The organism is Bradyrhizobium lablabi (genome assembly GCF_018129385.1).
GTDB lineage: Bacteria > Pseudomonadota > Alphaproteobacteria > Rhizobiales > Xanthobacteraceae > Bradyrhizobium > Bradyrhizobium lablabi_C.
In genome coordinates, this window is sequence record NZ_JAFCLN010000019.1 from 56579 (window position 1) to 112290 (window position 55712).

At 64.1% G+C, this 55712-nt stretch carries 56 protein-coding genes and 1 other RNA gene (2 of these 57 running past the window's edge); 38 read left to right on the plus strand and 19 right to left on the minus strand.

Translation table 11 applies throughout. The annotated features are described in order from the left end of the window. Both JQ628_RS27700 and JQ628_RS27705 read right to left on the minus strand, forming a co-directional pair. On the minus strand, positions 1-165 hold the 5' end (the start) of the coding sequence (locus JQ628_RS27700; RefSeq protein ID WP_212227631.1) for a serine hydrolase domain-containing protein. Its footprint begins 1086 nt before the window's first position; only the first 165 of its 1251 coding nucleotides appear in the window; it begins with the start codon at positions 163-165; its stop codon lies beyond the left edge, outside the window. Between the two features lie 225 nt (positions 166-390). Then, positions 391-1002 carry a TetR/AcrR family transcriptional regulator gene (locus tag JQ628_RS27705; RefSeq protein ID WP_212227633.1) on the minus strand — a complete coding sequence of 204 codons (612 nt, stop codon included), beginning with the start codon at positions 1000-1002 and terminating at the stop codon, positions 391-393. 90 nt (positions 1003-1092) lie between these two features. On the opposite strand from JQ628_RS27705, the gene JQ628_RS27710 reads away from it, so the two are divergent. Both JQ628_RS27710 and JQ628_RS27715 read left to right on the plus strand, forming a co-directional pair. After that, on the plus strand, positions 1093-2325 hold the full coding sequence (locus JQ628_RS27710; protein ID WP_212227635.1) for a cytochrome P450: 1233 nt from the start codon (positions 1093-1095) through the stop codon (positions 2323-2325). A 310-nt stretch (positions 2326-2635) separates the two neighbouring features. Beyond that, positions 2636-6316 carry an AsmA family protein gene (locus JQ628_RS27715; protein ID WP_212227637.1) on the plus strand — a complete coding sequence of 1227 codons (3681 nt, stop codon included), beginning with the start codon at positions 2636-2638 and terminating at the stop codon, positions 6314-6316. 117 nt (positions 6317-6433) lie between these two features. On the opposite strand, the gene JQ628_RS27720 is transcribed toward JQ628_RS27715, so the two are convergent. From JQ628_RS27720 to JQ628_RS27735, 4 genes are all read right to left on the minus strand, one after another. Further along, on the minus strand, positions 6434-6952 hold the full coding sequence (locus JQ628_RS27720; RefSeq protein ID WP_212227639.1) for a hypothetical protein: 519 nt from the start codon (positions 6950-6952) through the stop codon (positions 6434-6436). Between the two features lie 145 nt (positions 6953-7097). Further along, positions 7098-8672: an ABC-F family ATP-binding cassette domain-containing protein gene (locus JQ628_RS27725; protein WP_212227641.1), complete on the minus strand. Its 1575-nt coding sequence runs from the start codon at positions 8670-8672 to the stop codon at positions 7098-7100. A gap of 257 nt (positions 8673-8929) precedes the next feature. Beyond that, positions 8930-10801 (minus strand): ferrous iron transporter B, encoded by a 1872-nt coding sequence (feoB, locus tag JQ628_RS27730; protein ID WP_212227643.1) that lies wholly within the window; start codon positions 10799-10801, stop codon positions 8930-8932. A 20-nt stretch (positions 10802-10821) separates the two neighbouring features. Continuing rightward, positions 10822-11097, minus strand: a complete 276-nt coding sequence (locus JQ628_RS27735; RefSeq protein WP_212227644.1) for a FeoA family protein — start codon at positions 11095-11097, stop codon at positions 10822-10824. Positions 11098-11271: 174 nt separating this feature from the next. Here JQ628_RS27735 and JQ628_RS27740 point away from each other — a divergent pair, with 174 nt between their 5' ends. Continuing rightward, positions 11272-11853 (plus strand): tetratricopeptide repeat protein, encoded by a 582-nt coding sequence (locus JQ628_RS27740; RefSeq protein ID WP_212227652.1) that lies wholly within the window; start codon positions 11272-11274, stop codon positions 11851-11853. 56 nt (positions 11854-11909) lie between these two features. Here the strand turns inward: JQ628_RS27740 and JQ628_RS27745 are convergent, their stop codons facing one another. The 5 genes from JQ628_RS27745 to ssrA form a co-directional block, all read right to left on the minus strand. Then, positions 11910-12179 (minus strand): ribbon-helix-helix domain-containing protein, encoded by a 270-nt coding sequence (locus tag JQ628_RS27745; protein WP_212227654.1) that lies wholly within the window; start codon positions 12177-12179, stop codon positions 11910-11912. Further along, positions 12176-12364: a DUF4169 family protein gene (locus JQ628_RS27750; protein ID WP_212227827.1), complete on the minus strand. Its 189-nt coding sequence runs from the start codon at positions 12362-12364 to the stop codon at positions 12176-12178. The genes JQ628_RS27745 and JQ628_RS27750 overlap by 4 nt, the downstream gene beginning before the upstream one ends. Positions 12365-12641: 277 nt before the next feature. Then, positions 12642-14057, minus strand: coding sequence for a class II fumarate hydratase (fumC, locus tag JQ628_RS27755; protein WP_212227656.1), 1416 nt, complete (start codon positions 14055-14057; stop codon positions 12642-12644). 67 nt (positions 14058-14124) lie between these two features. Next, positions 14125-14634, minus strand: coding sequence for an SspB family protein (locus JQ628_RS27760; RefSeq protein WP_212227657.1), 510 nt, complete (start codon positions 14632-14634; stop codon positions 14125-14127). 154 nt (positions 14635-14788) lie between these two features. Further along, positions 14789-15149: a transfer-messenger RNA gene (gene ssrA, locus JQ628_RS27765) on the minus strand. 91 nt (positions 15150-15240) lie between these two features. On the opposite strand from ssrA, the gene JQ628_RS27770 reads away from it, so the two are divergent. The 11 genes from JQ628_RS27770 (at position 15241) to JQ628_RS27820 (ending at position 25281) form a co-directional block, all read left to right on the plus strand. Further along, positions 15241-15849: a chromate transporter gene (locus JQ628_RS27770; protein WP_212227659.1), complete on the plus strand. Its 609-nt coding sequence runs from the start codon at positions 15241-15243 to the stop codon at positions 15847-15849. Further along, positions 15846-16379 (plus strand): chromate transporter, encoded by a 534-nt coding sequence (locus tag JQ628_RS27775; protein ID WP_212227661.1) that lies wholly within the window; start codon positions 15846-15848, stop codon positions 16377-16379. Before JQ628_RS27770 ends, JQ628_RS27775 begins: the two co-directional genes overlap by 4 nt. Before the next feature lie 83 nt (positions 16380-16462). Then, positions 16463-16963, plus strand: a complete 501-nt coding sequence (locus tag JQ628_RS27780) for a tripartite tricarboxylate transporter TctB family protein (RefSeq protein WP_212227669.1) — start codon at positions 16463-16465, stop codon at positions 16961-16963. A gap of 7 nt (positions 16964-16970) precedes the next feature. Further along, a complete protein-coding gene (locus tag JQ628_RS27785; RefSeq protein WP_212227670.1) occupies positions 16971-18536 on the plus strand; it encodes a tripartite tricarboxylate transporter permease in 1566 nt (521 codons plus the stop codon). A gap of 117 nt (positions 18537-18653) precedes the next feature. After that, the gene (locus JQ628_RS27790; RefSeq protein ID WP_212227672.1) at positions 18654-19640 is read left to right on the plus strand and encodes a tripartite tricarboxylate transporter substrate binding protein BugD; all 987 of its coding nucleotides are present in this window, start codon (positions 18654-18656) and stop codon (positions 19638-19640) included. 170 nt (positions 19641-19810) lie between these two features. Next, positions 19811-20605: a thymidylate synthase gene (locus tag JQ628_RS27795; protein ID WP_212227674.1), complete on the plus strand. Its 795-nt coding sequence runs from the start codon at positions 19811-19813 to the stop codon at positions 20603-20605. Continuing rightward, complete coding sequence (locus JQ628_RS27800) at positions 20602-21138, plus strand: dihydrofolate reductase (protein ID WP_349628132.1); 537 nt, start codon at positions 20602-20604, stop codon at positions 21136-21138. The genes JQ628_RS27795 and JQ628_RS27800 overlap by 4 nt, the downstream gene beginning before the upstream one ends. Before the next feature lie 161 nt (positions 21139-21299). Further along, positions 21300-22442 carry an FtsH protease activity modulator HflK gene (gene hflK / locus JQ628_RS27805; RefSeq protein ID WP_212227676.1) on the plus strand — a complete coding sequence of 381 codons (1143 nt, stop codon included), beginning with the start codon at positions 21300-21302 and terminating at the stop codon, positions 22440-22442. Continuing rightward, positions 22439-23344, plus strand: coding sequence for a protease modulator HflC (gene hflC / locus JQ628_RS27810; RefSeq protein WP_212227678.1), 906 nt, complete (start codon positions 22439-22441; stop codon positions 23342-23344). The genes hflK and hflC overlap by 4 nt, the downstream gene beginning before the upstream one ends. An 83-nt stretch (positions 23345-23427) precedes the next feature. Next, positions 23428-23628 (plus strand): DUF2065 domain-containing protein, encoded by a 201-nt coding sequence (locus JQ628_RS27815; protein ID WP_212227680.1) that lies wholly within the window; start codon positions 23428-23430, stop codon positions 23626-23628. Positions 23629-23775: 147 nt separating this feature from the next. Beyond that, the gene (locus tag JQ628_RS27820; protein WP_212227682.1) at positions 23776-25281 is read left to right on the plus strand and encodes a Do family serine endopeptidase; all 1506 of its coding nucleotides are present in this window, start codon (positions 23776-23778) and stop codon (positions 25279-25281) included. A gap of 134 nt (positions 25282-25415) precedes the next feature. Here the strand turns inward: JQ628_RS27820 and serB are convergent, their stop codons facing one another. Further along, entirely contained in the window at positions 25416-26309 is an 894-nt protein-coding gene (gene serB, locus JQ628_RS27825) for a phosphoserine phosphatase SerB (protein ID WP_212227684.1), read from the minus strand. On the opposite strand from serB, the gene miaA reads away from it, so the two are divergent. The 8 genes from miaA (at position 26287) to ilvC (ending at position 34679) form a co-directional block, all read left to right on the plus strand. Further along, positions 26287-27237 carry a tRNA (adenosine(37)-N6)-dimethylallyltransferase MiaA gene (miaA, locus tag JQ628_RS27830; protein ID WP_249128519.1) on the plus strand — a complete coding sequence of 317 codons (951 nt, stop codon included), beginning with the start codon at positions 26287-26289 and terminating at the stop codon, positions 27235-27237. The two genes, serB and miaA, sit on opposite strands and share 23 nt — an antisense overlap. Positions 27238-27672: 435 nt before the next feature. After that, positions 27673-29448 (plus strand): acetolactate synthase 3 large subunit, encoded by a 1776-nt coding sequence (locus JQ628_RS27835; RefSeq protein ID WP_212227686.1) that lies wholly within the window; start codon positions 27673-27675, stop codon positions 29446-29448. A gap of 154 nt (positions 29449-29602) precedes the next feature. After that, positions 29603-30586, plus strand: a complete 984-nt coding sequence (locus JQ628_RS27840) for a threonine dehydratase (protein ID WP_212227688.1) — start codon at positions 29603-29605, stop codon at positions 30584-30586. A gap of 160 nt (positions 30587-30746) precedes the next feature. Next, a complete protein-coding gene (ilvN, locus tag JQ628_RS27845; protein ID WP_212227703.1) occupies positions 30747-31289 on the plus strand; it encodes an acetolactate synthase small subunit in 543 nt (180 codons plus the stop codon). Between the two features lie 4 nt (positions 31290-31293). Beyond that, positions 31294-31989, plus strand: coding sequence for a class I SAM-dependent methyltransferase (locus JQ628_RS27850; RefSeq protein WP_212227705.1), 696 nt, complete (start codon positions 31294-31296; stop codon positions 31987-31989). Between the two features lie 29 nt (positions 31990-32018). Continuing rightward, a complete protein-coding gene (locus JQ628_RS27855; RefSeq protein WP_212227718.1) occupies positions 32019-32894 on the plus strand; it encodes an EamA family transporter in 876 nt (291 codons plus the stop codon). Between the two features lie 8 nt (positions 32895-32902). Then, positions 32903-33511: a LysE family translocator gene (locus tag JQ628_RS27860; protein ID WP_212227720.1), complete on the plus strand. Its 609-nt coding sequence runs from the start codon at positions 32903-32905 to the stop codon at positions 33509-33511. 148 nt (positions 33512-33659) lie between these two features. Then, positions 33660-34679, plus strand: coding sequence for a ketol-acid reductoisomerase (ilvC, locus tag JQ628_RS27865; RefSeq protein WP_212227722.1), 1020 nt, complete (start codon positions 33660-33662; stop codon positions 34677-34679). Between the two features lie 462 nt (positions 34680-35141). Here ilvC and JQ628_RS27870 read toward each other — a convergent pair whose 3' ends face one another. Then, positions 35142-36254, minus strand: a complete 1113-nt coding sequence (locus JQ628_RS27870; RefSeq protein ID WP_212227724.1) for a DUF2336 domain-containing protein — start codon at positions 36252-36254, stop codon at positions 35142-35144. 283 nt (positions 36255-36537) lie between these two features. Between JQ628_RS27870 and JQ628_RS27875 the strand changes: the two genes are divergently transcribed. Both JQ628_RS27875 and JQ628_RS27880 read left to right on the plus strand, forming a co-directional pair. Further along, positions 36538-37389 carry an SDR family oxidoreductase gene (locus JQ628_RS27875; RefSeq protein WP_212227726.1) on the plus strand — a complete coding sequence of 284 codons (852 nt, stop codon included), beginning with the start codon at positions 36538-36540 and terminating at the stop codon, positions 37387-37389. Beyond that, positions 37386-37634, plus strand: coding sequence for a hypothetical protein (locus JQ628_RS27880; protein ID WP_212227728.1), 249 nt, complete (start codon positions 37386-37388; stop codon positions 37632-37634). Before JQ628_RS27875 ends, JQ628_RS27880 begins: the two co-directional genes overlap by 4 nt. Before the next feature lie 2 nt (positions 37635-37636). On the opposite strand, the gene JQ628_RS27885 is transcribed toward JQ628_RS27880, so the two are convergent. Further along, positions 37637-38260 carry a ferric reductase-like transmembrane domain-containing protein gene (locus JQ628_RS27885; protein WP_212227730.1) on the minus strand — a complete coding sequence of 208 codons (624 nt, stop codon included), beginning with the start codon at positions 38258-38260 and terminating at the stop codon, positions 37637-37639. A 109-nt stretch (positions 38261-38369) separates the two neighbouring features. Between JQ628_RS27885 and JQ628_RS27890 the strand changes: the two genes are divergently transcribed. The 5 genes from JQ628_RS27890 (at position 38370) to JQ628_RS27910 (ending at position 41832) form a co-directional block, all read left to right on the plus strand. Further along, positions 38370-39044 (plus strand): TetR/AcrR family transcriptional regulator, encoded by a 675-nt coding sequence (locus tag JQ628_RS27890; RefSeq protein WP_212227732.1) that lies wholly within the window; start codon positions 38370-38372, stop codon positions 39042-39044. A gap of 118 nt (positions 39045-39162) precedes the next feature. Continuing rightward, positions 39163-39342 (plus strand): peptide ABC transporter permease, encoded by a 180-nt coding sequence (locus tag JQ628_RS27895; RefSeq protein ID WP_212227734.1) that lies wholly within the window; start codon positions 39163-39165, stop codon positions 39340-39342. A gap of 21 nt (positions 39343-39363) precedes the next feature. Beyond that, complete coding sequence (locus JQ628_RS27900) at positions 39364-39636, plus strand: hypothetical protein (protein ID WP_212227736.1); 273 nt, start codon at positions 39364-39366, stop codon at positions 39634-39636. Positions 39637-39674: 38 nt separating this feature from the next. Continuing rightward, complete coding sequence (locus JQ628_RS27905) at positions 39675-39899, plus strand: hypothetical protein (protein ID WP_212227738.1); 225 nt, start codon at positions 39675-39677, stop codon at positions 39897-39899. Between the two features lie 193 nt (positions 39900-40092). Further along, complete coding sequence (locus tag JQ628_RS27910; RefSeq protein WP_212227740.1) at positions 40093-41832, plus strand: sulfatase-like hydrolase/transferase; 1740 nt, start codon at positions 40093-40095, stop codon at positions 41830-41832. A gap of 93 nt (positions 41833-41925) precedes the next feature. On the opposite strand, the gene JQ628_RS27915 is transcribed toward JQ628_RS27910, so the two are convergent. From JQ628_RS27915 to JQ628_RS27925, 3 genes are all read right to left on the minus strand, one after another. After that, entirely contained in the window at positions 41926-43482 is a 1557-nt protein-coding gene (locus JQ628_RS27915) for a glycine betaine ABC transporter substrate-binding protein (protein ID WP_212227747.1), read from the minus strand. Then, a complete protein-coding gene (locus JQ628_RS27920; protein WP_212227749.1) occupies positions 43479-44267 on the minus strand; it encodes an ATP-binding cassette domain-containing protein in 789 nt (262 codons plus the stop codon). Before JQ628_RS27920 ends, JQ628_RS27915 begins: the two co-directional genes overlap by 4 nt. A gap of 98 nt (positions 44268-44365) precedes the next feature. Further along, a complete protein-coding gene (locus JQ628_RS27925) occupies positions 44366-45766 on the minus strand; it encodes an MFS transporter (protein WP_212227751.1) in 1401 nt (466 codons plus the stop codon). Positions 45767-46003: 237 nt separating this feature from the next. Between JQ628_RS27925 and JQ628_RS27930 the strand changes: the two genes are divergently transcribed. Together JQ628_RS27930 and JQ628_RS27935 are read left to right on the plus strand one after the other, a co-directional pair. Further along, positions 46004-46816 (plus strand): ABC transporter ATP-binding protein, encoded by an 813-nt coding sequence (locus JQ628_RS27930; RefSeq protein WP_212227753.1) that lies wholly within the window; start codon positions 46004-46006, stop codon positions 46814-46816. A 164-nt stretch (positions 46817-46980) separates the two neighbouring features. Then, a complete protein-coding gene (locus tag JQ628_RS27935) occupies positions 46981-47769 on the plus strand; it encodes an ABC transporter permease (RefSeq protein ID WP_212227755.1) in 789 nt (262 codons plus the stop codon). 111 nt (positions 47770-47880) lie between these two features. On the opposite strand, the gene JQ628_RS27940 is transcribed toward JQ628_RS27935, so the two are convergent. Continuing rightward, positions 47881-48330 carry a cupin domain-containing protein gene (locus tag JQ628_RS27940; RefSeq protein ID WP_212227757.1) on the minus strand — a complete coding sequence of 150 codons (450 nt, stop codon included), beginning with the start codon at positions 48328-48330 and terminating at the stop codon, positions 47881-47883. Positions 48331-48535: 205 nt separating this feature from the next. On the opposite strand from JQ628_RS27940, the gene JQ628_RS27945 reads away from it, so the two are divergent. The 7 genes from JQ628_RS27945 to JQ628_RS27975 all read left to right on the plus strand — a co-directional run bounded on the left by JQ628_RS27945 (position 48536) and on the right by JQ628_RS27975 (position 55263). Next, complete coding sequence (locus tag JQ628_RS27945; protein WP_212227759.1) at positions 48536-49564, plus strand: ABC transporter substrate-binding protein; 1029 nt, start codon at positions 48536-48538, stop codon at positions 49562-49564. Positions 49565-49573: 9 nt separating this feature from the next. Beyond that, entirely contained in the window at positions 49574-50275 is a 702-nt protein-coding gene (locus JQ628_RS27950) for an NUDIX hydrolase (RefSeq protein WP_212227761.1), read from the plus strand. Positions 50276-50421: 146 nt separating this feature from the next. After that, the gene (locus JQ628_RS27955; RefSeq protein ID WP_212227763.1) at positions 50422-51732 is read left to right on the plus strand and encodes an ABC transporter substrate-binding protein; all 1311 of its coding nucleotides are present in this window, start codon (positions 50422-50424) and stop codon (positions 51730-51732) included. A gap of 22 nt (positions 51733-51754) precedes the next feature. Further along, entirely contained in the window at positions 51755-52534 is a 780-nt protein-coding gene (locus JQ628_RS27960) for an ABC transporter ATP-binding protein (RefSeq protein ID WP_212227765.1), read from the plus strand. Continuing rightward, entirely contained in the window at positions 52527-53231 is a 705-nt protein-coding gene (locus JQ628_RS27965; protein WP_212227767.1) for an ABC transporter ATP-binding protein, read from the plus strand. The genes JQ628_RS27960 and JQ628_RS27965 overlap by 8 nt, the downstream gene beginning before the upstream one ends. A 197-nt stretch (positions 53232-53428) precedes the next feature. Continuing rightward, positions 53429-54310, plus strand: coding sequence for a branched-chain amino acid ABC transporter permease (locus tag JQ628_RS27970; protein ID WP_212227768.1), 882 nt, complete (start codon positions 53429-53431; stop codon positions 54308-54310). Beyond that, the gene (locus JQ628_RS27975) at positions 54307-55263 is read left to right on the plus strand and encodes a branched-chain amino acid ABC transporter permease (RefSeq protein ID WP_349628133.1); all 957 of its coding nucleotides are present in this window, start codon (positions 54307-54309) and stop codon (positions 55261-55263) included. Before JQ628_RS27970 ends, JQ628_RS27975 begins: the two co-directional genes overlap by 4 nt. Positions 55264-55366: 103 nt before the next feature. Here JQ628_RS27975 and JQ628_RS27980 read toward each other — a convergent pair whose 3' ends face one another. After that, positions 55367-55712: the final stretch of a VOC family protein gene (locus tag JQ628_RS27980; protein ID WP_212227772.1), read on the minus strand. 509 nt of this gene lie beyond the right edge of the window; only the last 346 of its 855 coding nucleotides appear in the window; its start codon lies off the right edge, out of view — the gene reads right to left on this strand; the stop codon is at positions 55367-55369.

The window sequence follows — 55712 nt, forward strand, 5'->3', positions numbered from 1 at the left end:
CAGCGTAACGACGCCCGGCACGTCCTTGCGTTCGACCGCTGCCTTCAGGTTCGCGTCGAGCGCCGTGCCGGCAGGTGAAGTTTGCGCGCTCGCCGTGTCGATCAATGCAGCAATCATTATACCTGCCGTGAAGACTGTTTTGTTGAGGAATGTCTTTCGATACATCGAAGCCTCCCTGTCGTATACGGCCCGGGTGTTGCCCCGAGGCTGATTTTTTATTCGACTCCGGCTCGATGACGACAAGAAACGGCGTTGCCACATCGGCCTGTCGCGCCGTGACACTAGCACCCGCAATTTGTTGAGTCCCGGATTCCAGTGCGATCGTGCGTTGCCCACGCCAGCCGCGGGTCTCGGCGGGTGAAACAAAAGTGGGAGATTGAATCCGGCGCCTTACTTCAGGTCGAACGCATCGCCGATCGCATCCTGTAGATCGTTGAACGCGCGCAGGAAGCTGTCGGATGGCGTGGTCTCGGGATCGATCAGCCGATGCAGGCGGAAGCCGTCCTCCAGTGCCAGCAGGATGGCTGCCACCCATTCCGGCCGTTTGAAGTTCTTGCCGCTGTGCTTCGAGATGATGGTGACGATCTCCGTCAGCATCTGCCGGCGCGCGCGCAGGCGCTTGGCCAGTTCCGGCCGCCGCTTTTCGGCACGCGCCACGAACAGGATCATTTCCATGTGCAGCAGGGGAGAGCGGCCGAGCGGATCTCCCCCACGCTCCATGTTGCGGTACGCATCCATGAAATCCTGGAGATCCTGGTGCTTCGCAAGAAGGTCGAGGTTGCGCCTGACCAACTGCTCGACATGATCTTCCAGCATGGCGATGATCAGTTCGTCCTTGCTGGCGAAGTTCGAATAGAACGCCCCGCGCGTGAAACCAGCCGCCGCCGCGATCGCCTCGATGCTGGCCGCGTTGATGCCCTGTTCCTCGAATACGGCTGCCGCCGCCTCGAACAGCTTGTCGCGGGTGTCGTCGCGGGTCGGTCGGGTTCTGACTCTTGACATCGGCGCAGTTTAGGGCAGAATGCAACTCGATACAACAATGTATCGAGTTGCGCATAACAATTCCGGGGCGGGCAAGCAGACGAGGGACCCATGAACGAGCATGTTCAGACTGCGACCAGCACGCCGCTGTTCGATCCGCTGTCGCCGGAATTCATCCGCAACCCCTATCCGCATTATGAGCGGCTGCGCGCCACCGACCCGATCCACCTGACCCAGCACGGCATGTATCTGGCAAGCCGCCATGCCGACATCACGGTGGTGCTGCGCGACAAGCGTTTCGGCAAGGACTATCCCGAGCGCATCAAGCGGCGATACGGCCCCGACGTCATGAAGGAGCCGGTGTTCCGCAATTTTGCGCTGACGATGCTACAGCAGGATCCGCCCGATCACACCCGCCTGCGCGGACTGGTGGCGAAGGCGTTCACCGCGCGCCGGGTCGAGGACATGCGCCCGCAGATCCAGCGCATCGTCGACGAAAATCTCGACCGCATCATCCCGCAAGGGAAGATGGACCTGATCGAGGATTTTGCCTATCGCCTGCCGGTCACGGTGATCTGCGACATGCTCGGCATCCCGATGGAGCATCGCGAGATGTTCTACACCGGCGCGCGCAACAGCGGACGCATCCTCGAGCCGGTGCCGATGACGCCGGAGGAAATCAAGCAGAGCAATGCCGGCCAGGCGATGATCAAGATGTATTTTGATCAGCTGTTCGACATCCGCCGCAAGAACCCGGGCGACGATCTCACCACGCAATTGCTCCACGCCGAGGAAGCCGGCGACAAGCTCTCTAACGACGAACTCTACGCCAACATCATCCTGCTGTTCGGTGCCGGCCACGAGACCACAGTCAATTTGATCGGCAACGGCCTGCTGGCGCTGTTCCGCAATCCGGATCAGCTGGCGCTGCTCAAGGCGAAGCCGGAACTGATCACCAACGCGATCGAGGAATTCCTGCGTTACGACTCCTCGGTGCAGATGACCGGCCGGGTCACGCTGGAGGACATCGAGGACCTCGGCGGAAAGCCCATCCCCAAGGGCGAGTCCGTGCTGTGCCTGCTCGGCTCAGCCAACCACGACCCGTCAGTCTATCCCGATCACCCCGAGCGGCTGGACATCACCCGGCCGAACGTCAAGCCGCTCTCGTTCGGCGGCGGTATCCATTTCTGCCTCGGCGCCCAGCTCGCCCGTATCGAGGCGGAGGTCGCGATCAACACCCTGCTGCGCCGGATTCCGGACCTGCGGCTGGATGACGCGGAAAACCCGGAATGGCGGCCCACCTTCGTGCTCCGCGGCCTGAAGCGCCTGCCGGCGAGCTGGTGATACTCGGGCAAGAGGCGCTATCCGGGCCTCGTGGTTCGAGACGCGCGGCGTTGCCGCGCTCCTCACCATGAGGGTCTTGCAGCGGTGTTGGCCTCATCCATGGCGTTGGCCACACCCCGAGACCTCATCCTGAGGAGCGGCCGCTTGGCCGCGTCTCGAAGGATGCAGTCGGGCAAGTTTTGATTGATCGGAGGCGAGTCCGGCAGCGATGCCGCTGTGACTTCGCCATACTTGTCTCTATATTCCGGGTGTTCCGGCGCCGGGCTTTGGTGGGTGCGGCCGTCACCGGGCGCACCCTAGAGGAGACACCGTGCAGACGACGCTGCTCGGATTGGCGATCGCCTTCATTATCGCGCTGCTGGCCGCGCTGATCGGCCCGTATTTCATCGACTGGAACCAGTTTCGTCCGCAGTTCGAGGCTGAGGCGACCCGGATCGTCGGTGCGCCCGTGCGCGTGTCCGGCAAGCTCGACGCGCGTCTTTTGCCGGCGCCGTCGCTGCAACTGGCCTCGGTGACCGTCGGCGGGGCCAACGACCTCGGCAAGGTGCGCGCCGAGAAGCTCGACGTCGAGTTCAGCCTGGGATCGCTGATGCGCGGCGAGGTGCGCGCTACCGAACTGACTGTCAACGGCCTTTCGCTCGACCTTGGTCTCGATCCCAAAGGCCGCATCGACTGGCCGGCCTCGACCGGGTCGGGCAATCTGGGATCGCTGGCGATCGACCGGGTGAACCTCACTGGCCGCATCGCGCTGCATGATGCGGCAAGCCGCACAACGCTCGAGCTGAGCGACATTGCATTCTCCGGTGACGTGCGCTCGCTCGCTGGATCGATCCGTGGCGACGGCAATTTCATGGTGCAGGGCGTGCGCTACCCGTTCCGGGTATCTTCCGGCCAGACCCAGGACGGCAACGGCACCCGCCTCCGTCTCAGCATCGATCCGGCCCAGCGTCCCCTGGCGCTCGATCTTGAGGGCGTGCTGACCTTCGATCAACGCGCCCCCAGCTTTGATGGCACCGCCACGCTATCAGCGCCGGCCGCCGCAAAGGGCGTGGCGATGCCGTGGAAGATCGTATCGAAGGTCAAGGGTGACTACGCCAGCGCCCGGCTCGACCAGATCGAGGTGAACTACGGCCCCGAGGATCGCGCGCTGCGTTTCACCGGCGTCGGCGACGCCGTGTTCGGTACCTCGCCCCTGCTGCGCGCCTCGCTGACGGCCCGGCAGCTCGATGCCGACCGGTTTGCCGCGAAAGATAACGCGGCAGAGCCCGTGCGCGTCCTGCCCGCGATGCGCGCGCTGCTCGCCGGCATGCCGCCGGCGCCGATCCCGACCCAGCTCGAATTCTCCTCCGAGCAGATCATGCTTGGCGGGCGCCCGATCCAGGATGTCGTCGCCGGGCTTTATGCCGGCGCCGGCGACTGGAGCATCCGCCGGCTGGAATTTCGCGCGCCGGGGACGACAAGGATGTCGCTGAGCGGCGCGAGCGGGCAAAGCGCTTCGCCCGACAATTTCAAGGCCGCGCTCAGCATCGACTCGGCCGAGCCGGATTCGCTGATGATATGGCTACAGGGCCGCAGCGATCTTGCCTACCGCAGCCAGAAGCCGCTGCGCCTGCGCGGTGACGTCAGCGTCGCCTCGGACAGTTTTTCGATCGACGGCATGAAGGCCGAGCTTGACGGCGGCGCGGTCGAAGGGCGGATCGCGGTGTCGCATCCGCAAGCAACGGGGTCGCGGGTCGATGCCGATCTCAGGGCCGAGCGGCTCGACCTCGACGCGGCCACCGCCTTTCTGCGGTCGCTGGCGGGTCCGCAGGCCGAGTGGCCGCAGGAGGCGTCGCTATCGCTCAATGTCGGCCGCGCGATCTCCGCCGGACAGGAATTGCGGCCGCTGATGGCAACGCTGGGATACAACGAGAAGACGATTTCGCTGGATCGGCTGAAGATCGGCCAGCCCGACGGCGTGACGATCGAGGGCAGCGGCAGCTTCGACCGGGCCAATGCCACCGGCAAGCTGGCGCTCGCTTCCAGCGCCGCCTCGTTCAACCAGCTCACGGCGGCGATCGCGCCGTTTTCGCCATCGCTTGTCGCGCGGTTCAATGCGATGGGGACCGCCTCCGGCCCGGCACGTGCAAAACTTTCCATCGATCTCGATAAGGCCGCAGGCCAATCCGATCGCGCCAGCGCGCGCGCCGTGCTCGATCTCGACGCGCCGCAGTTGAAAGGCGTCACCACGCTCACCGCTAGGCCGCCGGTTGCGGCGATCAACGGCATCGACATCGAGGCGATCAAGCGCAGCGAAATGGCGATAGAATCGAAGATGTCGTCGCAACAGGGCCGCGCGCTGCTGGCCCTGCTCGGTCTTGACCGCGCCATCGCGGTGGGAGAGGGAGCCGGACAATTCGAAGGTGCCGCGAGCGGCGCCTGGGGTGCGCCGGTGCGTCTGAAGGCAAGGCTGTCGGGCACGGGTCTCAACGCCGAAGCGGAAGGAACGGCCGAGCCTTGGGCGAAGGAATCCAAGGCCAGCCTGAACCTGAAGATCGGCGGCATCAATCTTGCGCCGCTGCTCGATCTCAACCCCGCGGACAAGCTCGCGCAAAATATCGGCCTGACGTCACGCCTCACCGTCGCGGGCAACAAATGGACGTTCGATGATCTCGACAGCAGCATTGACGGTTCGCGCCTGCGCGGGCACCTGGCGCTGACGCTCGACGAGGACAAGGCGGTCGAGGGCGAGGTCGGCCTCGATATGCTGGCGCTGGAGCCGACCTTCGCGCTGGCGATCGGCGCGGCCGGTGACCCGGCCGAGCCGCTCCGCGCCGGGCTGGTCAAGGGTTGGCGCGGCCGCGTCGCATTCCAGGCCTTGCGCGGCGTGATGCCGGGCGGCATCGAGTTGCAGCAGATCGGCGGCACGGTGAAGGCCGACGGCCAGTCGGTGACGTTCGACGATATCAAGGGCAGGATCGGCGGCGGCGATCTGAGCGGGAGCATCGATGCAAGGCCCGGCGGCAACGGCATCTCGCTCAATGCACGCCTACAGCTTTCCGGCGTCGACGCCAGCGTGCTGCGCTATCGCGCGCTGGAGATGCCGGCCGGCCGTGCCTCGCTGGAGATGACGCTGACCAGCCAGGGCCGCAGCGCTTCCGCGCTGGTCGGCGCGCTCGCCGGCAGCGGCACGGTGACGCTGGAATCGGCCAAATTCGCCGGCCTCAATCCGCGCGCGTTCGAGGTCGCGGTGCGCGCCAGCGACAGCGGCCAGGCCCGGGACGATGCGCGGCTCAAGCAGGTCGTGGAGCCGGCACTGTCGGCTGGCGCGCTCGCGGTGGTCTCCGCTCAAATTCCCTTCAGCATTCGCGACGGGCGGATGCGGGTCAGCCCCACCACGATCGATGCGCAGGGCGTGCGCGCGGTCATCTCCGGCGGCTACGACATTCCGGCCGATCAGGCCGACATCCGCGCCACGCTCGCGCTGACGATGCCGCTGGCGGTGAGCGGCCGTCCCGAGATCCAGTTGTTCGCGGCCGGCACGCCCGATGCGATGACCCGCAGCGTCGATATTGCCGCCTTGTCGTCGTGGCTCGCCGTGCGCACGATCGATCACGAAACCCGCCGGCTGGATGCCATCGAGCGTGGCGAGCCGCCGCCGCCCCCGCCGGCGCCGATTTCGATTCCCGCCGAAGCTGCGCAGGACATCGCTCCGCCGCCGAGTCCGGCGCCGCCGCAGGTGCCGGTGCCGCCCCGCCGCACGCCGCCGCCAAAGGCCAAGGCCGGTCCACGCCCGCCCGCAGCGCAAGCGCCCACACCGCAGCAGCAGGCGGCCCCTCCGCGTCAGCCCGCGCCGCCACCCGCCGCCGCCCAGGCCGCGCCGTTACCACCGCCGATCGAGGTGCGGCCCGCGCCGGGCGTCCTGGCAAAGCCAAGACCAAAACCGCCGCCGCCACCGCTGGCACTGACGCCGCAGGTCCCGCCGCGCCCGCCGGCGCCGGTGCAGAATTAGAGCATGCCCTTGGTGCTGCCACGCGCGTCACGTGTGATGAAGAAACTCAGCTTCAGATAACTGAGTTGGACAGTCGATGCGAATTGTTCCGCGAATAGCGGCCGGCAGCTTTGACACTTAACGGACATCAGGTCGTCGAGAAGTATCTCTGTTTGAATTGTCAAAAATTACAGCAAGTGCCAAAGCAAGAAGGCCGTAGGCGATTGCATTAACAGCGCCTGCTATGGCCAGCGCCAAGATGTCGGAAGAGACCGGCCCATGGGGACCAAACAATAGCATTATCGCGATGATGCCTGGTGCTTGCAAAAAATCCAAGATACCGCCGGGCATTTGCCACGCTATCGCGAGCAAGATCATCGAGAAGAATATTCCAATCGCCATCGCAATGATATTTCTACGCTTCATGGTCAACGGCGCTGTGGACCAGCCAAGCAGGATGGTGAAGGCTAGGCCGATGGCTGCGACAGAAGCGGCCAGGATTGAGGTGTAGGTGAGCACAGCAAGCGTGCGTTCGGTAGTGAGCCCCCAAGTCCCTTCTGGACTTGGCATAAATGCTGACAGGACCACCGCCGCAAAATACATCGCCGGGGCAGCTAAAATGATCAGCGAAAACATGCGGGCAAGCCAGTGGGCCACGTCGTAGCTCCTTTCCGAAGCCTGCTGCCAGAGCATTGGCCTATCAGGATGCCACCAGGACGACTAGAACGCACGCTTATCCGCCGCATCTGGCCCTTAGTGGGCCCTTCTGTGCGAACGGCCCAGTTCTGCGACCACCGGTTCGCTACAGCACCATCTCCCGATCAATCCCGATCGCCCGCAGAAACGCCTGATCATGGCTGACCACGATCAGCGCGCCGTCGAATCCGTTCAGCGCATCTTCTAGCTCCTCGATCGATGCGAGGTCGAGATGGTTGGTCGGCTCGTCCAGCAGCAACAGCAGCGGCGGCTGCGCGCGCGCGAACACGCAGGCCATGCCCGCGCGCAGCCGCTCGCCGCCGCTCAGCGTGCCGGCGACTTGCAGCGCGGCCCTGTTGCGGAAAGCGAAGCGCGCCAGTGCGGCATATGCTTCATTGTCCGTCAAATCTCCGTTCAGCCGCCGCATGTTGTCGAGAATGCTTGAGGCGGGATCGAGCAGACTGACGTGCTGGTCGAGCAGGGCGATCCGATCCGTGAGGCGGCGAACATCTCCCGCAACAGGCGCAAGCTCGCCGGTGATCAGGCGGAGCAGGGTGGTTTTTCCCGAACCATTGGCGCCGCGGATCGCGATGCGCTCGGGGCCGCGCACCACGAACGATAGCGGGCCGAACAGCCGGCGGTCGGCATGCGCCATCACCACCTCGTCGAAGGCGATCAGTTCGCGGCTTCCGGGCAAATTCGCCTTCGGCAGGTTGATCGACAGCGGCGTCAATATCTCGACGCGGGCGTGCGCTTCCGCCAGCGCGTCGGTGCGGTCGCCGATCAGCCGCTCGGCGATGCGGTTTTCGCGCGCGCCGCTGTTCTCGGCGCGCTGCTTCATGGCGCCCAGCAGCAGCGTGTCATGGCTGCCGCTCGCCGCATAGGCGCGGCCGGCCTTGTCGCGCCGCGCCTTCTTCTCCTTGGCTTTCTGTGCCGCGCGTTCGGTGTTGCGCAGCGCATCAGCCGCGCGGTCGAGATCGGCTTCAGCGCGCTCGCGTGCGGCGTCGCGCGCTTCGGCGAATGCCGGCCATGCGCCGCCGAAGATGGTGACGCCGACCGGCGTGAGCTCGACGATGCGGTCGACCTGCTCCAGCAGCACGCGGTCGTGGCTTGCGACCACGCAGCCGCCTTGCCAGCGCGCCAGCAATTGCGCGACCGCCTCGCGGCCGTCGGCGTCGAGATTGTTGGTGGGCTCGTCGAGCAGCAACAGGTTCGGCGCCTCGATCAATAGCCGCGCCAGCGCAACGCGCGTCCGCTCGCCGCCGCTGAGCGAAGCGACCGGCCGGTCCAGCGGCAAAGCGGGCAGGCCGGTCTCGGTCAGCGCCTGCTCGATGCGGCTTTCCAGCGTCCAGTCGGCGTCATCAGCATCGGCGAGCGAGCCTTCGCCGCGTTCGAGCCGGCGCAGCCGGGCGAGGCGCTCGGTGACACCGAGCGCCTGCGCGACCGTGAGGCGTTCATCGGCCAGTTGCGCAAGCACGCCGATCGATCCGGCGCGATGCATCGAACCGGTGGCCGGTTCGACCTCGCCGGCGAGCAGCCGCAACAGGGTCGACTTGCCGCAGCCGTTGCGACCGACAACGCCAGTCCGCTCGCGTCCGAGCGCAAGCGTCAGTCCGTCGAAGAGGGGGCGTCCGTCAGGCGTAGAGAGGGAGATCGAATCCAGAATAACCAATGCGGTCATGGAGAACTTCCGAGATGGAGGGGAATCGCGGCGCAGTGAGCGAGGCGAAATCCATTTCGGGCTCCATGGGGTCAGAGGATTCGGACGGCTTACATAGAAGCCCTGCGGGGAGGGTGCAAGTCGGAACTCGTCGGGCTGACTTCAGCTAAGTGAGGTAACGATGCATCTTTTTCGGCTCAGGCCAGCGACTCCGAGCGACGGCCGGCCGGAGGCGTGTTCTACTGTGCATGGGGTTGTTTTGCAGATTTTGGTTTCGGCTACCCGGCGCCGAGCGCGAACGCGATCTGGTAGGTCACAAGGCTGGCAAGATAGGCCAGCGTCAGCATGTAGAAGAACGTCGCCCACATCCATCGCCAGCCGCCGGTCTCGCGGCGGATCACGGCGAGCGTGGAGGCGCATTGCGGAGCGAAGATGTACCAGACCAGCAGCGACAGCGCGGTGGCCAGACTCCATTTGGTCGCCAGCATCTGCCCGATCTGCTCGGCGGCTTCCTTGCCGCCCTCGATCGAGTAGACCGTGCCGAGCGCGCCGACCGCGACTTCGCGCGCCGCCATGCCGGGGATCAGCGCGACCGCGATCTGCCAGTTGAAGCCGAGCGGCGCCAGCAGCGGCTCCAGGGTTTTGCCGAGCCAGGCGGCGATGCTGTAGTCGATGGCAGGTTCAGTCGCGCCGGCGGGTGCTTGCGGGAATGACGCCAGGAACCAGATCAGCACCATCATCGACAGGATCGTGGTGCCGGCGCGCTGGAGGAACATCAGCGCCCGCGTGTAGATGCCGATCGCGATGCTGCGCAGCCGCGGCAGCTTGTAATCGGGCAGTTCCAGCATGAACGGCGCCGGCTGGTAGTCGCGCAGCATGAAGAACTTGATCAGGAACGACATGCCGAGGGCGCTGGCGATGCCGGCGGCATAGAGCCCGAACATCACGAGGCCCTGGAGGTTGATAAAGCCCCAGACCTTCTGGTCGGGGATGAAGGCCGAGATGATCAGCGTGTAGACGGGAATGCGCGCCGAGCAGGTCATCAGCGGTGCGATCAGGATGGTGGTGAGGCGGTCGCGGCGATTGTCGATCACGCGCGTCGCCATGATGCCGGGAATGGCGCAGGCAAAGCTCGACAGCAGCGGAATGAAGGCGCGGCCGTGCAGGCCCGCGCCGCCCATGATGCGGTCCATCAGGAACGCCGCGCGCGCCATGTAGCCAAAGTCTTCCAGCAGCAGGATGAACAGGAAGATCAGGATGATCTGCGGCAGGAACACCACCACGCTGCCGACGCCGGCGATCAGGCCGTTTTGCAGAAAGCTCTGGAACAGGCCGTCGGGCAGGGTGTCGTGGATGAACTGCCCGAGCGCGCCGAAGGAGGACGACAGCAGCTCCATCACCGGCGATGCCCAGGCGAACACCGCCTGGAACATCACGAACAGGATCAGCGCCAGCACCAGAAGGCCCCACACGGGATGCAGCACCACGGCGTCGATCCGTGCCGTCCAGGTGTCCGGCCGCGTCGGCAGGCTGACGGCGGAGGCAATGATGCGGTCGGCCTCGCGCTGGGTAGCGCGCAATTGCGCCACCGTCAGCGGCTGCCACTGATTTGGCTGCGGCGGGGCCGCTTCCTTTGCCGCGATCTCGTCGGTCAGTTTCAGCAGGTCAGCGGTGCCGCCCTTGCGCACGGCGATCGAGGTGACCACGGGAATGCCGAGCGCCTCGGACAGTTTTGGCACGTCCACGCTGACGCCGCGCCGTGTTGCGATGTCGAACATGTTGAGCACCAGCGCCAGCGGACGGCCGGTGTTCTTCAGTTCCAGCAACAGACGGATGGTCAGCCGCAGATTGGTGCTATCGGCAACGCACAGCACGAGATCCGGCGGCACTTCGCCCGGCGCGCGGCCGAGCACCATGTCGCGCGTGATCTCCTCATCCGGGCTGCGGCCGCGCAGCGAATAGGTGCCGGGCAGATCGACCACCGAGACCTGGCGCCCCGTCGGGGTGACGAAAAAACCCTGTTTGCGCTCCACGGTGACGCCGGGATAGTTGGCGACCTTTTGCCGGCTGCCGGTCAGCGCGTTGAACAGCGAGGTTTTTCCGCTGTTTGGCGTGCCAACCAGGGCTAGATTCATCAGCGGAGCTTCCATGGGGCGATGTCCGGCAGCCTCTATACGACGATGACCGCCATCGCCTCGCGGCGGCGGAGCGCGACGGTGATGTTTTGAACGCGGACCGCAATCGGATCGCGGCCGACAGCGCCCTCGTGCAGCACTTCCACCTGCGCGCCCTCGACAAAGCCCATCTCGATCAGCCGGCTCTCGAGCTCGACGTCGGGCAGGGCGGAACCTGCATCAGCGGCGGCAATGCGATGAATCACGCCGGCGAAGCCGCGGCTGGCCAATCCGAGCGGAAATTGCTGTTGAGTATCGTTTGCATCGGTCATGACCTGTCATTTCAAATCGTGCCTTGGCAGGTCAAGCGCGGCTGATGAACTAGGGCGTTACCTTAGAACGATTGTAAGTATCGCCGCGCCGCCGGCCGTCGGCCCTGGAAAATTGCGGGAATGTCATCGGCATGCCGGGGTTTTTGCATTCGGGGCGCAAGCACGGAGATTCGCATGGCCTCTCTCGCGAAGCTGTTGATTCCGGCATTGCTCTCGATCGCGTGGATGGCTCCGCCAGCGGCCATTCCGGCCTTTGCCGCCGGCGGAGGCGGCGATCCGCCGTCGGCCAACCCGCCGCCGTCGCAAAGCCAGCCGGCTCCCGCCGGCCGCTCCAGCCAGAAGGGCAAGAAGAAGCCGCAAAAGCAGTCCGGGCTCGAGGATTCCTCGTTTGCCGACGGATATCGCGCGGCCTATGCGACGATCTATCAGCGTAACGATTACGCCGCCGCGATCGGCCAGCTCAAGGCGCTCGGCCGCGACGATATCGCCGATGTCGCCAACCTGATCGGCTATTCCTACCGCAAGCTCGGCGACTACAAGCTGTCGCAAGCCTGGTACGAGCGCGCGCTGAAGTCAGATCCGAACCACGTTCGGACCTGGCAATATTACGGCCTGTGGCAGGTCGAGCAGGGCAACCGCGATTCCGCGCAATATCACCTGAGCCGGATCGCGGCGATCTGCGGCACGGCCTGCGACGAATACAAATCGCTGGCGGCCGCGCTCGAACAGCCTCCGGGCAGCGGCCTCGTATACTGAGCTCAAAGGAAGCAGCGGGCGCTTCATCGCGAAGCGCCCATGTTCGCGTGGGCGGGTCAGGCCTGCGGCCGCGTTTCCTGCGCGGGCGTCGGGGATGCGGGAGCATTCGCCGCGCGGGTGCGGAAATAGTCGAGCACGAACAGGCGAATTGCCGACGACAAATTGCCTTGCTGACGATTGCTGTCGATCTCGCCGACGAGCTCGGACAGCGTCATGTCGCGCATGCCGGAAATTTCCTTCATGCCGTTCCAGAACGCCTCTTCGAGGCTGACGCTGGTCTTGTGGCCGGCGACGACGATCGAACGTTTGACGACAGGAGACTTCATGACGCCTCTCCGCCGTCGAGCCGATGTTGATCGAGCAAACCGGTGGCGCGATCCTTGCGCTTCTGCTCCGATGTGCGCTCGGACTTGCTGCGGCCGAACTTCGCGCGATTGGCGTCAGCCTGCCGCGCCGATTGTTCTTTCTCGGCGCGCTTCCTGAAACGATTCAAATTGACCACGTCCCCCATGCCCGTCTCCAAGATCAAAGATGGCAAGGTGCGATAACCAGTGATGAAAATAGGAACGAAAACTGCGCCGCGCAAATGGACTCGATTGCCATCCAGGAATCCCCTTGTATTGCCCTCTGATAGCATCAAAAAAACAGTTTCGCTCTGCGAAAACTATTTTTTTTATGCTGTATCACGCAGAGCTGAGATGCGGATAGCCGATCAGCCTCCGCCTTTAGGTGTTATGATCTATAATTATAACAACGCTCCGCAATTTTTCGGGTCGTTGCGTGGTCACTCAGCCGGGGTGTGTCATTTTGTCCGGCTGCACCAGGCGGTCGAATTCCGCCTCTGAAACGAATCCGAGTCGCAGCGCTTCTTCCTTCAGCGTCGTGCCGTGCGCATGTGCCGACTTGGCGACTTTTGCGGCATTGTCGTAGCCGATTTTCGGCGCGAGCGCCGTCACCAGCATCAGTGAACGCTGCATCAAATCGCTGATACGCTTCTCGTCGGCGCGTATCCCGCTCACGCAGTGCTCGGTGAACGAACGCGCGGCATCGGACAGCAATTGAATGGAATGCATCATACAATATGCCAACACCGGCTTGTAGACGTTCAGCTCGAAATGCCCCTGGCTGCCCGCCACGGTGATCGCGGTGTGATTGCCGAACACCTGGCAGCACACCATGGTCATGGCTTCGCATTGGGTCGGGTTGACCTTGCCCGGCATGATCGACGAGCCCGGCTCGTTCTCGGGCAGGATCAATTCGCCGAGGCCCGAGCGCGGACCGGAGCCGAGCAGGCGGATGTCGTTGGCGATCTTGAACAGCCCGGTCGCCACCGAATTGATCGCGCCGTGCACCAGCACATAAGCATCGTTGGAAGCGAGCGCCTCGAACTTGTTCCTGGCGCTGGTGAACGGCAGGCTGGTGATTTTCGCGACGTGCTTTGCGAATGCTTCGGCAAATTCCGGCTTCGAGTTGAGCCCGGTGCCGACCGCGGTGCCGCCCTGCGCCAGCGGGTAGGTGTCTTTCACCGCCGTGTGCAGCCGGGCGATGCCGCTTTCCACCTGCGCGGCGTAGCCGGAAAATTCCTGGCCCAGCGTCAGCGGCGTCGCATCCTGCGTGTGGGTGCGCCCGATCTTGACGATCCTGGCGAACGCCTGCTCCTTCTTGCGCAGTTCGTCATGCAATTGCGTCAGCGCGGGAACGAGATCGGCGAGGATGCGGCTGGCCGCGGCGATATGCATCGCGGTCGGGAACGAATCGTTCGACGACTGGCTCATGTTGACGTGATCGTTGGGATGAACCGGTTCCTTGGCGCCGAGCTTGCCGCCGAGCAACTCGTTGGCGCGGTTGGCGATCACCTCGTTGAGGTTCATGTTGGTCTGCGTGCCCGAGCCGGTCTGCCACACCACCAGAGGAAAATGATCGTCGAGTTTGCCCTCGACCACTTCGCACGCGGCTTTCGTGATAGCATCGGCGCGGCGTGCATCGAGCAGGCCGAGCTCGCGATTGGTCTGGGCCGCCGCCAGCTTGACGATGCCGAGTGCATGCACGATCGGCATCGGCATGCGGTCCTTGCCGATCTTGAAATTCTGCCTGGAACGTTCGGTCTGCGCGCCCCAATAGCGGTCGGCTGGCACTTCGATCGGACCGAAACTGTCGGTCTCGGTGCGGGTGGCGTTCTTCGAAGAGGCTGCTGACGAGGACATGAGAAAACTTCCGTTACGCGTGAGTGCGAAACGGATTCTACAGCGTCAGTAAGGCGCTGTGTTTGGATTATTTCTTACGAAAACGGTCCAGCCGCACCACTTCGGCGCCATCACCCGTCTTGGCTGGCTCCTCCTGTTCCGCGGCCGGCGCGGAAACCGGCAAGGCTGCGGCCGGCGCTACCGCGGGCAGCTTGGTCGCGGCCGGCGTTTCGCTTGCGGCTTCGGAGGGTTCGAACTGAAGGCCGAACTGCACGGACGGATCGAAAAAGCTCTTGATCGCGGCGAACGGCACCACCAGCCGCTCGGGGATGCCGCCGAACGACAGGCCGACCTCAAAACGGTCCTCGGTCACCGCCAGGTCCCAGAACTGGTGTTGGAGGATGATGGTCATTTCTTCCGGATATTGCGCCAGCAGCCGCGGCGACAGCTTCACGCCGTCGGCCTTCGACATGAAGGTGATGAAGAAATGATGCTCGCCGGGCAGGCCGTGCTCGGCGGCGTCGCTCAGCACGCGGCGCAGCACTCCGCGCAGCGCATCGCGCGCCAGCACGTCGTATCGGATGTGATCGGTCGGCATGTTATTCCCTTGGACTGGTGTTGCGGCCGGTCGTCCGACTCGCCCCTTTGACGTGCATGCTACTCCGGCCGCAAGGCGAGGTCAGCAGGCGATATCGATGGAAATTGCAGCAGGCAAGGCCGCTCCAGCAAGATCCGGAAGATGAACGGAATTAAGTGGAGGCTTCTGTTGCCAGGTGCCTCCGAACCCCGCCTGACGGAGCTTAACCCGTCAGGACTTTAAGTTGGTCTTTCAAACTGCGTTACGCAGCCTGAGCAACCGGAGCAAAGTTGTCGTTGGCAACTATTGCAATAGCCCGATAACGGCGGAACAATACCGGGAAAAAACACGCCCTTTACGCCCTCGTCGATCCTGTTTCGCCCCCGCCGAAACCCGCCGCTTTCGAAGGGTGGGCTTGGGTGGAGGCGCCGGGTACCGCCCCCGGGTCCGAATGGTTTATTGCGACGGCCATTTATTTCCATAGCCGGCGAACCGGCACCCTCAATATAGGCTGCAAAGATTGAGAAAAACAGAGCCGCTTTTGGCGCATTTTGCCGTGGAACAAGCCTTGGAACACGCCGAATTGGCTTGGCGCTGGCAAAAAAACGGCGTTCTAGTTTTGGTGTCATGCCTCTGGATTCTTCGCCGGCCGCCGCCCCTGGGCCGGATATTCCCACACCGCATCCTGTTCAGCCCGGCCTCCTGGAGCTGTTTTTGGCGTTCGCGAAGATGTCGCTGGCCGGATTCGGCGGGGTTTTGGTCTGGGCAAGGCGCGGCATCGTCGACCAGCACCGCTGGATGACCGCGGAGGAATTCAACGAGACCTTTGCGCTGTGCCATTTCCTGCCGGGGCCGAACATCGTCAACCTTTCGGTGGTGTTCGGGGCGCGCTTTGGCGGAATTTTGGGCGGGCTTGCGGCCTTTGCCGGGCTGGTCGGGCCTCCCATGGTGATCGCCACCATCCTTGCCGCAATCTATGCACGTTACGGCGAGGTCGACGCGCTGCGGCGTATCCTTACCGGAGTGTCCTGCGCGGCGGTGGGCCTTCTGATCGCAGTCGTGCTGCGCATGATGATGCCGCTTGTCAGGAAGCGCGACGCCGCCGGGATGATCATCCTGGCCGCTGTTTTCATCGCGATCGGATGGCTGCGGCTGCCCTTGCCGGCGGTGCTGCTGGTGGCGGTCCCGCTCAGCCTTCTCATCACCTATCTTGTTCGCCAACGGGTGCCGTCATGAACGAGCCGGCCAATCCGATCGCGACACTGGTCTGGACTTTCGGCTTGATGTCGCTGTTTGCGGTTGGCGGCGCCAACTCGGCCATTCCCGAAATGCACCGGGTCGTGGTCGATGTCCATCACTGGATGAGCGAAACACAGTTCGCCGATGTGTTCGCGATCTCGCAGCTCTCGCCGGGCCCGAATGTGCTGATCGTGACCCTGATCGGCTATTCCGTGGCGGGCGTTTTGGGCGCGCTGGCAGCCACATTGGCGATGTGCGGGCCGACAGCCGTGCTTGCCTATTATGTGAGCGGCCTCATGGCGCGGTCCGGCGCCTCGCGCTGGCCAGCACTGATCCAGGCCGCTCTGGTTCCACTTTCGATCGGCCTGATGGGCGCCAGCGCGCTGATTCTGGCCGGGAGCTCGGACGGAAGCTGGGTGGCTGTCCTGGTCACGCTTGGCGCCGCCGCATTCGCCTTTGGTACAAAGCTTAACCCGTTCTGGATGCTAGCGGCCGGAGGCATTTTGGGTTTTGCTGGCGTTGTCTGACGAAAATGGCTAGGCAGGGGTTGGGATCACCTATCAACCGCCATCCATAGAGCGGCCAGAAGCTTTGTATGGGGAGGGAGTCGATGAGTAACGCGCCGGGCCATGCGCCGGTCAAATCGATCATGCCGAAATGGGTTCGTGCGCCGCAGGATTTCATCGGCGGACTGGCGCTGGTCGCGCTTGCGCTGTTCGCGCTATGGGCATCGAGCGACCTGCAAGGCATGCGTGGATTTTCGTTCGGCGCCGGCACCGCGCCCCGCATGTTTGCTTTCCTGCTGCTTGGACTGGGGCTTGCGGTGATGGTTGTGGGCGTCACGTCCGACGGCCCGCATGTTTCAACGTATCACTGGCGCGGTCCGCTGTTCGTGTCGGCGGCAATTCTCTTCTTTGCGTTTATGATCCGTCCGATGGGACTGATCTTCACCGCCTTTGCAAGCTTCATGATCGCGGCGATGGGTACCCCCGAAACCAAATGGAAAGAGACGGTCATCGTCGCCGTTTGTCTGACGGCTTTCTGCGCCCTTCTTTTCCCCTACGCACTCGGTCTGCCCTTGCAGATGGTGCCGAAATTCATGATCCGGTGAGGGCGCGATGGGAGACGTATTATCAAATCTTGCTCTCGGTTTCGGCGTCGTATTCAACTTCGTGCAATGGGCTCCGCCTTTTCTCGGCGGCATGTCGATCCCGATACCCGTCAACATCCTGTTGTGCCTGATCGGTGCGTTGGTCGGCACGCTGGTCGGCGTGCTGCCGGGCATCGGCACCATTGCCACCGTCGCCATGCTGCTGCCGATCACCTTTGGTCTGCCGCCCGTCGGCGCGCTGATCATGCTTGCCGGCATCTACTACGGCGCCCAGTACGGCGGCTCGACCACCTCGATCCTGGTCAACATCCCCGGTGAAGCCGGTTCCGTGGTGACCGCACTCGACGGCTTCCAGATGGCCAAGCAGGGCCGGGCGGGCCCGGCACTGGCGATCGCCGCGATTGGCTCGTTCTTTGCCGGCTGTGTCGCCACCGTGCTGATCGCGCTGCTCGGCGCGCCCTTGACCAAGATCGCGCTGGCCTTTGGTCCGGCCGAATATTTCTCGCTGATGGTGCTCGGCCTGATCTTCGCCGTGGTGCTGGCCAAGGGCTCGGTGCTGAAGGCGATCGCGATGATCGTGCTCGGTCTGCTCCTGTCGATGGTCGGCTCCGACATCGAAACCGGCGCCTCGCGCATGGCCTTCAACATTCCCGAGCTGGCGGACGGCCTTGGCTTTGCCACCGTCGCGATGGGGCTGTTCGGCTTTGCCGAGATCATCCGCAATCTCGATACTGGCGGTGAGAGTGACCGCCAACTGGTTCAGCAGAAGGTCACGGGCCTGATGCCGACCAAGGACGATCTCAAGGCTGCGGCCCCGGCCGTGGGACGCGGCACGGTGCTGGGATCGATCCTCGGCATTCTGCCGGGCGGCGGTGCTGTCATCGCATCCTTCGCCGCCTATACGCTGGAAAAGAAGGTGTCGAGGACGCCGCAGCGGTTCGGCCGCGGCGCGATCGAAGGCGTCGCGGCGCCGGAAAGCGCCAACAATGCCGCGGCGCAGACCTCGTTCATTCCGCTGCTAACGCTCGGCATTCCGCCGAATGCGGTGATGGCGCTGATGGTCGGCGCCATGACGATCCACGGCATCGTGCCGGGCCCGCAGGTGATGCAGAAGCAACCCGAGCTGGTCTGGGGCATGATCGCCTCGATGTGGGTCGGCAACCTCATGTTGCTGGTCATCAACCTGCCGCTGGTCGGCATCTGGGTGCGCCTGCTGCGCGTGCCCTACCGGCTGATGTTCCCCTCGATCGTGGTGTTCTGCTCCATCGGCATCTATTCGGTGAACAATGCGCCGGTCGACGTGATCCTCGCCGGTGTGTTCGGGCTGGTCGGCTACTGGCTGATCAAGCACGATTTCGAGCCGGCGCCGCTGTTGCTCGGAATGGTGCTCGGTCCGCTGATGGAAGAAAACCTGCGGCGCGCGCTGCTGATCTCGCGCGGCGACTGGTCGGTCTTCCTCACCCGGCCGCTGTCGGCGGTGCTGCTCGCCATCGCGGCATTCCTGCTGGTACTGGCGGTGCTACCGACGCTCCGTGCGAAACGCGACGAGGTGTTCGTCGAGTCCGAAAACTAGCCTGGGAATTGACCTGCGTCGGGTCGCCGCAGCCCGAAGTCGAATCGACTTCGGGCGCGGCGCTATAGAAACAGAAGGCCGGCCCGGCGGGGCCGGCACTTTAACTGGAGATATCGAATGAATTGGTCTGGTCGCTCGCTCGCGGGCGGTTGTTTTGCAGTCATCGCCGCGCTGGGCGCATGGAGCGGGCAGGGCCATGCCCAACAAGCCTATCCAACGCGCAACATCACCATGATCGTGCCGTTCGCGGCCGGCGGTCCGACTGACGTCATCGCGCGCATTGTCACCGGCCATATGGCGCAGACGCTCGGCCAGACCATCATCATTGAAAACGTGGTCGGCGCCGGCGGCACCACCGCCAGCGCCCGCGCGGCGCGTGCCACCCCTGACGGCTATACGTTGATCACCGGGCATATGGGCACGCACGCCGCATCGGTGCCGCTCTACCCGAACCTCGCCTATCACCCGGAAAAGAGCTTCGAGCCGGTCGCTCTGCTGGCGGGCACGCCGATCCTGATCCTGGCGCGCAAGGATTTTCCGGCCAAGGACCTCAAGGAATTCATCGCTTACGTGAAGGCCAATGAGAGCAAGGTGAATGCCGCGCATGCCGGCGTCGGCTCGGTCTCGCACGTGTCGTGCCAGCTTCTTGAATCGATCCTCAAGATCAAGCCGGTCAGCGTTCCCTTCAACGGCACGGGCCCGGCGATGAACGCGCTGGTCGCAGGTCAAGTCGACTATATGTGCGACCAGATCGTCAACGCCGTGCCGCAGATCAACGGAGGCACGATCAAGGCCTATGCGGTCGCTACCCCCGAGCGCAATCCGTCGCTGCCGGACGTTCCAACCACCAAGGAAGCCGGACTGCCGGAATTCCAGGCCCAGGCCTGGAACGCGATCTTTGCACCGAAGGGCACGCCGAAGGAGATCATCGAGAAGGTGAACGCTGCCGCCGCCAAGGCGCTCAACGACGAGAACGTCAAGAAGCGCCTGCTCGAGCTAGGCAGCGTGATCCCGGCACCCGCCGACCGCACCCCGGAGGCGCTGGGGACGCTGGTGAAGAGCGAGGTCGCGAAGTGGACGCCGGTGCTCAAGCCGGCGAATTGAACTACTTACACTGACGTTTCAGGGGGCGGGACTGCGGTTCCGCCCCTTGGCATTTGTGTAAACAAGCAACATTTTCTTTGTATAATTCCGCTCGACGAGCCTGAGTCGGTACAAGCGATCCGGCCCGGCCGCTACATTTGCCCTCCCTCGGAAGGGCCTGACCGGACGCCATGAACCAGTATCACGACCTGCTCGAACGTATCCTCGCCGACGGCGCGGAGAAGCACGACCGCACCGGCACCGGCACGCTGTCGATCTTCGGTCATCAGATGCGCTTCAACCTGCAGGCCGGCTTTCCGATGCTGACCACCAAGCGCCTGCCGCTGAAGTCGATCGTGCACGAGCTGCTCTGGTTCCTCAAGGGCGACACCAACATCAAATACCTGAAGGACAACGGCGTCTCGATCTGGGATGAATGGGCCGACGCCAACGGCGATCTCGGCCCGGTCTATGGATCGCAGTGGCGCTCGTGGCCGGCGCCGGACGGACGCACCATCGACCAGATTTCCAACGTGATCGACATGATCAGACGCAATCCGGATTCGCGCCGGCTGATCGTCAGCGCCTGGAATCCGGCCGAGGTCGACAAGATGGCGCTGCCGCCCTGTCACTGCCTGTTCCAGTTCTATGTCGCGAACGGCAAATTGTCGTGCCAGCTCTATCAGCGCTCGGGCGATGTTTTCCTCGGCGTGCCCTTCAACATCGCCTCCTATGCGCTGCTCACCATGATGGTCGCGCAGGTGACGGGATTGAAGGCGGGCGACTTCGTGCATTCGCTCGGCGATACGCATCTCTATTCGAACCATCTCGAGCAGGCGCGCCTGCAACTGACGCGTCCGACCAGGCAATTGCCGGTCATGAAGATCAATCCCGACGTGAAGGACATCTTCGCCTTCCGCTACGAAGACTTCGTGCTCGAAGGCTACGATCCGCATCCGCACATCAAGGCCGAGGTCGCGGTGTGACCGCGACGGCTGTTGCCCGCCCGCACATCGTCTTCGTCGTCGCCATCGCCGAGAACGGCGTGATCGGCGCGAACGCTGCGATGCCGTGGCGGCTGAAATCCGACATGCAGCGCTTCAAGGCATTGACGCTCAACAAGCCGGTGGTGATGGGGCGCAAGACCTTCGAATCCCTGCCCAGGGCGCTCCCTAGGCGCACCAACATCGTGGTCACGCGCGATACCGCCTACCGCGCGGCCGGCGCCATTGTCACGCATTCGCTTGCGGACGCCCGCGCGATCGCGACGGGCGATGCGCTGCGGCGTTTCGCCACTGAGATCGCCGTGATCGGCGGCGCGGAAATCTATGCGCAATGGATGGAAGATGCCGACCGGCTCGAGGTGACCGAGGTGCATGCCAAGCCCGACGGCGACACGCGGCTCGCCGCGATAAGTCCGGCGGATTGGGAGGAGGTCGCGCGGGTGCGCAATCCGGCGGGGCCCGACGACAGCGCCGAGTTCTCCTATGTGACCTATCGCCGGCGCAAACCGGGCTAATCGCCGCATTAACAATGTTTGCATTGACAATTGTGGCGCCGCGCATAGCTCGTTCGGACACCAAGGCTGCGTTGTAAGGGCCCGGGCAGTCCCCTATAAAGCCGGGCAGAATTGCAAGGCAGGGCGCACCGTCCGGTCCTTGGCTTTTAGGAGACATTCGAATGCCGTGGAAGAATCAAGGCGGGGGCCCATGGGGCCAGGGTCCGAAAGGACCATGGGGCCAGGGACCGCAACCGGTTGGGCCACGGCCGCCCGATCTTGAAGACCTGCTGCGTCGCGGCCAGGACAAGCTCCAGCAAATCCTGCCCGGCGGACATTTCAGCGGCATGGGCATCGCGCTGATCCTGGTCGCTGCGCTCGCGATCTGGGGCCTGTCCGGCTTCTTCCGCGTGCAGTCCGAAGAGCTCGGGGTCGTGCTGCGCTTCGGCAAGCATGTGCGCACGGTGCAGCCCGGCCTCAATTATCACCTGCCGTATCCGATCGAGACCGTGCTGCTGCCGAAGGCGCTGCGCGTCTCCACCATTTCGATCGGCATGACGCTGCTCGAGGATCCGGCGCGGCGCGGCCGCACCATGCGCGATGTGCCGGAAGAGAGCCTGATGCTGACGGGCGATGAGAACATCGTCGACGTCGATTTCACGGTGCTGTGGCGGATCAAGGCCGACGGCGTCGGCAACTACCTCTTCAACATCCAGAACCCCGAAGGCACCGTGAAGGCGGTCGCCGAAAGCGCGATGCGCGAAGTGATCGGCCGCTCCGAGATTCAGCCGATCCTGACCGGCGCCCGCACCCAGGTTGAAAACACCGTGCAGGAGCTGATGCAGAAGACGCTCGATTCCTACGGTTCGGGCGTGCAGATCGCGCAGGTGCAAATGCAGAAGGTCGACCCGCCGCAACAGGTCATCGACGCGTTCCGCGACGTGCAGGCGGCCCAGGCCGACGCACAGCGCGCGCAGAACGAAGCCCAGGGCTATGCCAACCGTGTCGTGCCGGAAGCACGCGGCCGCGCCGCGCAGATCCTCCAGGTGGCGGAAGGCTACAAGGAGCAGGCGGTCGCCGAAGCCAAGGGCCAGAGCGCACGTTTCGACAAGGTCTATGAAGAATACAAGAAGGCGCCCGACGTGACCCGCCAGCGCATCTATCTCGAGACGATGGAGCGCATCCTCGGCTCCTCTGAAAAACTGGTTTACGACGGTGGTCCGTCAGGACAGGGCGTCGTGCCGTTTCTCCCGTTAAACGAACTCACGCCGCGCCGAACGCCGCAAGCGCCGGCAACCCAGCCGCAGCAGGGAGGCAACCGATGAGGTCTCCCGTTACAGGCGTCGTTTCGCTGCTGCTGTTGTTCGTCGTCATTATCGTCGGCTACAGTTCCGTGTTTACGGTCGCGCAGACCGAACAGGTGTTGCTGGTGCGGTTGGGCGAGCCGATCCGCGTCGTCACTGAACCGGGCCTGAATTTCAAGGCGCCGTTCATTGACTCCGTCATCTCGATCGACAAGCGCATCCTCGACCTCGAAAATCCGTCGCAGGAAGTCATCGCCGCCGATAGCCGGCGGCTGGTGGTCGACGCGTTTGCACGCTACCGGATCAAGAACGCGCTGCGGTTCTATCAGAGCGTCGGCTCGATCCAGGCGGCGAACCTCCAGCTCACCACGTTGCTCAACGCCGCCCTGCGCCGCGTGTTGGGCGAAGCCACCTTGACCCAGATCGTCCGTGACGACCGCGAGGCGCTGATGATCAAGATTCGCGACCAACTTGATAAGGAGGCCGAGGGTTACGGCATCCAGGTGGTCGACGTGCGGATTCGCCGCGCCGACCTCCCTGAAGCCAACAGCCAGGCGGTGTATCAGCGGATGCAGACGGAGCGTCAGCGCCAGGCTGCCGAGTTCCGCGCCCAGGGTAACCAGAAGGCGCAGGAGACGAGGGCGAAGGCCGACCGCGAGGCGACGGTCATCGTCGCCGACGCCAACTCCACCGCCGAGCAGATCCGCGGCGCGGGCGATGCCGAACGCAACCGCCTGTTTGCCGAGGCCTATGGCAAGGATCCCGACTTCTTCGCCTTCTACCGCTCGATGTCGGCCTACGAGACCGGGTTGCGCGCCAACGACACGCGCTTCCTGCTGCGCCCTGACTCCGATTTCTTCCGTTTCTTCGGCAGCGCGTCGGGCAAGAATGGCGCGGCGACGCCGGCCGCGCCTAAGCAGTAAGCAAAGACTTCAGGCCGCGAAGCGGATTGCGCTTCGCGGCCTTAAAAACAAGAACAAGGTTTCCGCGGGGAGGTTTCCGTCCGATGAGGTCACTTGCGTTCACCGACTTCCTCATCGGTGTTGGAATCCTGTTCGTGCTGGAAGGCCTGTTGTTTGCGGCGAGCCCGTCGTGGATGCGGCGCGCGATGAAGAGCGCGGCGATGACGCCGGATAATATTTTGCGTGCGGTCGGCATCGGTTCGGCCGTGGCCGGTTTGTTGCTGATCTGGCTGGTGCGGCGCTAGCCCTACTGCCTGATCAACGCAATCGTGAGGCTCGGGCGGCCGGTTTTTCGCCGAAATGTCCCGCTCCCATGCTTGCACCAAGGCCCAATTCGGGCGCAGTGTGGTGCCATATTCCGTTGTCCGATTTGCCTCTGGAGAGAAGCTGACATGACCGGTGCCAGACCAGCCCTTAGCCGTCGCCTGCGCCTGTTCGGGGCCGCGATGACGATCGGCGTGGCAAGCGCGCTTGCCACCGCGCCGGCGTTCGCCCGCGGCCCGGACGGCATTGCCGACATCGCCGAAAAGGTGATCGACGCCGTCGTCAACATCTCGACCTCGCAGACCGTCGAAGCCAAGGGCGGCGGCGATCGCGGCGTCACGCCGCAGGTTCCGCCGGGTTCGCCCTTCGAGGAATTTTTCGACGATTTCTTCAAGAACCGCAGGGGTGGCGGCGGCGGCAAGGAATCGAACCGCGAGTTCCAGCCGCGCAAGACCAACTCGCTCGGTTCCGGCTTCATCGTCGACACGTCGGGCGTCGTCGTGACCAACAATCACGTCATCGCGGATGCCGACGAGATCAACGTCATCATGAACGACGGCACCAAGATCAAGGCGGAACTGGTCGGCGTCGACAAGAAGACCGATCTGGCGGTGCTGAAGTTCAAGCCGGTCAAGCCGCTCACCGCGGTGAAGTTCGGCGATTCCGACAAGCTGCGGCTCGGCGAATGGGTGATTGCGATCGGCAACCCGTTCAGCCTCGGCGGCTCGGTGACGGCCGGCATCGTCTCGGCCAAGAACCGCGACATCAGCCAGGGCCCGTATGACAGCTACATCCAGACCGACGCCTCGATCAACCGCGGCAATTCCGGCGGCCCGCTGTTCAATCTCGAAGGCGAAGTGGTTGGCGTCAACACGCTGATCATCTCGCCGACCGGCGGCTCGATCGGCCTCGGCTTCGCCGTGCCGTCGAAGACGGTGGTCGGCGTGGTCGATCAGCTCCGGCAGTTCGGCGAATTGCGCCGCGGCTGGCTCGGGGTGCGCATCCAGCAGGTTACCGACGAGATCGCCGAGAGCCTGAACATCAAGCCGGCGCGCGGCGCGCTGGTCGCCGGCGTCGACGACAAGGGACCGGCAAAACCGGCCGGCATCGAGCCGGGCGATGTCGTCGTGAAGTTCGACGGCAGGGACATCAAGGATCCGAAGGATCTTTCCCGCGTCGTTGCCGACACTACGGTCGGCAAGGACGTCGACGTCGTCGTGATCCGCAAGGGCAACGAGGAGACCAAGAAGGTCAAGCTCGGCCGGCTCGAGGAAACCGACAAGGTGAAGGAAGCCGCGCTCAAGCCAAAGGAAGACCCTGCCGAGAAGCCGGTAACGCAAAAGGCGCTCGGCCTTGATCTGGCTGTCCTCAGCAAGGACCTGCGCACCAAGTACAAGATCAAGGAAAGCGTGAAGGGCGTCATCATCACCGGCGTCGACAACGGCTCCGACGCCGCCGAGAAGCGCCTCTCCGCCGGCGACGTCATCGTCGAGGTCGCCCAGGAAGCCGTCGCCAATGCCGGCGATATCAAGAAGCGCGTCGAGCAGTTGAAGAAGGACGGCAAGAAATCCGTGCTGCTGCTGGTCGCCAACGGCGAAGGCGAACTGCGCTTCGTGGCGCTCGGCGTGCAGTAGAGCGCTACGCCCCAAGCTTACGGTCGTCATGCCCCGCGAAGGCGGGGCATCCAGTATGCTGCGGCCTATCGAATCATCACTGCATTCTCTGGAATACTGGATCACCCGCTTTCGCGGGTGATGACGAGCGAGGGCTATGCGCTTACAAATTCATCCCGCCGATACCCCTGCACATACAGCAGCGCAGTGAGATCGCCGTAGTCAATCCGTGCCGCCGCAGCCGCCGCCACCGCAGGCTTGGCATGATACGCCACGCCCAGCCCGGCGGCCTGGATCATGCCGAGATCGTTGGCGCCGTCGCCGGTCACCAGCGTGTCGATGTCGTCGAGGTCAAAACTCTCGGTCAGCTCGATCAGGGTCGAGAGCTTCATCGCGCGGCCGAGGATCGGTTCGCGAACTTCGCCTGTCAGTTTGCCATTGCTCACGAGAAGCTCATTGGCGCGGTTTTCCTGAAATCCGATCTTTTCGGCGACCGCATTGGTGAACAGCGTGAAGCCGCCCGAGATCAGGCAGGTATAGGCGCCATGGGCGCGCATGGTCATGACCAGCTCGCGGCCGCCCGGCGTCGGCGTGATGCGTTTTTGCAGGACTTCGTCGACAACGCTCACGGGCATGTCCTTGAGCAGCGCCACGCGCTCGCGCAGCGCCGGCTCGAACTCGATCTCGCCGCGCATCGCCCGTTCGGTGATGGCGGCGACATGCGCCTTCAGCCCGGCAAAGTCGGCCAGCTCGTCGATGCATTCCTGGCCGATCATGGTGGAATCCATGTCGGCGAGAAAAAGCTTTTTGCGCCGGAAGGCGGCGGGCTGTACCACGATGTCGATCGGCAGGTCGCCGCGCGCCGCGCGCAGGCGGGCTTCCACGGCCTTGATATCCTCGCTGCCGGTGAAGGGGATATCGACCGCGACCTCGTTGAACAGCCATTTGGCATTGCCTGGCGAGGGCAGCACGGCGAGCGCGCCGTCCACGATGGTGCTATCGAGGGCAGGGTTGGCGGGATTGCAGATGAGCGTGGCGACGAGGGACATGCAGGCGGGATCATCCGGTTTGAAGGCCGTGCTTATCGCAGGGCCGACCGCCAGCGGCAAGTCGGCGCTGGCGCTCGAACTGGCGCAAAAAGCCGGCGGAATCGTCATCAATACCGATTCCATGCAGGTCTATCGCGACCTGCGCATCATCACCGCACGGCCGACGCCGGATGAGGAGGCGCTGGCGCCGCACCGGCTCTACGGCCATGTCGATGCGTCCGTGAACTTTTCCGCCGGCGCCTGGGTGGCCGATGCGACAAAGGTGCTCGCTGAAGCGCGCGCGCAAAAACGGTTGCCGATTTTTATCGGCGGCTCCGGTCTCTATTTCAAGGCGCTGACGCGCGGACTGTCGGCGGTGCCGCCGATCCCCGCCGAGATACGCGAAAGCGTGCGCAACCGGTTGGAGCACGGCGGTGTGGAGGCGCTGCATGCCGAGCTCGCGCAACGCGATCCGGTCTCCGCCGAACGCCTGAAGCCACGCGACCGCACGCGCATCGCGCGCGCCCTGGAAGTCATCGAGGCCACCGGCCGCGCGCTGCCGGACTGGCACCGCGAAGGCCTGCCGCCGCTGCTGCCATCAGGGGAATTCTCCGCGCTGTTCCTCGCGCCCGAACGCGAACAACTCTATGCGCGGATCGACGCCCGCTTCGGCGTGATGCTGACATCAGGCGCCATCGAGGAGGTCGCCGCGCTGGCCAAACGGCAGCTTGACCCGCTGCTGCCGGCCATGAAGGCCCACGGCGTGCCGGCCCTGATCCGCTATTTGCGCGGCGAGATCGGTTTGGCCGAAGCGGCCGAAATCGGCCGCGCCGACACCCGCCATTACGCCAAACGACAGTTCACCTGGTTCAGGCACCAATTGCCGGAGTTTGAATGGGTGAAGCCGGAGGAGGCGAGGGGGTGGGTGATGGCCCAGACCTCATCCTGAGGAGCCGCGCAGCGGCGTCTCGAAGGATGGGCCGCGGGCGAGATGGGGGCCTTCATGGTTCGAGACGCCTGCTTCGCAGGCTCCTCACCATGAGGAACACAGAGCTGCCATGACGCCTTTTTGTGCCGTTGCAGCAATTTCGCACTCGCCGAATGCCGGAAAGCCCGCTAATCTGCCCAAATCGCGCCAGCAAACCGCCTTGCCTTGACTTTCAAAGGCATACGGCTATAACCCGCGCAACCTTTGGGAAGTCCGAGCGGCCAAATGCGTAACATTATTACCAAACTCGCCCTTATCGTCGTACCCAGGTGCACCGCCGGGGATGGCTAGGGCCATCCAAATTCTGGCGGTGCGCATGGGGCCTCTGGGGCCCTTTTTTATTTCCCGAAGTAAACAACCGAAAAGTCCGCGCAAACAGCGCATCCGGAGCAAGCCATGAGTGACAAGAGCCACGATCCGAACCAGATGACGGGAGCCGCGATGATCGTCCGCGCGCTGATCGATCACGGCGTGCAGCACCTCTTTGGCTATCCCGGCGGCGCGGTCCTTCCGATCTATGACGAGATCTTTCAGCAGAGCGAGGTCGAGCACATCCTGGTCCGCCACGAGCAGGGCGCCGGCCATGCTGCCGAAGGCTATGCGCGCTCCACCGGCAAGCCCGGCGTGGTGCTGGTGACGTCAGGCCCCGGCGCCACCAACATGGTGACGCCGCTGACCGATGCGCTGATGGATTCGATCCCCTTGGTCTGCATCACCGGACAAGTCCCCACTCATCTGATCGGCAACGACGCGTTCCAGGAATGCGACACCGTCGGCATCACACGGCCCTGCACCAAGCACAACTGGCTGGTGCGCGACGTCAACGATCTCGCCATGGTGCTGCACGAGGCGTTTTACGTCGCGACATCAGGCCGTCCCGGCCCCGTGCTGGTCGACGTGCCCAAGGACGTGCAGTTCGCCACCGGCACCTATCATCCGCCGCGCAAGTCGGACGTGCACGTCTCCTACACGCCGCGCGTCAAGGGCGATGCCGCGCAGATCCGCAAAGCCGTGTCGCTGCTGGCGAACGCCAAGCGGCCGGTGATCTACAGCGGCGGCGGCGTCATCAATTCGGGACGCGGAGCCTCGAAGCTGCTGCGTGATCTGGTCGAGGCGACCGGCTTTCCGATCACCTCGACGCTGATGGGCCTCGGCGCCTATCCGGCCTCGGGCAAGAACTGGCTCGGCATGCTCGGCATGCACGGCACGTATGAAGCCAACATGGCGATGCATGATTGCGACGTCATGCTGTGCGTCGGCGCGCGCTTCGACGACCGTATCACCGGCCGCGTCGATGCGTTCTCGCCCGCCTCGAAGAAGATCCACATCGACATCGATCCGTCGTCGATCAACAAGAACATCCGCGTCGACGTGCCGATCATCGGCGATGCCGGCAATATCCTGGGCGACATGCTTCAGGTGTTCAAGGCGGAGGCGAAGAAGCCGGACATCAAGTCGTGGTGGCAGCAGATCGCGATCTGGCGCGCCCGCAACTCGCTCTCCTACAAGAAGAGCAGGGACGTCATCCTGCCGCAGCAGGCGATCCAGACCCTGTTCGACGCCACGCGCGGGCATGACACCTACATCACGACCGAAGTCGGCCAACACCAGATGTGGGCTGCGCAGTTCTTCGGCTTCGAGGAACCGCACCGCTGGATGACCTCAGGCGGCCTCGGCACCATGGGCTATGGCCTCCCGGCGGCGCTGGGCGTGCAGGTCGCCCATCCCGACAGCCTGGTCATCGACATCGCGGGCGATGCCTCGGTGCAAATGACCATGCAGGAGATGTCGACGGCGGTTCAGTACGAGCTGCCGATAAAAATCTTCATCCTGAACAACCAGTACATGGGCATGGTGCGGCAATGGCAGCAATTGCTGCACGGCAACCGCCTGTCGCACTCCTATTCCGAAGCGCTGCCGGATTTCGTCAAGCTGGCGGAAGCCTATGGCGGCGTCGGCCTGCAAGCGACCAAGCCGTCCGACCTCGAAGGCGCGATCAAGGAGATGATCAAGGTCAAGCGTCCCGTGCTGTTCGACTGCCGCGTCGCCGCGCTGGAAAACTGTTTCCCGATGATCCCGTCCGGCAAGGCGCACAACGAGATGCTGTTGCCGGAGGAAGCCACCGATGAGGCCACCGCCACCGCCTTCGCCGGCGGCAAGGCGCTGGTGTGATGATGGAGACACATTCCGCCGTCATCGCCCGGCTTGACCGGGCGATCCAGTACGCCGCGGCCTCTCGATTGCTCCGCGGCGTCTCTGGAATACTGGATCCCCGCCTTCGCGGGGATGACGAGCGCAGCGTGCGGAAAGACTGATCGGAAGCAAGATGTTCGACCTCGCCGAGTTGGAGCGCGCACACACGATCGTCGGGGCAGCGATGCCGCCCACGCCGGCGCATGCCTGGCCGCTGCTGGCGCAGCGGCTCGGCGCCTCCGTCGTGGTCAAGCATGAGAACCACACGCCGATCGGCGCCTTCAAGGTGCGCGGCGGCCTGGTCTATCTCGAGCGGCTCAAGCGCGAGCAGCCGGATGTCCCCGGCATCATCTCGGCGACCCGCGGCAATCACGGCCAGAGCCTTGCCTTTGCGGCGAGCCGCTACGGCGTGCCGGCGCTGATCTATGTGCCGCACGGCAATTCGACCGAGAAGAACCGCGCGATGCAGGCGTTCGGCGCAAAGCTGGTCGAGCACGGCGAGGACTTTCAGGCCGCGCGCGAGGAATCGGTTCGCGAGGCGAAGCGGGCAGGGCTGCACATGGTGCCGTCGTTCCACCGCGACCTCGTGCTCGGCGTCGCCACCTACGCGCTCGAGCTGCTGCGCGCCGCGCCCGATCTCGACGTGCTCTATGTGCCGATCGGGCAGGGCTCCGGCATCTGCGGTTGCATCCTCGCGCGCGATCTCCTGGACCGGAAGACCGAGATCGTCGGCGTGCAGTCGACCGAAGCGCCGGCCTATGCGCTGTCCTTTGCCTCGGGCACGCTGGTGAAGACCAACAGCAGCGATACCCGCGCCGACGGCCTTGCGACCCGCGTTCCCGACGAGGAGGCGCTTGCCATCATCCGCAAGGGCGCTTCCCGCATCGTGCAGGTGACTGACGACGAGATCGCCGCGGCGATGCGCGTCTACTGGACCGACACGCACAACCTCGCCGAAGGCGCCGGCGCCGCCGCGCTCGCGGCCGCGCTGCAAGACAAGGCCAAGCTCGCGGGCAAGCGCGTCGGCCTGATCCTGAGCGGCGGCAATATCGATTTCGATCTGTTCCGGAAATGGGTCATGCCGGAAGCGGCTCCGATGCAGAAGATCGCGGTGTAAGGATGGCGCATCCCGCGCAGCAAACACTGACGTCATCGTCCGGCTTGACCGGACGATCCAGTACGCCGCGGCTTATCGGTTCCATCGCAACTGCTCTGGAATACTGGATCCCCGCTTTCGCGGGGATGACGAGACGAACGAGAGATTGACAGGGACGACAATGAACCAGCCGGCATCCGCCTATTTCCTCGAGGACCGCCACGATCCGAACGAGACCCATACGCTCTCGATCCTCGTGCAGAACGAGCCCGGCGTGCTCGCCCGCGTGATCGGTCTGTTCTCGGGCCGCGGTTACAACATCGACAGCCTCACCGTCTCGGAGACCGAGAGCCAGAAACACCTCTCGCGCATCACCATCGTGACGACTGGAACGCCGATGGTCATCGAGCAAATAAAACACCAGCTCGACCGCATGATCCCGGTCTACCGCGTCGTTGACATGACGCTGACCGGCCGCTCGATCGAGCGCGAGCTCGCGATGGTGAAGGTGCGCGGCGCCGGCGACCACCGCGTGGAGGCGCTGCGGCTGGCGGACGCGTTCCGAGCCCGCGTCATCGACGCCACGACCGAAAGTTTTGTGTTCGAGATCACAGGCAACACCGCAAAAATCAATCAATTTATCGACCTGATGCGCCCGCTCGGCCTTGTCGAGGTGTCGCGCACCGGCGTCGCAGCGATCGGCCGCGGGCCCGAAGGGATGTAGCAACATGCTGGCGCGCGACTGGTACTACACACAAAGACGGCGGCTGGGTCTCGATTCCGCGGTCGCCTCGATCTACGACCGGCACGACGACAGCGACCTGCGCGCCCGTGCGGCGCTGAAGATGCTCGGCGTGCAGCGCGGCTGGCGCGTCGCCGATATCGGCTGCGGCAACGGCGTGCTCGCTACCGAGGCTGCGCTGATCGGCGCCGAGGTCGACGCAATAGATATCTCGCCGGCGATGCTCGCGCTCGCCGATATCTATGCCCGCGACCGCAAGGCTGTCGTGCGCACCCAGCCCGCGGGCCTGCTCAGCTTTGCCTACGAGCCGAATTCCTATGACCTGATCGTCAGCGAGTTCACGCTGCATCACCTGCCGGACTTCTGGAAGGCGGTGGCGCTGTCGCGGATCTACAATGCGCTCAAGCCCGGCGCGAATTTCTACCTGCGCGACATCGTGTTCGTCTCGATGCCCGACGGCACCGAGCGAGACGTCGAGGGCTGGGCCGATTTCTCGATCAAGAACCACGATTTCGACCGCGACAGCGTCGTCACCCACATGCGCGACGAGTATTCCACCTTCGGCTGGGTGATCGAGCGCATGCTGACAGACGTCGGCTTCCAGATCGTCTCGGTCGATTACCACGCCCCGCTGCACGGCACCTACCTCCTGCGCAAACCTAAGGCCGGCGAACAAAGCTAACCAACGAGAGCCACAAAAGGGCCAGGAAAATGAAGCCGGCCGACGTCTTCATCGCCGTCCTTGTCGCGGTGATCTGGGGCCTTGCGTTCGTCGCAAGCCGCATCGCGCTCGACGAGTTTTCGCCGGAGCTGATGACGACGCTGCGTTTTGCCATCGCCGCGATCCCCTGTCTTTTCCTGCGCCGGCCCGACGTGGCGTGGCCGGTGCTGGTGGCCATCAGTTTCGCGCTGTTCCTCGGTCAGTTCCTGGCGCAGGCCTTTGCCATTGCCCATGGGGTGCCGGTCGGCCTCACCAGCGTGATCGTGCAGAGTCAGGTGCTGTTCACCATCGCCTTCGCCGCCGTGTTGTTCAGCGAGCGGCCGACCCGAACGCAGACGATCGGTATCGGCATCGCCACGGTTGGGCTGCTGATGATCTGCGGCACCGTCGGTTATGATTTCAGCGTCGGGGCCTTTGCCGTGCTGATGATCTCGCCCGTCAGCTTTGCGGTCGGCAATCTGCTGCTCCGTCGCGCGCAGGACGTGCGGATGTTCGATCTGTTCGCCTGGCTATGCCTTGCCGCCGGCGTCCCGCTGTTTGCGCTGACGCTTCTCAGCAACGGGCCGCAGCCGACCTGGCACGCGTTGACGCACATGTCGCTGATGGGCCTTGCCTGCATGCTGTTCCTCGGCGGCGTCTCCACCAGCATCGCTTATTGGCTGTGGGGCCGGCTGCTGCGGGATTATCCGGCGGCGCAGGTGGTGCCGTTCGCGCTGCTGGTGCCGTTCGTCGGCTCCGCCGCATCGAGCATTGTCTTCGGCGAAACCTTCGGCCCGCTTCGCCTGGCCGGCATGGTCACTGTGATCGGCGGCATTGCCGTCATGTGGCTGGCAAGGCGCCCGCAGGCGCTGCCCAAAATCGCGTGAGGGTTCGGATGTCGCAATCGCTGTTCGTCGCCTTTGTCATGTTCGCCACGGTGATGTTCTTCACGCCGGGGCCGAACAACATCATGCTGCTGTCTTCGGGCCTCACTTACGGCTTCCGCCGCTCCATCCCGCATATCGCGGGTATCACCGTCGGCTTCGCCTTCATGGTCGGCGCGGTCGGCGTTGGGCTAGGTGCCGTCTTCATCGCCTATCCGATCCTGCAAACCATCCTGAAATATGCCGGGGTCGCCTATCTGATCTATCTCGCCGCCAACATCGCCATGTCCGAGCCGCACGGGCCTGACGAGGAGGGCGGCGGCCGCGGCCGGCCCATGACCTTCTGGGGCGCGGCGATGTTCCAGTGGGTCAATGCCAAGGGCTGGGTGATGGTGATCGGCACCATCACGGCCTATGCGGCGATCGCCGCCTTCCCGCTCAACATCGTGATCCAGGTCGTGATCAGCCTGATCCTGGGCGCTTTTTCTTGCGTGACCTGGGCGCTGTTCGGCACCGCGCTGCGGCCGATCCTGAGCTCGCGCCGGGCGGTGCGCGCCTTCAACATCGTGATGGCGCTGCTGCTGCTCGCCTCCCTCTATCCCGTCTTCATGGACGCATGATGCCGCAGTCCGCCATGCAGAAACGGGTTTCCCACAGCGCGAAAAATGCTCTAGACAACGCCGGAAATTTCCGGGCGACCGGCGGGTCCCATCCAGCTAACAGCCTGATTAACCGGCCGATTTTGGCCATCCACCCGAGGAAACGACTATGCGTGTTTATTACGATCGCGACGCCGACCTGAACCTGATCAAGGGCAAGAAGGTCGCCATCGTCGGCTACGGCAGCCAGGGCCACGCCCATGCGCTGAACCTGAAGGACTCCGGCGTCAAGGAAGTGGCCATCGCGCTGCGCAAGGGCTCGGCCTCGGCCAAGAAGGCTGAGAATGCCGGCTTCAAGGTGCTCGAAGTCGCCGAAGCCGCCAAATGGGCCGACCTCGTGATGATGCTCACGCCCGACGAATTGCAGGGCGACATCTACCGCGAGCACCTGCACGACAACATGAAGAAGGGCGCAGCCCTGGTGTTCGCCCACGGCCTCAACGTCCACTTCAACCTGCTCGACCCGCGCGCCGACCTCGACGTGCTGATGATCGCCCCGAAGGGTCCGGGCCACACCGTGCGCTCGGAATATCAGCGCGGCGGCGGCGTGCCCTGCCTGATCGCGATCGCCAAGGACGTCTCCGGCAACGCCCATGACCTCGGCCTGTCCTATGCCTCGGCGATCGGCGGCGGCCGCGCCGGCATCATCGAGACGACTTTCAAGGAAGAGTGCGAGACCGACCTGTTCGGCGAGCAGGTGGTGCTCTGCGGCGGCCTGGTCGAATTGATCAAGGGCGGTTACGAGACCCTGGTCGAGGCTGGCTACGCCCCCGAGATGGCCTATTTCGAGTGCCTGCACGAGGTGAAGCTGATCGTCGACCTGATCTATGAAGGCGGCATCGCCAACATGAACTACTCGATCTCCAACACCGCCGAATATGGCGAATACGTCACCGGCCCGCGCATCGTCACCGACGAGACCAAGAAGGAGATGCGCAAGGTGCTGGCCGACATCCAGTCCGGCAAGTTCGCCCGCGACTGGATGCTGGAGAACAAGGTCAACCAGACCTCGTTCAAGGCGACGCGTGCCAAGCTCGCCGCGCATCCGATCGAGCAGGTCGGCGAGAAGCTGCGCGACATGATGCCGTGGATCAAGAAGGGCGCGCTGGTCGACAAGACGAAGAACTGAGGGGTCGGGGGCTTTCATCCTTCGAGACGCACGCTTGCGCGTGCTCCTCAGGATGAGGTCAGGCAGCGTCTCGTGACGACGTCAGACCCTCATGGTGAGGAGCGCGGCAACGCCGCGCGTCTCGAACCAGAGGCCCGATGCTGCAACACGAAATCTTAAGCCTTGAACGGCATAGTCCCGGCGAGATCGCGCGAGCGGTCTCGCCGTTGACACTTCAACCAGACTCTTCGCCAAGCGCCGTCGAGCAAAGTTTCCGGCCAGGAACGAAGAACTGAGAGTTCAATCACATTCTTGGTGCAGCATGTTTCGAGTGGTTTCTCGAAGCGAAAAAGATTCGCGATTTCAGAATCAAGGCGCCATTGCTTAATCCGTATTCTCGCGCGCGGATTCCCAAGAAAATGAGATGGAGCGCGTCTCGATCGCCAAAGGCTGAGAGCTCAACCACATTCTTCAGCAGACGCGTCACGCCGCGTTGATGCGGGTGTCCTGCTTCTCGATCCGGTTGTGCAACTGCCAGAAGCGGATGGTGCGCTGCGCGGTCTCCCGCGACAGCCGGCTGTAGTCGAGGTTCGCCTGCCAGATCGACTTTTCGCCGATCGGCTGCGGGAACGGCCGGTGACGCAGGATGGTCTCGACCGTCATCCAGTCGAGGCCGGCCGATTTGCAGGGAATGAGGACGAGGTCCGAACGCGGGCCCTCGAGCACGCGTGCCATCAGATCGGTCGGCACGTCATTGAGGGCCGCCAGCGCGGCGGCGACTTCCTCGAATTTCCCTGAGCCGACGAATTTGACGATGGCGGCGTCGTCGAGCTCGTTCAGGTCCTTCAGCAGCTTGACGAGCTGCTCGGCGAGGCTGAAATCCCGCGGCGGCGGCATCGGCGCTTCCTGGGCAATGTCGTCCAGCACCTGCCGGATTTGCGCCTGAATGGTCCGCGGGGCGATGGCGAGCAGGCGGTCGCGGACGGCATCCTTGGCGCGCCGCAGCAGATCGCGCAGGAACCTCATCGGCAGGTCGATGCGCAGGCCGAGGATCTCGACCAGTTCGTCGTCGCTGTCGGCATGGGCGACCATGCCGGAATAGCCGGCCTCGGAGAATTTTGCGCTGGCGTTGTTGGCGAGCTTGCGGATCACCTTTCCTTCGCCGCGGTCGACGATGACGTCGGTCACGGCCTCCGGCAGGTCGGCGCGCGCCGAGATCGCCATCAAATGGTCCTGCCCCTTGGTGCTGGCGATCCTGACCAGCGCATCGGTGCCGAGCCGGCTGGAATGGGTCAAGACTTCGCCGGCGACCTCGATCTCGTCGTCGGAAGCCAGCGTTTCGATGATTTCGAACGGCGCGTAGTCGATCGGCGCCAGCCGCCTGCTGAGCTCGGCCCGCGCGCGCGTCTCGACCCGCGCGATCAACAGGCACAGCACGTCGTCGAAGACCTTGACCTGGTCCTCGCTGAGACGCTCGCCGTCATGCAGGAAAAGGTCGGTCACGCGCCGCAGGGTCGCGACTCGCTTGGCGGGAGAGCCGCCATTTACCGCATCTTCCAGTTCGCCGATGATCGATTGCGCTGGCTGTTGCACCATCGTGGGCAGCCCGTCGGTTGTTGCCTGTTGGCGGAACCATCGCCGCCGCACCGTTACATCAGGGTTAAGCCGGGGTGCCGTAGAAATACAGGACAGCAGCCTTCTGCAACCTAAGGCTAACGATGTGTTGGTGCCGCCGGCGCAATGCGCGATAAATCGCGCGCCATTTGACGCGGTATCAAGGCCGGGTGCCGCCTGTCCGGGCCCCCTGTTCCGGGCAATCCGCTCTTGCACCGCCATTCTGCTATGCTGACATAAAGCCGGAACAGAGGGGGAAGCGACCATGAAATCCATCGTCGTCACCGGCGCGTCCACCGGCATCGGCTGGGCCACCGCCAAACTGCTGGTTGATCGCGGCTTTCGCGTGTTCGGCAGCGTCCGCAAGCAGGCCGACGCCGACCGCCTGAAAGGCGAACTCGGCGCCAGTTTCACACCTCTATTGTTCGATGTCACCGATGAGCCGGCCGTGCTGGCGGCCGCCCGCGACGTGCGCGCGGCGCTGAATGGCGAAAAGCTCGCCGGGCTCGTCAACAATGCCGGCATCGCGGTGGCAGGACCCGTGCTCGGGTTGTCGGCGGACGAATTCCGCCGCCAGATGGACGTCAACGTGATCGGTCCGATCATCGCGACGCAGGCCTTTGGCCCGCTGCTCGGCGCCGATACCTCGCTCAAGGGGGCACCGGGGCGGATCGTGATGATCTCCTCGGTCGCCGGCCAGAACGGCAATCCGTTGACCGCGGCCTATGCTGCATCGAAACACGCCATCGAGGGGCTGTCGGAGAGCCTGCGCCGCGAACTGATGCTGTTCGGCATCGACGTCATCATCGTCGCGCCCGGCGCTGTGAAGACGCCGATCTGGAGCAAGGCCGAGGAGCTCGACATCGCCCCCTACAGGAATTCACCCTACTTCCCGGCGCTGGAGCGAATGCGCGCCTTCATGCTTCAGCTTGGCGCCAACGGCCTGCCGCCGGAGCGGATCGCGGAAACGGTCTTCGCGGCCCTGACCCTGCCGCGCCCAAAGGTGCGCTACTCCATCGTGCCCGATCCGGTGCGGATCAGCATGATGAAGACGCTGCCCAAGCGCGTGGTGGACAAGATCATCGCCAAACGCGTTGGCCTGCTGCCGCCGGCATGACGATCGGCAAGAGCAGGGCGGAGTTGACCGAGCTGGCAAATGCGGCGCTTCGCAGCGAGCCAGGCTGCGAAACCGCGCGGGTGGTCGATCTGCAGGCGCTGCCCGGTGCAGCAGCGGGGGCCGGGCGCAACTGGGAGATTCCGAACGTCGCCCTCGGCGACAGCCTGATCAGCGACGTCGACCGCGCCGTCATCACGGTGCATCGGCGGCTCGGCCGGCAGTTTCATCTGGTCGGCGACGACTAACGCTAGTTCGCCTGCGCCGTCCTCGGCGCACCCTTCTGCGCCATGCTGATCATGCGCAGCGCGAACACCGCCACCAGCGGGATCAGGAACAGCGCATAGAGCGGCATGTCGGGAATCCTTTTTCCGAACGGCACCATGAACTGGAACAGCAGGTAATAGCCGCCGACGAGGTGCAGCGCCCGCCAGGCGCGCGGGCCGATCGCGGCCGCGGTGCGGTCGAACGAGGTCGCGGCCATCGCAATGATGAAGGCATAGCCGATGCCGCCGAAGATGTAGGAGGCCGCCGAGGTCGCCGCCGAATAACCGACCGGATCCATCGCCGCAAAGCAGCCGATCGCGATGGCATGCAGGCCGTGCGAGGCCGCAAAGGTGACGCCGAGATAGCGGCGGTTGCGGCGCTGCCATCTCGTCCACCCATTGGGCCACAGCCGCGCCAGCGCGGCGGCGGAGAAGGCGAGGCAGAAGAACAGCAGCGAGGTGCGCGCCGTGAAGCGGATCACCATTCGCACGCCCTCGACCTCGAACTGCCGCATCGCGGCGATCCAGATGCAGAGCGCTGCTAACGTCAGGCTGAGTACCCAGAACAGCCGCCAGTTCTCGAACCAGCCTTGCCGATGCGATGTCATATCGTCCTCCCTGCCTATGTAATCATCAGTTACATAGCAGGGTAGCGTTTGGGTCAATTGTGTAATCGATGCTTACATTCACAAGCCGGTGATGCTAGACAGGTGCGAAATGCGCCCCTCAGCCAAACGTTTGCCCGCAAAGCCGCGCCGCCCGGCGGCCCGCCGCGCGCCAACTCAAAAGCCCTATCACCACGGCGATCTGCGCCGGGTGCTGATCGACGCGGCGTTGCAACTGGTCGGCGAGGGCGGTCCGGATGGTCTAAGCGTGCGCGAGGCCGCGCGCCGCGCGGGCGTCTCGCCGGGGGCGCCGTTCCGGCATTTTCCGAGCCGGGAAGCGCTGATGACCGCGGTGGCCGAAGAGGCGCAGCGGCGCTTTCGTGCCGAAATCGAGGCCGCTCTCACGGAGGCGCCGGCGGACGATCCGCTTGCGCGATTCCGCCACCTCGGCCTTGCCTATCTGCGCTGGGCGATGCGCAATCCGACCCATTTCGAGATCCTCTCCAGCCGCCGCTTTTTCGATCACGACAAATCCGTGCAGGTCTCGCGCGACAATAACGAACTGATCGACCTGACCGGACGCACGCTGGCGGAAGCCTTTGCGAAGGGACAATTGCGCGTCACCGACCTGAAGCAGGTGCAGATCGCCGGCCGCGCGCTGGTCTACGGCTTTGCCCGCATGAATATCGACGGCCATTTCCCGCGCTGGGGCGTCAACGATGCGGAAGCCGAACGCACGGCGGAGGCGGTCCTCGATCTTTTTATTGCCGGAATTGCCCAGCGCTAAGGCAGGCTCTGGTTCCCTCCACGGAACGCGCGGACGGATTGACGCGGGAACGATGGCGAAGCCGCCGGCGTTGCTCCGGCATGCAGTCAGTCGGCTGCGTTACGAGGGAACGCGCAGCATGGTCAGGGAAGGTCCGCCGCAACCTGCTCCGCCGCCGAAAGAGCCATATCCGGCCGAGAAAGCGCGCGGGGGCGAGATCATCCTCAACACGCCGCTGCGCCGATGGGTGTTCATCGGCGGCCTCGTCGGCGCGATCGTATTGGTGCTGTTCCTGAGTCTGGTTCGCTGGGCGGCCTGAGATCATTGAGCGGAGGTTGCCATGAAGCCAGTTACCGTTGTGGCGCTGGTCCTGATCCTTGGAGTTTTTCTTGGAGGTTTTCTTGGAGGTTCTCTTGGAGGTTCCGCCGTCGCGCAACCTGCAAAGGGCCCCGCGTTCTATGTGGTGCTGAATTCGCTGACCAGGCAATGCACGGTCGTCGATCAGACGCCCAAGGCCGACACGCCCAACATCACGGTGGCGAGCGACACCATCTATCCGACGCGCGCCGAGGCCGAGAACGCCATCAAGACGCTGAAGCCTTGCAATCCCTAACCTTGCAATCCGTAAACCTAACGAACCGGGAATTCGACATGGATGATCGTCAGAAGGAAAACTCGACCCGTACCACCGCGATCGCCGCCATCATCGCGGCCGTGGCGTTGCTCTTCGTCGTCCTCATCTGGGGGCCGGGGCGGGTGAACCATGTTGAGATCAACCCCGGCCCAAGCGGCACGCCGGGATCCACGGCCAAGAATACCGCGCCGCCGCCGGCCGAAAGCCCGTCGGGCGGCAGCACGACCGGGACGGCGCGCTGACCGCCGGCGTGTTCCGACTTTAGGCGTAGGTCGAAATTTACCGAGCCGAGCGGCGGCTCGGTAAATTCATTGCGCGTTCATGACGTTTCCAATACGGTTTTGTGACACGCTGTGAAAACCGGCTAGCCGCGTGCGCCTCCTGGCCTTCGCCAGCCCAGGTTTTCGATTGTGCCGGGTGTGTTGCGTCCTGCCTATGGCGCCCGCGCCGAAATCCCGCCCGTCTTCAACCGCCGCCGTCAGCGGCGTCGCGGCCATCGGCATTGGCTGCGTCGCCGCGCTGCATCTTGGCGCGCTCTATGCGCTGTTCACCACCGAATACGGGCCGTTCGCGATTACCCTGGCGCTGCTTGCCTGGCTGTTCGCCAATTGTCTCGTGCTGGTATTCCTGCCGCGCCCCGGCATCGCGGCCGCGCTGTCGCTGATCCTGACCGTCACGCTGATCGCATTTTCGCGCTTCAAATTCGACATCCTCCAGCTTTCGGTCACCTTCCTCGACTTCCTGATCATCGACCGCGACACGTTTTCATTCCTGCTGTCGGTGTTTCCCCGGCTGAAGATGCCGCTGCTGATCGCCGCGGTTGCTGCCGTGCCCGCGCTGTGGGTGATCTGGCGCACCGATCCGTTCCGCATCAGCCGCAAAATCTCGTTCGCGCTGCTGGTATTCGCCACCGCCGCGATCTCGCTCATGGCGATCGCGAAACCGGAGCAGCCGTGGGAGCCGTTCCAGGGCGTCAACCACATCTCCAGCCTCGCTCGATCAGGCGTGGTCGCGGTGTCGCATCTGACGTCGACCGGCTGGATCGAGGCCGACCCGCCGGCGCAGCCCTCGCTTCCCCTGGCGCGCGGCGCGCACGCCGCCACCAGCACGCTCGCGCCGCCGACGGATTGCGATACCACGGTCAAGCGCCCGCACGTCATCATGCTGCTGGATGAGTCCAGCTTCGATGTCCGTACCGCGCCCGGCATCAAGGTGCCGGCCGACTATGCCGGCTTCTTCAAGTCCTTTGACGGCAAGCAGCGCACCTTTGTCGCGGAGGCGACGGGCGGACCGACCTGGTACACCGAGTTCAGCGTCGTGACCGGCCTGTCGGCGCGCTCGTTCGGCGACTTGAAATTCTACGTCACGCGCATCGCCGCCGGACGGGTGACGCGCGGATTGCCGGCCGCCCTCCAGCACTGCGGCTACAAGACCGTTTCGCTCTATCCGACCTATGGCGATTTCCTCAGCGCCCGCACGTTCCAGAAGGCGACCGGCGTGGAAGATTTCATCGACATGGCCGCGATGGGCGTGAACGAGGACATGCAGCCCGACAGTTTCTACTACGACCAGGCGCTGAAAGTGTTCGAGCGCGAGGCGCCCTCGCGCGCGCCGGTCTTCATGTTCCTGTATCTGACGGCCAATCATTTCCCGTGGACCGACGTCTACCGGCCCGAGCTGACGCCGGACTGGAAGGCGCCGGGCAATACCGCCGACATCGACGAATATATCCGCCGGCAATCCATGACCGCGCAGGACTACGGAAAATTCGTCGCGCGCCTCAAGCAGGATTATCCCGACGAGCAGTTCCTGATCGTGCGCTTCGGCGATCATCAGCCCGCGATCTCGCAAAAGATGATCGAGCCCGGCATCGACCGCGCCACGCTGGCAAAGCGCCTGATGACGTCGGACCCGCGCTATTTTTCCACCTATTACGCCATCGACACCGTCAACTTCACGCCCCGCGACCTCTCGTCGGCGCTGGACAAGCTAGATGCTTCCTACCTGCCGATCGTGATCCAGGATGCCGCCGGCGTGCCGCTCGATCCCACCTTCGCCGAGCAGAAAAAGATCATGCTCCGCTGTAGCGGCGTGTTCTACACCTGCAACAAGGGTGCCGAGGCGCGGCGCTTCAACCGCCTGCTGATCGATGCAGGATTGATCAAGGGGCTCTGACGGTTACCACCGTCATTGCGAGCGAAGAGAAGCAATCCATAGCGCGGCGAGTCGATGCATGGATTGCTTCGCGTCGCTCGCAATGACGAAAAACTACTTCCCCACCTTCTCCCACAGCCACCGCGCCACCGCATCCGGCGAACTTGCCGCGTCGTTCCCCGCCGCGCGCAGATTGGCCTCGCGCATCGCTGCGATGTCGATCCTGCCGAGCAACGGCCGCAGCGCCGCCTTCAACCTCTCATCCTCCGCGCGCTTCGGCGCCAGCAGCACGATCGCATCATAAGGCGGGATCGCGTGCTTCGGATCCTCCAGCACCACCAGATCGTACTTCGCGATCAGCCCGTCGCTGGTATAGCCGGCGATCACGTCGACTTCGCCGCTCGCCACCGCCGCATACATGAAGTCCGGCTGCATCTGCCGCTGCGTCCGGAACGCGAGCCCATAGGCCTTCTGGATACCCGCCCATTCCGGCCGCGAGAAAAACTCGTAGTCGCCCGCAATCGACAGCGCCGGCGCCCGCGCGGCGAGATCGGCGATGCTCCTGATGCCGAGCTCCGCGGCGCGCTTCCTCGGCATCACCAGCGCATAGGCATTCTCAAAACCAAGCTCGCCGAACAGCGTGATGTTCTGCTTCGTAAGGATGGTCTTCAATTCGCGCAGCAATTCCTCGCGAGGGAGAATATCGCTGTGATGAAACTGGTTGGCCCACAGCGTGCCGGAATAGTCGACATAAACGTCGATATCGTTGGATGCGAGCGCGTCAAAAATCACGTTGGAGCCAAGCCCCTCGCGCGATGTGGCCGACAGTCCCGCCGCGCGCAGCCGCTGCGCGATCAGCGATGACAGTACATATTGTTCGGCAAAGGTCTTTGCGCCGACGGTATAATTCGACGACGAGCGCGCCATTGCCGGCACCAGCGTGGCGGCAACCAGCGCCAAAATCCCGATGCCGCCGAGCGCGGTGCGCAGGCGGCTTCGGTAGCGCACGCCGCTTTCGATCAGCGCCAGCAGTTGATCGACCGCGAGGGCCAGCGCCGCGGCCGCGAAGCAGCCGAACAGCACAAACACCCAGTTCTGGGTCTGTAGGCCCGCAAAGATGTAATTGCCGAGGCTGGTCTGGCCGATCGGCGTCGACAGCGTCGCGGTACCGATCACCCACACCGCGGCGGTGCGGATGCCCGCCATCATGACAGGCAGCGCCAGCGGCAGCTCGACCGAGAACAGCGATTGCCGCGGCGTCATGCCGACGCCCTGCGCCGCCTCCAGGATTTGGGCATCGACGCCCAATAGTCCCGTGATGGTGTTGCGCAGCACCGGCAACATCGAATAGAGCGCCAGCGCCAGCACCGCAGGCAGGAAGCCGAACGCGGAAAAGCCAACGCCGAACCATGACAGCGAGAGCGCGGCCAGCGCCAGCAGCAGCGGATAGAATAGCGCGAGCAGCGCCAGCCCCGGTACCGTCTGCACGATGCTGGCCAGCCCGAGCAGCGCGCCGCGCAGCACCGGGCGATGGCGCGAGAGGATGGCGAGCGGCAAGCTCACCGCAAGCCCGAGTACGAGCGCGGTGACGCTGACGCGTACATGATTGCCGAGATAATCGGGCAGGTGCGAAAGCGCCTCGCTCCAGCGGGGATCGGGGAAAAAATTCATGCCGCGCCGTCCCGCGGCAGCGCGTCGCTCAGCCGCTCGGCCTGCCGCCGCGGCGTGCGCAAGAGTTCGCCGACATATACATCGCCACTCGCGGCAAGCTCGCGAGGGGTGCCCTGCGCCAGCAATTTGCCGCCATGCATCACCGCGATGCGGTCGGCGAGCAGGATGGCCTCGGTCATGTCATGGGTGATCATGACCGTGGTCAGTCCAAGCTTGCGGTGCAGCTCGCGATAATCATCGCCAAGGGCATCGCGGGTGAGGGGGTCGAGCGCGCCGAACGGCTCGTCCATCAGCACGATGCGCGGCTTTGCGGTCAGCGCCCGCGCCACGCCGACGCGCTGGCGCTGTCCGCCGGAAAGCTCGTGCGGCAGGCGGTCGCGATAGGCCGCGCGGTCGAGCCGCACCAGGTCGAGCAGTTCGTCGACGCGCGCGGATATTTCCGCGGCCGGCCAGCCCAGCAGCTTTGGCGTGACGCCGACATTTTCAGCCACGCTCATGTGCGGAAACAGCGCGCCGCTCTGGAAGACATAGCCGATCCGCCGCCGCAGACGTATCGGATCGGCGCGGCCGACATCCTCGCCTTCAACCGTGATGGTGCCACCGTCCGTCTCGATTAGCCGGTTGGCCAACCGCAGCAGCGTGGTTTTGCCCGAGCCGGAGCCGCCGACGATGGCCAAAAATTCACCCTCGGCTACCTCGAGCGAGACATCAGCCACCGCCACCACGCGGCCGCCATCGAAGGTCTTGGTTACCTGCTTGTAGGCGATCAGCGGGGCAGGGGGCATTGAGCTCTTCGAAGCCTCGATGGTTCTCACCCTCCCCCAGGGAGGATCTCCATCACCTAGCACGTTGCAGCGGTTGGTTGAACTTGGGTGAGGCCGGCCTAATGCGCCGCGGATGCCTGCGGTGGCGGCGGGTTCGGCTGGCGGGCGGTCGAGTCCTCCCGCGGCCGGCGGTCATAGGCACGCGCGCCGCTGATGTCCTTGCCGGTGCGGTCGATCATCAGGGCGGTCGCGACGAGGCTGACGACGGCGCAGACGGCAATGTAGGCCGCGATCGCAGTGGACGATTGGAACGTGCCGAACAGCCAGGTTGCAATCAGCGGCGCCGGGCCGCCGGCGATGACGGAAGCAAGCTGGTAGCCGAGCGAGGAACCGCTGTAGCGCAGCTCTCCCGTAAAGCTTTCGGCGATCAGCGCGGCTTGCGGGCCATACATCATGTCGTGCGGAATCAGCGAAAGAACCGTCGCAAGGAAGATGAGTGGTTCGGATCCCGTGTTGAGCATCGCGAAATAGATGAAGCCGAAGATGCCGGTTACAGCCGCCCCGGCCATGTAGATGTTCTTGCGGCCATACAGGTCGGACAGGTGCCCGAACAGCGGGATCGAGACAAAGGACAGGACGGATGCCGTCAGCACCGCGGTCAGCAGGAAGTTGCGCGAGACATGCAGCGTGCCGATTCCGTAGGAGAAGATGAAGGCCGTGAAGATGTAGAAGGGCGCCTGCTCGGCCATGCGCGCAAAGGCGGAGAGCACGATTTCCTTCGGATGCTGCCTGATTGCCGATAGCATCGGCGTGCGGTCGATCTTGCGCTCGGCCAGCAATCTGGCGAACACCGGCGTTTCCAGAATGCCGAGCCGGATATAGAGGCCGAGGCCCACCAGGACGATGCTGAGTGCGAACGGGATCCGCCAGCCCCAGGCCAGAAACTGTTCGCCGGACATCTGGCTCAATGCCAGCACCGCGAGATTGGCCAGGAACAGTCCGCACGTCGCCCCGAACTGGGGCCATGACGCGATCAGCCCGCGCGATCGGTTGTCGCGCGCCCATTCCATCGACATCAGCACCGATCCGCCCCACTCACCGCCGACGCCGACGCCCTGGATGAATCGCAAGGCAGTCAGGATCACGGCGCCCCAGATGCCGATGCTCTCGTAGGTCGGCACCAGGGCCACCGCGGCGGTGGCCAGGCCCATCAGCAGCAGCGTTGCAATCAGCGTCGACTTGCGGCCGATGCGGTCTCCGAAATGCCCGAAAATGGCGGCGCCGACCGGACGGGCGATGAAGCCCACGGCATAGATGGCGAACGCCTCCAGCGTACCGACCCACGGATCGGAGTGCGGGAAAAACAGCTTTGCGAAGACGAGGCCGGTAACGGTGCTGTAGAGGAAAAAATCATACCATTCGATCGTGGTTCCGATCGTTGACGCGACCACGGCGCGGCGAAGCTGGATCCGATGTTCGGATGGGGCGAGCGACGTCGTGTCCGCGCCAGGTTTTGTCATGGGCGTTTCTCCGCAACCGCGCTGATCTTGATATGATTATGCGCCAGTCAATGGAAACGCGCCGTTCCGTTCAGGGTTCGGTCACGGCTGGTAAACTCTGGTTCAACCGGATTCGAGATCGGCCGCAGGACTTCGCAGGCAGCGCTCGGCAACGATGCTGCAATGCCGCGTTGAACTTGCCGCGCGTAACCGCTAAGGCATCCATCAAATCCGGAAGGAGCGAGAGTGGGCGGCAGAATGCCAACGGCGGTTGCGCTGGAGGATGCGACGGTGGCGTTTCGCCTTGCCGATGCACGCATCTATACCGCGGTCGAAAAGGCCAGCCTTTCCGTGGAGCAGGGCGAGTTCGTCGCCATCGTCGGCCCGACCGGCTGCGGAAAATCGACCCTCCTGAACGTCGCCGCCGGGCTGCTGAAGCCAGCTGCGGGCGCGGTGCGCATCTTCGATGCCCCGCTGACCGGGCTGAACCGCGACGCCGGCTATCTCTTCCAGGCCGATGCGCTGTTTCCGTGGAAGACCGCGCTCGACAATGTCGCGATCGGGCTCGAGATCAAGGGCGTGTCGCACACGGAAGCCCGTGCGCGTGCGCAAAAATGGCTGACGTCGGTCGGCCTCGGCGCCTTCGCGGGCCGCTACCCTCACATGCTCTCCGGCGGCCAGAGAAAACGAGTTGGCCTGGCGCAGGTGCTGATTCGCGATCCCAAGATCCTCTTGATGGACGAGCCGTTCGGGCCGCTCGATGCCCAGACCCGCCAGATCATGGGCAATCTCTTGCTGGAGCTCTGGAATGCCGACCGCAAGGCGGTGCTGTTCGTCACCCACGATCTGGAGGAAGCCATCGCGCTCGCCGACCGCGTCGTCATCATGTCGGCCGGCCCGTCCGCGCGCATCATCGGCGACTGGCGCGTGACGCTCAAGCGGCCGCGCGACATTTCCGAGGTGCGGATGGAAAAGGAATTTCACGAGCTGCACCGGGAAATCTGGAGCGTCTTGAAGGACGAGGTGATGAAGGGCTACGCGCAGTCTACCCAAGCGGCGGGAGCCGGCTGATGTCGCTTTGTGGCAGGAGGAATCCACACCGTCGTCCCGGCGAACGCCGGGACCCATACGCCGCGGCCGAATTGATGGAAGACGGTGGCCGACGGCTTTGTTCAAGCAACCAGCATCGGTGGTTATGGGTCCCGGCTTTCGCCGGGACGACGGGTGGCTAGAACATGTCGCGCCTTACGCTTCTCGCATTGCAGATCCTGGTCGCCGTGGTCGCGCTGGCGCTGTGGCAGCTCTTCGCTACGGTGCCGGTGTTCGGAAAGATCCTGCTACCGCCGTTCTTCTTCTCCACCCCCATCGATGTCGCCAGCCAGATCGTCAAATGGTTTTCGAGCGGCGTGATCTGGAAGCACCTGTTCATCACGCTGCTGGAATCGGCCCTCGCCTTCGTGATCGGCTCGATCGCCGGCATACTGGTCGGCTTCTGGTTCGCGCGCCAGCCGCGCGTCGCCGCCGTGTTCGATCCCTATGTCAAGATGATCAACGCCCTGCCGCGCGTCGTGCTGGCGCCGATCTTTGCGCTGTGGCTCGGCCTCGGCATCTGGTCGAAGGTCGCGCTCGGGGTGACGCTGGTGTTCTTCATCGTGTTCTTCAACGTCTATCAGGGCGTCAAGGAAGTCTCGGCCACGGTGCTGGACAACGGCCGCATGCTCGGCATGAACGAGCGGCAGTTGACGCGGCACGTCTACTGGCCGTCGGCACTGTCCTGGATGTTCTCCTCGCTGCACACGGCCGTGGGCTTTGCCGTGGTCGGCGCCGTGGTCGGCGAGTATCTCGGCTCTGCGGCCGGCCTCGGCTATCTGATCCAGCAGGCCGAAGGCATCTTTGACGTCGCCGCCGTGTTCGCCGGCATGTTCGTGCTGTCCGCCTTCGTCATCCTGATCGATTTCGGCGTGACGCTGGTCGAGCGGCGGCTCTTGGTCTGGCGCCCCGCCGCGGCGGAGGGCAGGGGGTAGGTCTTACCACTCGTCATTGCAAGGAGCGAAGCGACGAAGCAATCCATACTTCCTTCGTGGCGGCATGGATTGCTTCGCTTCGCTCGCAATGACGGCGGAGAGGCCGGTGCCTCAATTCAACAGCTTCGTATCGTCAGGCGCCTGCGGCGGCGTCTTGATCGCGATCGCCTTGATGGTGCGGCCGCTGGGCTTGGTGCCGGCATGCGGCGTTCCTTTCGGGATGATGACGAGGTCGCCTGGCTTCACCGTCACTTCCTTGTCGCCGAGCCAGATCGTGCCGGTGCCTTCCAGGATATACTGGATTTCGTGCGAATTGGCGTGCAGGTGCTTTGGCGGGCTGCCGTCCTGCATCGCGATGGTCATGCCGTCGGCCACGGCGAGCACCTTGTTGCGCATGCCATTGGGCGCGACCGGGCTGAGCGCGTCGCCTTCCAGTTCACCGGTGTGAATGACCTGCGCGGTGATGTTCTCGGCGGCGAGCGCCGGGCGCAGGAAATGCGTGACGCCGCAGCCGGCGGCAAAGGCGGCCGTCAGCGAGAACGCAGCAACGATGCGGTTCATGGAATCCTCCCTGGGCTTGTTTTTGTGCCGTGGATGCTAAGCCGCCGCGGCCAGGCTGAAAAGTTGCAATGGCGCAAAAGATCGCCCGCACGCGGTGGAATAAAGCGCTTCCGTCACGGTTGCCCCGGCAGATGTGCCATGGCCCAAAGTCTCCTTCTCAAGTCCCGCCCGCTGCACTATCTTCCCGGCCAAAATGGAGGAATTCATGCAAAAACTCTTCAGCCGTCTGGCCGGAACGCTGCTGGCGCTGGCGCTCACCACTGGCATTGCGGCGGCGCAAAGCAAGGTCACGATCGCGGTCGGCGGCGGCGCCTGCCTCTGCTACCTGCCGACCGTGCTGGCCAAGCAGCTCGGGGAGTATGAGAAGGCGGGGGTGGCGGTCGAGCTGGTCGACCTCAAGGGCGGCTCGGATGCGCTCAAGGCAGTGCTCGGCGGCAGCGCCGACGTGGTCTCCGGCTATTTCGACCATTGCGTCAACCTCGCGGCCAAGAAGCAGGAGCTGCAATCCTTCGTCGTCTATGACCGTTATCCCGGCCTCGTGCTGGTGGTGTCGCCAAAGACCACGGCCAGCATCAAGTCGATCAAGGATCTCGCCGGCAAGAAGGTCGGCGTCAGCGCGCCGGGCTCCTCGACCGATTTCTTCCTCAAATATCTTCTCAAGAAGAACGGTCTCGACCCCACCAGCGCGTCCGTGATCGGCGTCGGCCTTGGCGCCACCGCGGTGGCCGCCATGCAGCAGGGCCAGATCGATGCCGCCGTGATGCTCGATCCCTCCGTCACCGTGCTCCAGGGCGAGTACAAGGATCTGAAGATCCTCGCCGACACCCGCACGCAGAAGGACACGATCGAGATGCTGGGCGGCGAATATCCGGGCGGATCGCTCTATTCGACGGTCGCCTGGATCAAGTCACATGAGAAGGAAGCCCAGGCGCTGACCAATGCGATCGTCGCCACGCTGAACTGGATCCACTCGCACACGCCGGAAGAGATCATGGCAAAGATGCCGGACGAGATTGTCGGCAAGAACAAGGAGCTGTATCTGGCGGCGCTGAAAAACACGATCCCGATGTATTCGACGTCAGGCCTGATGGACCCCAAGGGTGCCGACGCCGTGCTCGCCGTGTTCAGCGAGGGCTCGCCCGAAGTCGCCAAGGCCAATATCGACGTCAGCAAGACCTGGACCAACAAGTTCGTCGAGAACGCCAAGAAGACGACGGGCACGGGCACGAAGTAGTCGCTGTTCGTGACTGCCGCGCGCATTCATCGCGTCACCACGCTTGATTTGCGGGTGACGCAGTGGGCATGGCCGTTCGCGCAGGCGCGGCGGGCCGAGATCGATGCGCACTTTGCCGATCAGCAGCGCATCAGGCCAAAGCTGTGGAACGGCCGCGTGCTGCTCGCCCGCAATGCGAGCTTGTCGAGGGACGCGATCAGCGCCGATTATTTCGAGACCGATTTTGCCAGCTTCCTTGCCTGGCGCGACTGGGGCTTTCCGGACGGTGAGGTGTTCAACGGTTTCGGGATGGGCGCGCTACGCTCTTCCGACGGCGCCTTCGTGCTCGGCGAGATGAGCGCGCACACCGCCAATGCCGGCCGCATCTATTTTCCGGCCGGCACGCCCGACCTCGACGACATCAGGGATGGTGCCGTCGACATTCCCGGCAGCATCGCGCGCGAAGCCGAAGAGGAAACCGGGCTGACGCCCGCGGATTATCGCGCCGGCGATCATTGGGACTGTATCGACACCGGCACATCGTTTGCGATGATCCGCATCCTGCAATCCGATCTGTCCGGCGAGGAACTCCGCGGCGTGATCGAGGCCAATCTCGCGCGCCAGGCCTCGCCCGAACTATGCGCCATCCATCTGGTGCGGAAGCGCAACGATATCACGGCGGCGATGCCGCGCTTCGTGACCGCCTTTCTGGAAACGCAACTGGCGGCGTAACCCTGCGTTGCAGACTTGGCTGATCCCCGATTGTGCCTGCGCTGGGCAGACGCAGCCCAATGCGCTTGACATCGGGCGGCACTCCCCCTGTGATAGGCGCCAACAAGACCAAGAAAAACAAAAAGCACAATTCCAGGGAGGTTTGAATGCCGGGGCACAAAGCTACGCGCCTTGCCGTTGGGCTTGTTACCGCGATCGCGGCGCTGGGGATGGCGTCTTCCGCCGTCGCCCAGGAGAAAAAGATCAAGATCGGCGTGATCTACGACCTGACGGGCCCGCTCGCAGGCGGCGGCTCGGAGCTGCAATATACCGGCGCCAAGATCATGCTCGACCAATACGCCAAGACCGGCGTCGAAGGTTACAAGGTCGAGGCGATCTATGCCGACGCCCAAAGCAAGCCGGACGTCGCCATCAACGAGGCGGTCCGCCTGATCGAGCAGGAAAAGGTCGACATGCTGCTCGGCTTCTTCTCCTCCGCGCAGTGCGTGCCGGTGGCCGCCCGCGTCGAGCAGCTCAAGAAGTTCATGTGGATCACCACCTGCATCTCCTCCGCCGTGCTCGCTGACAAGAACTTCAAATACGTGTTCCGCCCGCAGGCGAGCGGCGACCAGTTCGGCATGATGACGATGGATTTCATCGCGCAAAACTCAAAGGAGAAGCTCGGCAAGGAGCCGAAGGACCTGCGCGTCGCCATCATCCATGAGGACGGCGCCTACGGCGTCGACGTCTCCAAGGGCAACGAGGCCGGCGCCAAGAAGGCCGGTTTCCAGGTCGTGCTGAAGGAAGGCTATGCCGCCACCGCGCCGGATTTGTCCGCGCTGGTGACCAAGCTCAAGCGGGCCCGGCCCGACGTGATCTTCCACACCGGCTACAATCCGGACATCACGCTGTTCGGGCGTCAGGCGCGCGAGCAGGGCTTGAAATTCGCCGCGCTGGTCGGCCACGGCGCCGGTTACGGCGTCTACGAAAAGCTCAAGGAAGGGTTAGGCACCGACGTCAACTACGTCTTCAACACCGACCCCATCTCGATCTGGCTCGCCAACCAGAAATCGATGGACCCGAAGCTGCCGCCGGTCATCAAGATGGTCGGCGAGGAGTTCGACAAGCTCAAGCCCGGGGTGGCGATCCGATCCGCCCATGTCGGCATGGCTGCTTCCAACACCTATCTGTTCCTGACCGAGGTGATGCCGCGCGCCATCAAGAAGTATGGCGGCGTCGATCCGGACGCGTTGCGCAAGGCTGCGCTCGACACCGATATCGCCGAAGGCGGCACCATGCTCGGCTTCGGCGTCAAGTTCCACGGCGAGGGCACGCAGATGGCCGGGCAGAACGAGCGCTCGTTCCCCGTCGTCATCCAGTATGTCGACGACAAGTCCCATGTGGTCTGGCCGAAGAGCCAGGCGCAGCGCGAGGCGGTGTTGCCCCTGCCGAAGGGCACCACTTTCTCCAACCAGTAAGCGAGCGAACGGAGTACCGGCGGTGCTGGTCGTCAACGGTTTGGTCAAACGCTTTGGCGGCTTCACCGCGGTCAATAACGTGTCGTTCAAGGTCGATCAGGGCGAGATCCTCGGCCTGATCGGCCCGAACGGATCCGGCAAGAGCACGATCTTCAACATGCTGTCGGGCACCCTGGTGCCGACGGCAGGCTCGATCGAGTTCGACGGCCGCCAGATCGCAGGCACCGCGCCGCATGCCATCATCAACAGCGGCATCGGCCGCACCTTCCAGATTCCGCGGCCGTTCCGCCGTCTCACCATCTTCGAGAACGTGGAGCTCGCCGGCTTCTACGGCCAGGGCCGTCACAGCCGCGCCAAAGCGGATGCTTCCGCCGAGAAGGCGCTCGCCATGGTGGGCCTGCCGACCAATCGCCACGCCACCGTCGACACGCTCGGCGCGGCGGGGCTGAAGAAGCTCGAGCTCGCGAAAGCGCTCGCCACCGGGCCAAAACTGCTGCTCGCCGACGAGAGCCTCGGCGGGCTCGACGAGCATGAGATGGACCAGGCCGCCGACATGCTGCGAAAGATCCGCGACGAGCTCGGCATCACCATCATCTGGGTCGAACATATCATGGGTGTTTTGATGCGCGTGGTCGATCGCGTCATGGTGCTCGATCACGGCGAGAAGATTTCGGAAGGGCTGCCGAGCGCGGTCGCGAGCGATCCGCGCGTGATCGAGGTCTATCTCGGCACCGATGCGGATTCGACGCAGGCCGCGGCCGCCGAAGCGCGCCGCCGCGCAGGGATCCAGCCCCATGCTTGAACTGCGATCGGTCGATGCGGGATATGGCAGCTTTCAGGCGTTGTTTGGCGTCAACCTCGACGTCAAGGCGGGCGAGGCGGTCGGCGTGATCGGCCCGAACGGCGCCGGCAAGACGACTCTGATGCGGGTGATCTCCGGCTTGATCCGCCCGACCAGGGGCACCATCAAAATGGAAGGCACCAATGTGCTGGCGACGCCGCCGCACCGCATCGTCAGCCTCGGCATCGCGCATGTGCCGGAGAACCGCCGGCTGTTTCCACGCCTGACCGTCGACGACAATCTGAAGATGGGCGCCTACATGCCGGGCGCCCGCGGGCAATATGCCGAGCGGCTCGAATTCGTGTTCGATCTGTTCCCGCGCATGAAGGAGCGCCGCCACCAGATGGCTGGCACCATGTCCGGCGGCGAGCAGCAGATGTGCGCGATCGGCCGCGCGCTGATGTCCAATCCGAAGTTACTGCTGCTTGACGAGCCTTCCGCGGGTCTCGCGCCCGTCGTGGTGCAGCAGGTGTTCGAACTGGTCAAGCGCATTCGCGCCTCCGGCCTCACCGTGCTGATCGTCGAGCAGAACGTGCAGCAGGTGCTGAAGGTCGTCGACCGCGCCTACCTGCTGGAAGCCGGCACTATCCGCGCCTCCGGCTCGTCGGAGGAACTCTTGAACAGCGACACCATCAAGCAGGCATATCTCGGGGTGTGATGATGAGATTGGCCGAGCGGCTACCGCATGCACACTGCGCCTCCTCTCCCGCTTGCGGGGGAGGGCTGGGGTGGGAGACTCTCCGCGAGTCACACCGCCCGCGCGGAGAGAATTTCCCCCACCCGGATCGCATCTGTCGATGCGATCCGACCTCCCCCGCAAGCGGGAGAGGTGAAGCGAAGCCGGGATAAAAAACGATGCAGGGCTTTCTCGACGTCTTCGACATCTTCCTGCTGGAAGCCGTGATCAACGGCATCCTGCTCGGCGGCGTGCTGGCGCTGCTCGCGCTCGGGCTCAATCTGATCTTCGGCGTCATCGACGTCACCTGGATCTGCTACGCCGAGCTCGTGATGATCGGCATGTACGGCATGTACTACATGGTCCAGGTGTTCGGCTTGCCGTACTGGGTCGCCGCTCCCTTTGCGATCCTGCTGGTCGCGGCGCTCGGGGCGTTGCTGCATTTCCTCGTCATCGAGCCGCTGCTGACCGCGCCGCCGGTCAACCAGTTGCTCGCCACTGGCGGCGTGCTGTTCATCCTGCAAAGCTTTGCCACCGTCGCCTTCGGCATCGATTTCAGGAATCTCGGCATCCGCCTGCCGGTGCTGGCATTCGGCGAGATGCATTTCAGCTACTCACGGCTGTTGTCCTTTATCGCCGCGCTGATCGGCATGGTGGCCGTCTATCTCTTCATGACGCGAACCTTCACCGGCACCGCGATCCGCGCCATCGCGCAGGACCGCCAGATCATGTCGCTGATGGGCGTCGACACCAGGCGCATCTATCTCATCACCTCCGCGCTCGGCGGCGCGCTCGCCGGCCTCGCCGCGTGCCTGCTCGTGCTGCAATATGACGTGCATCCCTTTGTCGGGCTGTCGTTCGGTCCGATCACCTTCCTGATCTGCGTGCTCGGCGGGCTCGGCAATTTCGTAGGCGGCTTCATCGCGGCGTTCGTGTTCGCCGAGATCATCTCGCTGGGCGGCCTGTTCTCCGACCTCGAATGGGGCTACGTGCTGGCCTTCGCCTTCTTCATCGTCATGATGTTCATTCGGCCCGCGGGCCTGTTTGCGAGGCGCTCGTGAATTCGCGTTACGCCGCCTGGGCCGTCGGCCTCGCTGTACTGATCGCGCTGCCCTTCGTCTATCGCGATCCCTATCATCTGCACATTCTCGTGCTGATCCTGATCTGGTCGTTCGCCTATACCTCGTGGTCGATCATGGGCCGCTTTGGCCTCGTCTCGCTCGGCCATGGCGGCTTCATGGGGGTAGGGGCCTACGTCACCGCGCTATTGTGGAACCACCTCCACATCACGCCCTGGATCGGCATTCCCGTCGGCATGCTGCTGGCCGGCGTGCTGGCGCTGATCGTCGCCTATCCCTGTTTTCGCTTCCGCATTACCGGCCACTATTTCGTGCTGGTGACGCTGGCGCTGTCAGGCATCGTGCTCCAGGTTATCACCGCAACGCGCGAATATACCGGCGGCTCGCTCGGCTTGACGCCGAACCGCGACCGCGGCATCTGGGCGCTACAGTTCGACGACAAGACGACATGGTATCTGATCGCGCTGTTCGTCTGGGTGGTCGGCCTCGTCGTCTGGAACTGGGTCGACCGCTCCATGGCGCGCTATGCCATGGAGGCGATTTCGGAGGACGAGGACGCCGCCGCCGCGGCCGGCGTCAACGTCACGGCCGAAAAGCTCAAGATCACGCTGGTCTCCGCGCTGATGACGGCGCTCGCCGGCGCGATCTACTGCCAGTACCAGATGTTCATCTCGCCTGATACGGTGAGCGGCATCGCGGTGTCGCTACAGATGGTGTTCGCCGCCATCGTCGGCGGCCTCTACGTTTCGCTCGGCCCCACTGTCGGCGCCATCATCACCATCCTGCTCGCCGAAATCCTGCGCATCGGTTTCGGCACCAAGGCGGTCGGCTGGGACAATCTCGTCTACGGCCTGCTCCTGGTGCTGTTCATCATCTTCCTGCCGAAGGGAATTCTGGGCAGCATTCTGGAACGGCTGAAGCTGAAGAAGGCGTAGGCAAAGCCGTCATGCCCGGGCTTGTCCCGGGCATCCACGTCTTTGCTGCTATCAAGGAAGTCGTGGATGGCCGGGACAAGCCCGGCCATGACGGAGACAATCTCTATCTCGTCACAAACGCCAGCATCACACCGTTGGCATTGGACGGGGGCACGATCACCGCATCGCCGCTCGCAATCCCCTTCGCCCCAACCGCAGCCTTCGCCGCCGCCAGATCGCCGGCCACCAGCCGCAGGCCCGCGCCCGCGCGCTCCGGCAATTCGCTCACCGGCACGCCCGGATACCGCTTCGCCATCGCCTCGCGCGTCAGAAACACAAAGTCGGCGCGCCCGTAACCGGTCGGCACCACGAACGCATCGGTATCCCGGCCGACATTGCCGGCGATCATCTTCGCCAGATGTCTGGCATCATCCTCCGGCGCGGGCGTCGTCACCAGCACATCAGAAATC

Excerpts from the sequence above, each read along its gene's own strand:
- JQ628_RS27850 (WP_212227705.1), top strand. The coding sequence starts at position 31,294 with ATGCTGGCGCGCGACTGGTACTACACACAAAGACGGCGGCTGGGTCTC.
- JQ628_RS27920 (WP_212227749.1), bottom strand. The coding sequence starts at position 44,267 with ATGCCCCCTGCCCCGCTGATCGCCTACAAGCAGGTAACCAAGACCTTC.
- JQ628_RS27725 (WP_212227641.1), bottom strand. The coding sequence starts at position 8,672 with ATGACCGCATTGGTTATTCTGGATTCGATCTCCCTCTCTACGCCTGAC.
- ilvN (WP_212227703.1), top strand. The coding sequence starts at position 30,747 with ATGAACCAGCCGGCATCCGCCTATTTCCTCGAGGACCGCCACGATCCG.
- JQ628_RS27770 (WP_212227659.1), top strand. The coding sequence starts at position 15,241 with ATGCCTCTGGATTCTTCGCCGGCCGCCGCCCCTGGGCCGGATATTCCC.
- hflC (WP_212227678.1), top strand. The coding sequence starts at position 22,439 with ATGAGGTCTCCCGTTACAGGCGTCGTTTCGCTGCTGCTGTTGTTCGTC.
- JQ628_RS27970 (WP_212227768.1), top strand. The coding sequence starts at position 53,429 with ATGCAGGGCTTTCTCGACGTCTTCGACATCTTCCTGCTGGAAGCCGTG.
- JQ628_RS27875 (WP_212227726.1), top strand. The coding sequence starts at position 36,538 with ATGAAATCCATCGTCGTCACCGGCGCGTCCACCGGCATCGGCTGGGCC.
- JQ628_RS27820 (WP_212227682.1), top strand. The coding sequence starts at position 23,776 with ATGACCGGTGCCAGACCAGCCCTTAGCCGTCGCCTGCGCCTGTTCGGG.
- JQ628_RS27930 (WP_212227753.1), top strand. The coding sequence starts at position 46,004 with ATGCCAACGGCGGTTGCGCTGGAGGATGCGACGGTGGCGTTTCGCCTT.
- JQ628_RS27740 (WP_212227652.1), top strand. The coding sequence starts at position 11,272 with ATGGCCTCTCTCGCGAAGCTGTTGATTCCGGCATTGCTCTCGATCGCG.
- JQ628_RS27790 (WP_212227672.1), top strand. The coding sequence starts at position 18,654 with ATGAATTGGTCTGGTCGCTCGCTCGCGGGCGGTTGTTTTGCAGTCATC.
- JQ628_RS27780 (WP_212227669.1), top strand. The coding sequence starts at position 16,463 with ATGAGTAACGCGCCGGGCCATGCGCCGGTCAAATCGATCATGCCGAAA.
- JQ628_RS27795 (WP_212227674.1), top strand. The coding sequence starts at position 19,811 with ATGAACCAGTATCACGACCTGCTCGAACGTATCCTCGCCGACGGCGCG.
- JQ628_RS27900 (WP_212227736.1), top strand. The coding sequence starts at position 39,364 with ATGAAGCCAGTTACCGTTGTGGCGCTGGTCCTGATCCTTGGAGTTTTT.
- JQ628_RS27885 (WP_212227730.1), bottom strand. The coding sequence starts at position 38,260 with ATGACATCGCATCGGCAAGGCTGGTTCGAGAACTGGCGGCTGTTCTGG.
- JQ628_RS27870 (WP_212227724.1), bottom strand. The coding sequence starts at position 36,254 with ATGGTGCAACAGCCAGCGCAATCGATCATCGGCGAACTGGAAGATGCG.
- JQ628_RS27910 (WP_212227740.1), top strand. The coding sequence starts at position 40,093 with ATGGCGCCCGCGCCGAAATCCCGCCCGTCTTCAACCGCCGCCGTCAGC.
- fumC (WP_212227656.1), bottom strand. The coding sequence starts at position 14,057 with ATGTCCTCGTCAGCAGCCTCTTCGAAGAACGCCACCCGCACCGAGACC.
- JQ628_RS27735 (WP_212227644.1), bottom strand. The coding sequence starts at position 11,097 with ATGACCGATGCAAACGATACTCAACAGCAATTTCCGCTCGGATTGGCC.
- JQ628_RS27710 (WP_212227635.1), top strand. The coding sequence starts at position 1,093 with ATGAACGAGCATGTTCAGACTGCGACCAGCACGCCGCTGTTCGATCCG.
- feoB (WP_212227643.1), bottom strand. The coding sequence starts at position 10,801 with ATGGAAGCTCCGCTGATGAATCTAGCCCTGGTTGGCACGCCAAACAGC.
- JQ628_RS27760 (WP_212227657.1), bottom strand. The coding sequence starts at position 14,634 with ATGCCGACCGATCACATCCGATACGACGTGCTGGCGCGCGATGCGCTG.
- JQ628_RS27940 (WP_212227757.1), bottom strand. The coding sequence starts at position 48,330 with ATGAACCGCATCGTTGCTGCGTTCTCGCTGACGGCCGCCTTTGCCGCC.
- JQ628_RS27915 (WP_212227747.1), bottom strand. The coding sequence starts at position 43,482 with ATGAATTTTTTCCCCGATCCCCGCTGGAGCGAGGCGCTTTCGCACCTG.
- JQ628_RS27935 (WP_212227755.1), top strand. The coding sequence starts at position 46,981 with ATGTCGCGCCTTACGCTTCTCGCATTGCAGATCCTGGTCGCCGTGGTC.
- ilvC (WP_212227722.1), top strand. The coding sequence starts at position 33,660 with ATGCGTGTTTATTACGATCGCGACGCCGACCTGAACCTGATCAAGGGC.
- JQ628_RS27965 (WP_212227767.1), top strand. The coding sequence starts at position 52,527 with ATGCTTGAACTGCGATCGGTCGATGCGGGATATGGCAGCTTTCAGGCG.
- JQ628_RS27840 (WP_212227688.1), top strand. The coding sequence starts at position 29,603 with ATGTTCGACCTCGCCGAGTTGGAGCGCGCACACACGATCGTCGGGGCA.
- JQ628_RS27785 (WP_212227670.1), top strand. The coding sequence starts at position 16,971 with ATGGGAGACGTATTATCAAATCTTGCTCTCGGTTTCGGCGTCGTATTC.
- JQ628_RS27945 (WP_212227759.1), top strand. The coding sequence starts at position 48,536 with ATGCAAAAACTCTTCAGCCGTCTGGCCGGAACGCTGCTGGCGCTGGCG.
- JQ628_RS27750 (WP_212227827.1), bottom strand. The coding sequence starts at position 12,364 with ATGGGGGACGTGGTCAATTTGAATCGTTTCAGGAAGCGCGCCGAGAAA.
- hflK (WP_212227676.1), top strand. The coding sequence starts at position 21,300 with ATGCCGTGGAAGAATCAAGGCGGGGGCCCATGGGGCCAGGGTCCGAAA.
- serB (WP_212227684.1), bottom strand. The coding sequence starts at position 26,309 with ATGTCCCTCGTCGCCACGCTCATCTGCAATCCCGCCAACCCTGCCCTC.
- JQ628_RS27895 (WP_212227734.1), top strand. The coding sequence starts at position 39,163 with ATGGTCAGGGAAGGTCCGCCGCAACCTGCTCCGCCGCCGAAAGAGCCA.
- JQ628_RS27880 (WP_212227728.1), top strand. The coding sequence starts at position 37,386 with ATGACGATCGGCAAGAGCAGGGCGGAGTTGACCGAGCTGGCAAATGCG.
- JQ628_RS27855 (WP_212227718.1), top strand. The coding sequence starts at position 32,019 with ATGAAGCCGGCCGACGTCTTCATCGCCGTCCTTGTCGCGGTGATCTGG.
- JQ628_RS27925 (WP_212227751.1), bottom strand. The coding sequence starts at position 45,766 with ATGACAAAACCTGGCGCGGACACGACGTCGCTCGCCCCATCCGAACAT.
- JQ628_RS27860 (WP_212227720.1), top strand. The coding sequence starts at position 32,903 with ATGTCGCAATCGCTGTTCGTCGCCTTTGTCATGTTCGCCACGGTGATG.
- JQ628_RS27955 (WP_212227763.1), top strand. The coding sequence starts at position 50,422 with ATGCCGGGGCACAAAGCTACGCGCCTTGCCGTTGGGCTTGTTACCGCG.
- JQ628_RS27815 (WP_212227680.1), top strand. The coding sequence starts at position 23,428 with ATGAGGTCACTTGCGTTCACCGACTTCCTCATCGGTGTTGGAATCCTG.
- JQ628_RS27745 (WP_212227654.1), bottom strand. The coding sequence starts at position 12,179 with ATGAAGTCTCCTGTCGTCAAACGTTCGATCGTCGTCGCCGGCCACAAG.
- JQ628_RS27890 (WP_212227732.1), top strand. The coding sequence starts at position 38,370 with ATGCGCCCCTCAGCCAAACGTTTGCCCGCAAAGCCGCGCCGCCCGGCG.
- JQ628_RS27905 (WP_212227738.1), top strand. The coding sequence starts at position 39,675 with ATGGATGATCGTCAGAAGGAAAACTCGACCCGTACCACCGCGATCGCC.
- JQ628_RS27835 (WP_212227686.1), top strand. The coding sequence starts at position 27,673 with ATGAGTGACAAGAGCCACGATCCGAACCAGATGACGGGAGCCGCGATG.
- miaA (WP_249128519.1), top strand. The coding sequence starts at position 26,287 with ATGAGCGTGGCGACGAGGGACATGCAGGCGGGATCATCCGGTTTGAAG.
- JQ628_RS27705 (WP_212227633.1), bottom strand. The coding sequence starts at position 1,002 with ATGTCAAGAGTCAGAACCCGACCGACCCGCGACGACACCCGCGACAAG.
- JQ628_RS27775 (WP_212227661.1), top strand. The coding sequence starts at position 15,846 with ATGAACGAGCCGGCCAATCCGATCGCGACACTGGTCTGGACTTTCGGC.